Here is a 56,335-nt window from a genome sequence, read left to right on the forward strand (position 1 = left end):
CCCGAGGTCGATCTGGGACAGCGCCTCGGCCGCCGCGTCGTCGACGCGGCGCGGCAGGTCCACCACCACGACCCCGCCGCGCCGTCGGGCCGCGGCCAGCACCGCCCGCATCGCGGACGCCGGGATGACGACCGAATCGCCGCGGTCCCAGCTGAGCACCCGCAGCGCGTGCAGCTCGGGCAGCGATTCCTCGAGGGCGCTTCCGGCGACCCGCCCCCGCGACTCGGCGAAGGCGGGCCATCTGAGCCCCTGCGCGCCCTCGCCACCGAGCAGCACATCGAGCCCGCCGCCCAGCGGATCGGCGTCGATCAGCATGGTGCGCCGCCCGGAGCGGGCCGCGGTGACCGCCAGGGCGCAGGCGAGGGTGGAGGCACCCGCGCCGCCGCGGCCGCCGATGACCCCGACGGTCAGTGCCTGTCGGCCCACGCCTTCGGCGACATCGGCGATCCGGTCCACCAGCCAGGTCTCGGCATCGGGCAGGAACGCCACATTGTCCGCGCCGAGCGCCACCGCCCGCCGCCAGATGCCGTGGTCGTCCAGATCGCGCCCAATGAGCAGCACCCCTTGTCTGCGGGCTCGGCCGGTCAGCCGGGCGGCGGAGTCGTCGCCGACCAGAATCAGCGGTGCGGCCTCCCAGCTGCCCCGGCGGGTGAGCGCGCCATGCGCCACTTCCGGTTCCGCTCCGGCCGCCGCGCACAGCCGCAGCAGATCATCGAGAAGCGCCTCGTCCTCGGTGACGATGAGCGGTCTGCTTCGCTGTCCTTCGGTCGCCGAAGGGCGTTCCGGTGTGATGGATGCAGTCACGATCCCTCCCATATCCGTTACGCGCTCTCACTCCCGCGAACAGCGAGTGCGAGCATCGCGGAGAATCACCGTCCTGCGATCCAGAAAATCTTGGGGATCTTGGTCCAAAACCGTGGACAACTCATCAGTTGTGAATATCCCAGTCACCTAAACCGGTGACTTCCGGAGAGCAGCCTAGCGATTACGTACGGTTACCGCTCAAGCTGTGGAGAGGCGGGGCCACACTGGCCCGAGGGAGGGGAGCAAGATCTCATGAGAACGCCGAAAATGCGTCCGGACATGCGACGACCCCCGCCGGGGGGGAGAGCGGGGGTCGTCCCCACGGCCGACTCGGGGGGGGAGGAGTCGGGCCGGGTTAGCACGGTCGCGAACGATCCGTGACTTCCATGGTGTACCCGAGAGCCTTCTCAGGCAAACCCACGCGCCTGAGCTTACGCCGAATGGTGGGCCCTATGCTCGGCGTCGTGGAAAACCACTCCTTGCCTCGGACAGCTGCCTTCTTTGACCTGGACAAGACGGTCATTGCGAAGTCAAGCACTCTCACCTTCAGCAAGTCCTTCTACCGGGGTGGGCTGATCAACCGCCGGGCCGCACTGCGTACTGCCTATGCACAGTTTGTCTTCCTCGCCGGCCGCGCCGATCACGAGCAGATGGAGCGGATGCGCAAGTACCTCTCCGCGCTCTGCCGAGGATGGAATGTCCAGCAGGTCAAGGAGATCGTCGCGGAGACCCTGCACGACCTCATCGACCCCATCATCTACGACGAGGCCGCCTCGCTCATCGAGGAACATCACACCGCCGGCCGCGATGTGGTGATCGTCAGCACCTCCGGCGCGGAGGTGGTCGAGCCGATCGGCGAGCTTCTGGGCGCGGACCGTGTGGTGGCCACCCGCATGGTGGTCGAGGATGGAGTGTTCACCGGAGAGGTGGAGTACTACGCCTATGGCCCGACCAAGGCGGAGGCGATCGCCGAGTTGGCGGAGTCGGAGGGCTACGACTTGTCGCGCTGTTACGCCTACAGCGATTCGGTGACCGATCTCCCGATGCTGGAGGCGGTCGGCCACCCCCATACGGTCAACCCGGACCGGGCGCTGCGGCGCGAGGCGGCGGCGCGCGGCTGGCCGGTGCTCTCGTTCAACCGCCCGGTGCGGTTGAAGCAGCGCAGACCCTCACTCTCCATGCCGCCGCGCCCGGTTCTCGCCGTCGCGGCGGCCGTCGGCGCGGCCGCCGCGACCGCCGGACTGCTGTGGTACACCAATCGGCGCCGCGCCCTTTATGTTCGCATTTAGGGGTAACAGCAAAGATCTGCGGCGAGGGGTTCCGATTGGCCTCTCGCAGGAGTACAAAGGAATCGACGGCCCGCGAGACCAGGGGTATCCGGGAGGAAACCCCCAGACGCCAAGGCCCCACGGACCGAGCACAGATGCTGAGCACCCACGCGACGTCGACCCGTCGATTACGGGCCAGCCGCACCAGGTGACGGGCAGAAGTTCCCGACCTGATGGGCGAATGAGATTGCACGCATGGTAACCCGGTAGCTGTGCCAGCGGCGGTGCCCACGTGGTACCGCCGCAACTCTTGTCCGGGGCCCGTCCGCCTCGTCCGACGTCAGGCCGCACCCGTCCGCGTCAGCCCGCGCCCCCCCAACGCCTGACCGCACCCATCCGCGTCAGGCCGCCCCGCGCTGTAGCGCCTCGCAGACTGCTGTGGACTCCCGCACCCCGAGCTCAACCGCCCGTCCGCAGTGCGCGATCCACACCGCCATCCCCTCCGGCGTCCCGGACGCATAGCCCTCCAGCGCCGCCATGTACGGCGCGGCGCCCAGCTCCGCGTATCCCACCTCGGCCGGGCAGATGGACTTCGGGTCGAGACCGCTGCCGACCAACACGATCCGTTCGGCCGCCCGCGCCACCAGACCGTTGCGGGAGACAAAGGGCCGCAGGGCGAGCAGTTCGCCATGCACCACCGCCGCCGTCACCAGCGCCGGAGCCTCACTCCCCGCGAGCAGCAGCCGGGCCAGCCCATCGAGCCGTCCCGCGACCTCGTCCGCGTCCGGCAGCGGCAGATCGGACCCGATCAGCGGCTCGTCCACCGGCTCACCCGACTGCCGTGGGCGGCCGATCCCCTCGTCGCCCTCGACCCCGCCCGCCGCGACCAGATGCAGCCGGGCCAGCACCCGCAGCGGCGACTGACGCCAGATGCTCAGCAGCTGCCCCGCCTCGGCGGTCAGCCGCAGCGCCGCCCCCACCGTGCGCGGCTCGCCCTCGGCCCCGAAGTCGGTGCGCCGACGCACCTCTTCCAGCGCCCAGTCCGCACCGGCCAGCGCGGCGGAGCCGCGCGCTCCGCGCAACGCCGCCTCGGAGGTGACCTCATTGCTGCGGCGGCGCATCACCCGGTGCCCATAGACCCGGTCCACGGCGGTCCGTACGGCGTTCACGGACTCGGTCACGCCGGGCAGCGCGGCCAGGGTGGCGAGCGGATCAGCTGACGTACTCATGAGTACGACACTACGCACCTCGCGCCGGGCGCCCCTCGTTGGAGTGGTGTTCTTCACGTAAATCCCTCATGGTCCGGGATCACTCACCTACGCTAGGTGAACATGAAGATCGCTTTCGTAGGCAAGGGTGGAAGCGGCAAGACCACGCTGTCGTCGCTGTTCATCCGCCATCTCGCCGCCACCCACGCCCCCGTCGTCGCCGTCGACGCCGATATCAATCAGCACCTGGGCGTGGCGCTCGGACTCGACGAGGCGGAGGCCGCCGCACTGCCCGCGATGGGCGCCCATCTCCCGCTGATCAAGGACTACTTGCGCGGTACGAACCCCCGGATCGCCTCCGCCGAGACCATGATCAAGACCACCCCGCCTGGTGAAGGCTCGCGGCTGCTGCGGATCGGCGAGGACAACCCCGTCTACCAGGCCTGCGCCCGCACCCTGCCGCTCGACAACGGGTCGGTGCGGCTGATGGCGACCGGCCCCTTCACCGAATCCGACCTCGGTGTCGCCTGCTACCACTCCAAGGTCGGCGCGATCGAGCTCTGCCTGAACCATCTGGTCGACGGGCGCGGCGAGTTCATCGTTGTCGACATGACGGCGGGCAGCGACTCCTTCGCCTCCGGCCTCTTCACCCGCTTCGACATGACGTTCCTGGTGGCCGAGCCCACGCGTAAGGGTGTCTCCGTCTACCGCCAGTACAAGGAGTACGCCCGCGACTTCGATGTGGCGCTCAGGGTGGTCGGCAACAAGGTGCAGGGCCCGGACGACCTGGACTTCCTCCGGGCGGAGGTGGGCGATGACCTGCTGGTCGCGTTCGGCCACTCCGACTGGGTCCGAGCGGTGGAGAAGGGCCGTGCACCCCGGTTCGAGGAGCTGGAGGAGACGAACCGCGAGGCACTGCGGACACTGCAAGGCGCGGTCGACGCCTCGTACGAGCGGCGCGACTGGCAGCGGTACACCCGGCAGATGGTGCACTTCCATCTGAAGAACGCGCAGAGCTGGGGTAACGCGAAGACGGGTGCCGACCTTGCCGCCCAGGTCGACCCCGCCTTCGGGCTGCGGGAGTTCGCGCCGGAGGAGAGCTCGGCGGCTACTCCCGCTCCCGCTTAGCCGTCCGCGTGTGGTGCCCGGACGTCCGCTCATGAGCCGTTTCGCGTTCGGACGTCCGCCCCGGCTCGACCGCCAGATAGCCCTTCCAGCCACCCGGTGGCCGCATCCCGACATCCAGCACCCGCAGCCTCTCCAGGACACGGGGGTTCTGCGCGTCCAGCCAGTCGGCCAGCTGCTTGAATGAGACGCAGCGGACCTCCTTGCGCGGGCAGACCTTCTTGATGACGTCCTCCACGGCGCGCATATACGTTCCGCCGTTCCAGGACTCGAAGTGATTGCCGATGAACAGCGGCGCCCGGTTGCCTTCGTACGCCCGGTCGAAGGCGGCGAGCATGCCGTCGCGCATCGGACGGCCCCAGGTGGAGCGCTTGGGCCGCTTGCCCTTCTTCTTGCGCGGCTTGTTGGCGAGGAAGTTGTAGTCCATGGAGAGCGTCTCGAACGCGCGGCCCGGTACCGGGATCCGCGGCAGCGGGAAGTCCCAGATGCCGTGGATCTTGCGGGGCCAGATCTGAAGCCCGCCGGGTGAGCTCGCGTCATAGCGCCAGCCCAGCTTCGCGGCCGCCCGGATCAGGTTCTTCTGCCCCTGGAGACAGGGGGCGCGACCGCCGACGAGCTCCTTGTCGTAGTCGAAGGGAAGCGACTTCTCGTGTTCCAGACCCGCGTTGGTCTTCCAGTTCTTGACGAATGACTCGGCCTGCTGGATCTCGCTGGTCCACTGGCGCGCCGACCAGGTGCCGACTCCGCGGCGGCGTCCGCAGAAATGGCCGTTGAAGTGGGTACCGATCTCATTGCCGTCCAGCCAGGCACCGCGGAGCTGCTCCACCGTGGCCTTGATGCCCTCGACGTCGTTGAAGCCGATCGACGAGGCGCCGCGCCGATGCTCGGGCGGATCGTAGAGGTACCGCCTCTCCGCGGGCAGCAGGTACACCCCGCTGAGGAAGTACGTCATCGTCGCGCCGTACTTCTTGCCGATCGCGCGGAAGTGGGAGAACAGCTTCTGCTTGTCCTGTCCGGCACCGTCCCAGGAGAAGACGACGAACTGCGGTGGTTTCTCGCCGGGTTCGAGCGGCTCGGCCCTCGGCTGATGGGGCTGGGGGCCGGTGTCGGAGGTCGATCCGTCGCCGATGAGGCGGACCGCCTTCGGGGCCTTGTCCGGATGGATCGGCGCCCCCGGACCCTTCTGGGGGCTGTCCCGATCGTGGCGCGAGCCCGCGGTGCCGACCGGTCCATGGGTGCGGGCGGAGTCTTCCGAGCAGCCGACCGGCGCGGAGAGCGCCACCGCCGCGGCCAGCAGTGCAGTGACGTTTCTCCTGGCCCTTCCGCCTCCTCTGGCCCCCATACCGCCACCTCGTTCCTCGTGTCGCGCTCTGCCGGGAGATCTCGCTGGATGGGAGCAAACCTCGCATGGATGGAGAAAAAGACAGAGGATGACAAGGCGTCTTAAATGACTATTCACCCCATAGAGGGAATAGCAGCCCACTCTCCCCCAAAAGACTTCCCAGCGACTTTACTCGGCATTACGATTCATTTACCAACGCTTGGAAGTCAGCACCGCAGTACGCCGTGACCCACGGCCGCGCGCCCATCCGCGACCGAAGCCCCGGAGGAGACGGGAATGTTGAAGCTCTTGGACCGGATTCACCGGGTCTCCCGCCTCAGACACGGAGATCTTTCCGCCTCGACCGACCTCTTCCGATTCACCGTTCCTCTCTCACTGGGTATCGCCTCCGTCTCGCTGGGCATCGCGTCGGCCTGCGGTGCCTCGCTCCGGACCGGACTCCTGGCCGCCGCCGCGGCCCTCGTGATCACCCTCCTCACGGCGCTCCCCCGACGCTCGGGCCCCCGGCTGCCCTCAGGCTCCCGGCCACCCTCAGGCCCCCGGCGGCCTTCGAGCTCCGGGCGGGCGACGGGCCCCAGGCGGTCAGCAGGCCCCAGGCGGTCAGCGGGCTCCGCGCGGTCAGCGGGCTCCGCGCGGGCGACGGCCGATGGACGGGCCGCGCGGCGGGTCGCGGAGGCGGACGGCACCCGGGCCTGCCAGCCGTGGACGCCTTGGCGCGATCACCACTGCACCCGTCCGGCCCCGGCGGCCCCAGGCGTCGGAGCGGGCGTCGCCGCCGGCGGGGACGCGGGCGGTCAGCTGCTCGGCGGGGTGAGCGCGTTCCAGCGCCATACGGCACCGCTGGTCCGCGACGAGCTGGCCCGGCTGGCGCGGGAGGGACAGCGCCCCAGCCAGCTGTTCCTCACCTGCGCCGACTCCCGGCTGGTGACCAGCATGATCACCTCCAGCGGCCCCGGAGATCTGTTCACCGTGCGCAATGTCGGCAATCTGGTGCCACCACCGGGCGCCGATGACTCATGCGACTCGGTGGGCGCGGCGATCGAGTACGCGGTGGAGGTGCTGAAGATCAGCAGCATCACGGTGTGCGGCCATTCCGGATGCGGTGCGATGCAGGCGCTGCTCGGCCCATCGGCGCCGGTCCGCACACCGCACCAGCCCGGGGCGTCCACCGGCGGCACCGAGATATACGCCGGGCCTGGGGCGCCCCCCGGCAGACCCGGGGCATCCTCCGACTGGCCTGGGGCGCCCTCCGACAGGCCCGAGGCATTCGCCGACAGGCCCGGGGGATCCCCCACCGGGGACCGGACGCCGCTGGAGCGCTGGCTGCGCCACGGTAGACCGGCGCTGGCACGGATGGAGCGGATCGGCCGGCTGGGGCGCGGCGAGGTCGCCCTGTCGAGCCGGGCGGTCGCCGATGATGTGGAGCGGCTGGCACTGGTCAATGTGAGACAGCAGCTCGACCATCTGATGGAGCACGCCTGTGTGGCACGGCGGGTGGCGGAGGGCGGGCTGGCGGTACACGGCATGTACTTCCAGGTGGCGGAGGCCCAGGCGTATGTCCTGGACTCGGGTACGGGGAGGTTTCTGCCCGTTAGCCCGGACCATGGCGCGCCGGACCATGGCGACCCGGACCATGGCGACCCGGGCCATGGCGCGCCGGGCCATGGCGCGCCGATACCCGTCTGCCACGCCACCACGGCGCACCCCACCCGGCTCGGAAGCGATCGTTCCGGCGTGGCGGAGCGGGTCGGCGACCCCGTCCGGGGCGCCCTGGAGCCGGGGCGGTGACGTACACGACTAAAGGTCTAAACCAATTTTCAGCGACAGCCCTTGTCAGGGTGTGCCGTTGGCTGATGAGCTATGGCCTGGGACACAACGGACACCCTGGGAATGGGAGATGTCGTGAGTAACGAGAGCCTGGCCAACCTTCTTCGGGAGGAGCGTCGCTTCGCGCCGCCCGCCGAGCTGACCGCGAACGCCAATGTCACGGCCGAGGCGTATGAGCGGGCAAAGGTGGACCGCCTGGGCTTCTGGGCCGAGCAGGCCCGTCGGCTGTCCTGGGCGACCGCGCCGACCGAGACACTCGACTGGTCGAACCCGCCCTTCGCGAAGTGGTTCGCCGACGGCAAGCTCAATGTGGCGTACAACTGCGTCGACCGGCATGTCGAGAACGGTCTGGGCGACCGGGTGGCGCTCCACTTCGAGGGCGAGCCCGGCGACACCCGCTCCCTCACCTACGCCGAGCTACAGCGAGAGGTCTCCCAAGCGGCCCACGCGCTGACCGAGCTGGGTGTCCGGTCGGGCGACCGGGTCGCCATCTACATGCCGATGATCCCGGAGACCGTGGTCGCGATGCTGGCCTGCGCCCGCATCGGCGCCCCGCATTCGGTGGTCTTCGGCGGCTTCTCGGCCGACGCTCTCGCCACCCGTATCCAGGACGCCGACGCCCGGGTCATCATCACCGCCGACGGCGGCTACCGCCGTGGCAAGCCGTCCGCGCTCAAGCCCGCCGTCGACGAGGCGCTCACCCGGCCCGGCACCGAGAACGTGCGCAGTGTGCTGGTCGTCCGCCGCACCGGCCAGGAGGTGGACTGGAGCGAGGGCCGCGACGTCTGGTGGCACGAGATCGTGGAGCGCCAGCCGGAGCAGCACACCCCCGAGGCGTTCGACGCCGAGCACCCGCTGTTCATCCTCTACACCTCGGGCACGACCGGTAAGCCGAAGGGCATCCTGCACACCTCCGGCGGCTTCCTCACCCAGGTCTCCTACACCCACCACGCCGTCTTCGACCTCAAGCCGGAGACCGATGTCTTCTGGTGCACGGCGGACGTCGGCTGGGTCACCGGCCACTCGTACATCGTCTACGGCCCGCTCTCCAACGGCGCCACCGAGGTGCTCTACGAGGGCACCCCGGACACCCCCCACCAGGGCCGCTGGTGGGAGGTCGTCCAGAAGTACGGGGTCACCATCCTGTACACCGCCCCGACCGCGATCCGCGCCTGCATGAAGTGGGGCGACGACATCCCGGCCAAGTTCGACCTCTCCTCGCTGCGGATCCTCGGCTCCGTCGGCGAGCCCATCAACCCCGAGGCATGGGTCTGGTACCGCAAGCACATCGGCGCGGACACCACTCCCGTCGTCGACACCTGGTGGCAGACCGAGACCGGCGGCATCATGATCAGCCCGCTGCCGGGAGTCACCGCCACCAAGCCGGGTTCGGCCCAGGTCCCGCTGCCGGGCATCGCCGCCACCGTCGTGGACGACGAGGCCAATGAGGTGCCGAACGGCCACGGCGGCTATCTGGTGCTCACCGAGCCGTGGCCGTCCATGCTCCGCACCATCTGGGGCGACGACCAGCGCTACCTGGACACCTACTGGTCCCGCTTCGACAAGCGCTACTTCGCGGGCGACGGTGCCAAGAAGGACGACGACGGCGACATCTGGCTGCTCGGCCGGGTCGACGATGTGATGCTGGTCTCCGGCCACAACATCTCCACGACCGAGGTCGAGTCGGCCCTCGTCTCGCACCCCAAGGTCGCCGAGGCGGCGGTCGTCGGTGCCACCGACCCGCAGACCACCCAGGCCATCTGCGCGTTCGTCATCCTGCGCGGCACCGCGGCCGAGGACGAGGGCCTGGTCGAGGAGTTGCGGGCGCATGTGGCCAAGCAGCTCGGCCCGATCGCCAAGCCCAAGCGGATCCTGCCGGTGGCCGAGCTGCCCAAGACCCGCTCCGGCAAGATCATGCGGCGTCTGCTGCGTGATGTCGCCGAGAACCGGGCCCTGGGCGATGTCACCACGCTCACCGACTCCTCCGTCATGGAGCTGATCCAGAGCAAGCTGCCCTCCGCCCCCAGCGAGGACTGATCCCAGCCCCTGCGCCGAACAGACGAGGGGCGTTCCCGCCTGGCGGGGGCGCCCCTTCGCTGTGGCTGCCGCAGGTGAACCGTCAGGGGCGGCCGCCGCGCGCGGCCGTCGCAGGTGGCTGCCACGCAAAAATTGCGACAAGATGATGGACAGGAGCGCCGGGAAGTCTGGTCGGCATACGCCATACGTGTATCCGCACCTCGACCACCCAGGAGGCCCGCCCGTGGCCGCGCCCACCAGCCGCAAGTTTCTCGGACGCCTGTCGCTGCCCGAGCGGACGTTCGTCATCGACGCGCTGCGCACCGAGACCGTCGGCGGTGTGATCCTCCTGGTGGCCGCCATCGTGGCGCTGATCCTCGCCAACACCCCCCTCAGCGGCGTCTACGGCGACATCAGGGACTTCTCCTTCGGCCCCCAGGCGCTGCATCTGCGTCTCTCGGTCGCCTCCTGGGCCACCGACGGCCTGCTGACGATCTTCTTCTTCGTCGCCGGTATCGAGCTCAAGCGCGAGCTGGTCGCGGGCGAGCTGCGCGACCCCAAGGCCGCCGCGCTGCCCGTGATCGCCGCCGTCTGCGGCATGGTCCTGCCCGCGCTCGTCTACGTCATCGTCAGCGCGAGCGGCGGCGGCAGCCTCAAGGGCTGGGCCGTGCCGACCGCCACCGATATCGCCTTCGCGCTCGCCATCCTCGCCGTGATCGGCACCGCGCTGCCCGCCGCGCTGCGCGCCTTCCTGCTCACTCTCGCGGTCGTCGACGACCTCGGCGCGATCGTCATCATCGCGATCTTCTTCACCCAGCACATCAACTTCGTCGCCCTGATCCTGTCGGTCGCCGCACTCGCCCTCTTCTGGCTGCTGCACCGCAAGGGCGTCCGGACGGCCTGGATATACGTCCCGCTCGCCGTGGTGATCTGGGCGCTGATGCACGCCAGCGGTGTGCACGCCACCATCGCCGGCGTCGCGATGGGCCTGATGCTGCGCTGCACCGTACGGGAGGGTGAGGAGCGCTCCCCCGCCGAGCGCGTCGAGCACCGGGTGCGCCCGGTGTCGGCGGGGGTGGCGGTGCCGCTGTTCGCGCTGTTCGCGGCCGGGGTGCCGCTCTCCGGCGGGGCCGTGGCGGATGTCTTCACCCGCCCGGAGACACTCGGCGTCGTCCTCGGTCTCGTCGTGGGCAAGGCCGTCGGCGTCTTCGGCGGCTCCTGGTGCGCCGCCCGCTTCACCAGGGCCGAGCTGAACGAAGACCTGGCCTGGGCCGATGTCTTCGCCGTGGCCACCCTCGCCGGAATCGGCTTCACCGTCTCCCTCCTCATCGACGAACTCGCCTTCCCCGGCGACCCCACGCTCGCCGAGGAGGTCAAGGCGGCGGTCCTCATCGGCTCGCTGGCCGCCGCCCTGTTCGCCGGGGTCCTCCTCAAACTGCGCAACGCCAAGTACCAGCGGCTGTGTCAGGAGGAGGAGCGGGACGAGGACATGGACGGCATCCCGGATATCTATGAGCTCGACAGCCCCGCGTACCACCTGCGGATGGCCGCCATTCACGAGGCGAAGGCCGCCGAGCACCGGCGGCTTGCCGAAGTGGCTGCCGCGAACGACTCCGGCGACGATGGTCCGGCATGATCTGAGAGGCTTGACACCCGCAGAAATACGCAGAAGACGTAGCAAGCACCACGACGTACCGAGCACTGACGGACCTACCAAGCGCTGACGACGTACCAAGCACGAACGACGCAGCACGAGCACAAGACGCACAAGACACGAGCGGTAAGACGCACAAGAGCAGAGGGAGATGGCGATGAGCGCAGCCGACGACGGCGGCAACCGCAGCCTCGGCCAGCTGGTGGCGACGGCGACCACCGAGCTGTCGGCGCTGGTGCACGACGAGATCGCGCTGGCCAAGGCCGAGCTCCGGGTGGGGGCCAAGAAGGCCGCGGTCGGCAGCGGCGCGGGGATGGCGGCCGGGGTGCTGCTGCTGTTCTCGCTGCCGGTGCTGAGTTTCGCCCTCGCCTACGGCATGCGCTCGTGGACCGGCCTCGGCCTCGCCTGGTGCTTCCTGATCGTGGGCGGTATCTACTGGCTGTTCGCCGGGATCCTGGGTCTGCTGGCGCTGCTGAAGTTCAAGAAGGTCAAGGCGCCGAAGCGGTCGATTTCCTCGTCCAAGGAGACGGCCGCCGTACTGGGGAGCGTCAAGCCGCATCCGCGTGCCGCGAGCAATGGCGGACGCCCGGCGCGGGATGTGACACGCTCGTCGGCATGACCGTCCCTGATACCTCCGCGTCGGTCGTACGGCTCGACGGCCCCTGGACCCACCGGGATGTCGCGGCCAACGGCGCGCGCTTCCACATCGCCGAGCTGGGTGACGGCCCGCTGGTACTGCTGTTGCACGGCTTTCCGCAGTTCTGGTGGACCTGGCGGCACCAGCTGCCCGCGCTCGCCGACGCCGGCTACCGCGCGGTCGCGATGGATCTGCGCGGAGTGGGCGGCAGCGACCGTACGCCGCGGGGCTACGACCCGGCCAACCTCGCCCTCGACATCACCGGTGTGATCCGCTCGCTGGGCGAGCCGGACGCCGCGCTCGTAGGCCATGACCTGGGCGGATACCTGGCGTGGACGGCCGCCGTGATGCGGCCGAAGCTGGTGCGGCGGCTCGCGGTGGCCTCGATGCCGCATCCCCGCCGCTGGCGCTCGGCGATGGTCGCGGACGTCAAGCAGAGCGCGGCCAGCTCCCATATCTGGGGTTTCCAGCGGCCCTGGCTGCCCGAGCGCCAGTTGGTCGCGGACGACGCCGCGGCCGTGGGGCGGCTGCTCCGGGACTGGTCCGGACCGCGGCTGCCCGAGGACGACGCGGTGGAGGTCTACCGGCGGGCGATGTGCATCCCCTCGACCGCGCACTGCTCGATCGAGCCGTACCGCTGGATGGTGCGGTCGCTGGCTCGGCCGGACGGTTTCCAGTTCAACCGGCGGATGAAGCGGCCGGTGCGGGTGCCGACCCTGCATCTGCACGGATCACTCGACCCGGTGATGCGCACCCGCAGCGCGGCGGGCTCCGGTGAGTATGTCGAGGCCCCCTACCGCTGGCGGCTCTTCGACGGGCTCGGCCACTTCCCGCACGAGGAGGACCCCCAGGCCTTCACCACCGAGCTGATCAACTGGCTGAAGGACCCCGAACCCGACCGCTGAGCGTCATCGGACGTACGCATTCCGACCACGTTCCCACGCGCGGGCGAACATCTGTTTTTCGAACAGCCAATTGCCTGGAGCATAGGCCAATTGCCGCAGCCAGCGGCGATTACGGACCTTGGGTCAGGGGCACACACCGAGGTATGGGCTGGACGCACGACTACCGTGACGCACCAAACAGCCGCGGCCCCGAGGCCGCCGCTACTGCCAATGCCGCGCTGGGTGTTTCCGAGCGGGGCGGCTCCGGGCCTACCCAAGGCCATGACCCGAACATCGGGATTCCCCGCATCATCCGCCGCCGGGCCCGGTGGGTCTCGGCGCGACTGCGCCATCCACGCGGCCGCTAGCAGTAGCGGCCGCTAGCAGCATCCCGAGCGCGCCCGGGGCCACAGCGACAACGGAAACTAGAGGGCACACCCCTGGCTGTCCACCGGCTGGTCGGCCGTGCGCCCCTTCTGGATGTCCTCGCTCACCTCGTCCGCCGTCAGCGCGTATCCGGTGTTGGCGTCATCGAGGGACTTGGCGAACACCACGCCGTACACCCGCCCCTGCGGGGTGAGCAGCGGACCGCCGGAGTTGCCCTGCCGCACCGTCGCGTACAGCGAGTACACATCGCGGTGCACGGTGGAGCGGCGGTAGATGTCGGGGCCATTGGCCTCGATACGGCCGCGGACGCGGGCCGCGCGCACATCGAAGGCGCCGTTCTCCGGGAAGCCGGCGACGATCGCGCCATCACCGGTGCGCGCGTCGTCCTGCGCGAACTGCAACGCCGGGGCCTGCAACGAGGGCACATCGAGGACCGCGATATCGCGCTTCCAGTCGTAGAGCACGACCTTGGCGTCGTAGAGCCGACCCTCGCCGCCTATCTGCACGGTCGGGTCGCTGACGCCGCCGACGACATGGGCGTTGGTCATGACCCGGTTCGGGGCGAAGACGAAGCCGCTGCCCTCGAGGACCTTGCCACAGCTGGGGGCGGTGCCGACGACCTTGACGATGCTCTCCTGCGCCCGCGTGGCCACCGGCGACTGGGCGAGCGCGGGGTCGGGCTGCGGCACGGTGGTGATCGGCTCATTGGCGAAGGGCGAGAAGACCTGCGGGAAGCCGTTCTGCGCGAGCACCGAGGAGAAGTCGGTGAACCAGGTGTTCGCCTCGTCCGGAACGACGCGGGACACCCCGAGCAGCACCTTGGAGTCGCGGACCTCCCGGCCCAGGGTGGGGAGCGAGGTCTGCGCCACCAGGGAGCCGATCAGCCAGGCCACCAGCAGCATCGCCAGGACGTTCACCAGCGCGCCGCCGGTCGCGTCCAGGGCGCGCGCCGGTGACCAGGTGATGTACCGCCGCAGCTTGTTCCCCAGGTGGGTGGTGGCCGCCTGGCCGACCGAGGCGCACACGATCACCAGGACGATCGCCACCACGGCACCGACGGTGCCGGGGGATGTCTTGTCGTCGGTGGTGCCGTCCCATATGAGCGGCAGCAGGTAGATCGCGATCAGCCCACCTCCGATGAACCCCGTCACCGACAGCACGCCGACGACGAACCCCTGGCGGTAGCCGACGATCGCGAACCACACGGCGGCGAGCAGCAGCAGGATGTCCAGCACATTCACCGGAACACCGTCTCACGCGCGCCAGTCGAGTGGGACGCGCTTGGCTCGGTCCCACGGTCGCTCCCATCCCGCGTAATGCAGGATGCGATCGATCACTCCGGCGGTGAAACCCCAGACCAGAGCGGATCCCACCAGGAAGGCGGGCCCCCGGTGGCCGCTGGGGTGGACGGTGGTGGCCCGGTTCTCCGGGTCCGTGAGATCCGCCACGGGAACCGTGAAGACCCGGGCCGTCTCGGCCGGGTCCACCGGCCCGACCGGGGTGGGCCGGCGCCACCAGCCCAGCACCGGGGTGACGACGAAGCCGCTCACCGGGATGTAGAGCCGCGGCAGGACCGCGAAGACCTGGACCCCCGAGGGGTCGAGCCCGGTCTCCTCCTCGGCCTCGCGCAGCGCCGCGCGCAGCGGACCTTCCTCCTCCGGATCGCCGTCCTCCGGGTCGAGGGCACCGCCGGGGAAGGAGGGCTGGCCGGCGTGCGAGCGCAGCGAGCCGGAGCGCTCCATGAGCAGCAGCTCCGGGCCGCCGGGGCCCTCACCGAAGAGCACCAGCACGGCGGAGGGGCGGCCTCCGCCCTGCTCGGGCGGCAGAAACCGGCTCAGCTGGCGTGGCTCGATCGTCTCGGCCAGCCGGGCAACCGGGAGCAGCCACTCCGGCAGCCCCTGGACGCTGACCTCCACATCCCCGTAGGTACTCGTCACTCGGCGGCCCCCAGGGGGGCGGCGGGACGGCCGGGGTAGTCGGACGGCGGGCGCAGGCGCTGGCCGGGCTGGCCGCCCATCTCGTACTTCAGCAGCTTCTTCGCCTTGTCCGGGTCGGTCTCGCCCTCCCCGTACGCCGGGCAGAGCGGGGCGATCGGGCAGGCGCCGCACGCGGGCTTGCGGGCGTGGCAGACGCGGCGGCCGTGGAAGATGATGCGGTGCGAGAGCATCGTCCACTCGCTCTTGGGGAAGAGCGCGGCGATCTCGGCCTCGACCTTCTCGGGGTCCTCCTGGGCGGTCCACTTCCAGCGCCGCACCAGCCGCCCGAAGTGGGTGTCCACGGTCAGGCCCGGCACTCCGAAGGCATTGCCGAGCACCACATTGGCCGTCTTACGGCCGACACCGGGCAGGGTGACCAGGTCCTCGAGCCGGCCCGGGACCTCGCCGCCGAACCGGTCGCGGAGGGCGGCGGAGAGGCCGAGCAGCGATTTGGCCTTGGCGCGGAAGAAGCCGGTGGGCCTGATCAGCTGCTCCAGGGCCTCCGGGTCGGCAGCGGCCATGTCCTCGGGCGTCGGATACGCGGCGAAGAGCGCGGGGGTGGTCTGGTTGACCCGCAGATCGGTGGTCTGGGCCGACAGGACCGTGGCCACCAGCAGCTGGAACGAGTTCTCGAAGTCCAGCTCGGGATGGGCGTACGGATACACCTCGGCGAGCTCGCGGTTGATGCGCCGGGCGCGGCGGACGAGGGCGAGCCGGGACTCGGGGCGGGCGCCCTTCGAGCCCTTGACCGATTTATGCGGTTTCGAGGCTTCTGTCGAGTCGGCGGACCCTTGTTCGCCCACAGCGGAATTACGAGGTGCGGTCACCCGTCCGGCCCCCTTGCCCTGTGCTCTCACCGGCGTATTGGACACCCGGCCAGCCTAAGCCCACCCACTGACATCCGGCCCGGCCGCCGTGAAGAGGCCCCCAATCGGACCCCTGCCGCACAGCTCGGCAGGCCAGTGCGTCAAACTTGTGATTGATCGCACTGTTTTACCGTCCGGCATCATGGGGACGTCGGTCCCCTGTGCATGTCGACAAGGAGAGACTCGTGGACGACGTTCTGCGGCGCGCCCCGCTCTTCGCGGCGCTCGATGACGAGCAGGCCGCTGAGCTGCGCGCCTCCATGGGAGAGGTCACCCTCGCGCGGGGTGACGCGCTCTTCCACGAAGGGGACCCCGGCGACCGCCTGTACGTGGTCACCGAGGGCAAGGTGAAGCTCCACCGCACCTCTCCCGACGGCCGCGAGAACATGCTGGCCGTGCTCGGCCCCGGCGAGCTGATCGGCGAGCTGTCGCTCTTCGACCCGGGCCCGCGCACCGCCACCGCCACCGCGCTCACCGAAGTCAAGCTGCTCGGCCTCGGCCACGGCGATCTCCAGCCGTGGCTGAACGCCCGGCCCGAGGTCGCCTCCGCGCTGCTGCGCGCGGTCGCCCGGCGCCTGCGCAAGACCAACGACCAGATGTCCGACCTGGTCTTCTCCGACGTCCCCGGCCGGGTCGCCAGGGCCCTGCTGGACCTGTCGCGCCGCTTCGGCGTGCAGTCGGAGGAAGGCATCCACGTCGTCCACGACCTGACCCAGGAGGAACTGGCTCAGCTGGTCGGCGCCTCCCGCGAGACCGTCAACAAGGCGCTCGCCGACTTCGCGGGCCGCGGCTGGCTGCGGCTGGAGGCGCGCGCGGTGATCCTGCTGGACGTCGAGCGGCTGGCCAAGCGCTCCCGCTGACGCCGGACGGAACGCGAAGCACGATCGTAAGGGGCCCGCCGGAATCCGGCGGGCCCCTTACGGCGCTCATGAACGGCCGGACCCAGGCGCTCGGCCCGTGGTCGGTCTTCGGTCTCGCGCGGTCAGATCAGCCCGTGCTCGCGCAGATAGTCCAGCTGGGCCCGGACCGACAGCTCCGCCGCCGGCCACAGGGACCGGTCCACGTCCGCGTACACATGCGCCACGACCTCCGAGGGCGTCCGGTAGCCGTCCTCGACCGCCGTCTCCACCTGCGCGAGCCGGTTGGCGCGATGCGCGAGGTAGTACTCCACGGCGCCCTGGGCGTCGTTCAGCACCGGCCCATGGCCCGGCAGGACGGTGTCCACCCCGTCGTCCACCGTCAGCGAGCGCAGCCGCCGCAGCGAGTCCAGGTAGTCGCCGAGCCGCCCGTCCGGATGCGCGACGACGGTCGTGCCGCGCCCGAGCACCGTGTCACCCGTAAGGACCGCGCCATCGGCCGGAAGGTGGAAGGACAGCGAGTCGGCGGTGTGGCCGGGCGTGGGCACCACCCGCAGCTCCAGACCGCCGGTGGTTATGACGCCCCCCAGCTCCAGCCCCTCGTCCCCCAGCCGCAGCGCCGGATCCAGCGCCCTTACGGACGTCCGTGTCAGCTCCGCGAAGCGCGCCGCGCCCTCCGCGTGGTCGGGGTGGCCATGGGTGAGCAGCGTCAGCGCGACCCGCCTGCCCGCCCGCTCGGCGGTCGCGATGACCTCCTTGAGGTGGGCGTCGTCCAGCGGGCCGGGATCGATGACGACGGCGAGGTCGGAGTCGGGCTCGGCGACGATCCAGGTGTTGGTGCCGTCCAGGGTCATGGGCGAGGCGTTCGGCGCCAGGACGCAGACGGCCCGGTCGGTGGCCGGGCCGCCGATGGTGCCCCCGCGCGGCTGGCCGGGCAGAGCGGATGCGTACGTCATGCGGAGGGTCCCCCCGTGGCTCCCGGGATGTGCTTCGTGAACTCATCATGGCCCGGCCAGCTCAGCACCAGCTCCCCGTTCTCCACCCGGGCCCGGGCCAGGACCGGCGTCAGGTCCCGGTCCGTCGCGGCGGCCAGCGCGTCGGCGACCGAGCCGTAGTCCGCGAGCTGGCGCAGCGTCGCGATCGTGGGCGGCATCATCAGCAGCTCGCCCCGGTCGTAGCCGTCGGCCGCGTCACCCGGACGGATCCAGACGGTCCGGTCCGCCTCCGTGGAGGCGTTACGGGTGCGCTGCCCCCGCGGCAGCGCAGCCACGAAGAACCAGGTGTCGTAGCGGCGCGGTTCGAACTCCGGGGTGATCCAGCGCGCCCAGCAGCTCAGCAGGTCCGAGCGGAGTACGAGCCCCCGGCGGTCCAGGAACTCCGCGAAGGACAGATCCCGGGCGACCAGCGCCGCGCGGTCCGCCTCCCAGTCGTCGCCGGTCGTGTCCGCGACCACGGTGTGCGGCGTCGGGCCCGCGAGCAGCACCCCCGCCTCCTCGAAGGTCTCGCGGACCGCCGCGCACACGATGGCCTGCGCCTGCGTCCCCTCGCTCGGGTCCAGGCCCAGCCGCCGCGCCCACTGCGCCCGCGAGGGACCGGCCCAGGTGACCATCCGCTCGTCGCGCGGGTCCACGGCCCCGCCCGGATAGGCGTACGCGCCTCCGGCGAAGGCCATGGAGGCGCGTCTGCGCAGCATGTAGACGGCGGGACCGGCGGCGGCCTCTCCCGCCGCGTCCCGCAGGCCCTCTGGGGGCGTTTCAGAGCCCTCCGCGGACTCTGCTGCGGGCTCCGGAGCCCCCTCGGACTCCCGCGCCGTGCCGGGCCGCTCCGCCGCGTCGGGCTCGTCGGGTGTGTGCTGCCCGTCCCCGTCCCGTGCGTCCTGCGCGTCCTGTGGTGCGTCCTGCCCGGCCGTTCCGTCCGGTCCGTCCCGCAGCAGCAGGACGGTGGCGGCCCGGCGCGGTGCCACCGGTGTGAGCTCACCGGCCGACAGGAGCCGGATCCGCTCTGGCCACTCGGGTGGGTACCACTGGCCATTCGTAGTGGACATGGCCGGATGCTATGCGCTTACGGGCTGATGTTCGAGTGGCCCCCGCGGCGCCACGCCGGGGCCGGCCCGAGCACCGAACGTCACACCGGTCCGCGCGCCGATCGCCGCACCGGCCGAGCACCGACCGTCGCACCGGTCCACGCACCGGCTGTCACAACCGGTCCGTGCCCGCGTCCACGTACGCCTGCGCGTGCGCGTGCGCCCACCGGCTCGCCGTCCGAACCGCTCGCCGGCCCGCGACCCGGCCCTAGTCCGCGACCTCGACCTGGATCTCGACCTCGACCGGCGCGTCCAGGGGCAGCACCGCCACGCCCACCGCGCTGCGCGCGTGAACGCCCGCGTCGCCCAGGGCCTCGCCCAGCAGCTCGCTCGCGCCGTTGACGACGCCCGGCTGGCCGGTGAAGTCCGGCGCGGAGGCGACGAAGCCGACGACCTTCACGACCCGCACGATCTGGTCCAGGTCGCCGACGACCGACTTCACGGCGGCCAGCGCGTTCAGCGCACAGACGCGCGCCAGGTCCTTGGCCTCCTCGGGGGTGACCTCGGCGCCGACCTTGCCGGTCACGCCCAGCTTCCCCTCGACCAGCGGCAGCTGGCCCGAGGTGTAGACGTACGGGCCGGTGCGGAGCGCGGGCACATAGGAGGCCAGGGGTGCCGCGACCGCGGGCAGCGTCAGGCCGAGCCCGGCGAGCCTGCCCTCGACCGTGCCGCCCGCCATCAGCCCTTCTCCCGCTTCAGATAGGCCACCAACTGCTCCGGGTTCGGGCCGGGGACCACCTGGACCAGCTCCCAGCCGTCCTCGCCCCAGGTGTCCAGAATCTGCTTCGTGGCGTGCACGAGCAGCGGTACGGTCGCGTATTCCCACTTGGTCATGGGGCCGACTGTAATGCCTCTCCGCCGGGCCCTGGTGCGTAGGGCGAGGGGGGACTGGTTAGGCTCCCCACTGTGAGCAGGCTCCATGTCATCAGTGGCAAGGGCGGAACCGGCAAGACCACGGTCGCCGCCGCACTCGCGCTGGCCCTCGCGGCCGATGGCAGGCAAACCCTGCTGGTGGAGGTCGAGGGCCGCCAGGGCATCGCGCAGCTCTTCGAGACGGAGCCGCTGCCCTACGAGGAGCGGAAGATCGCCACCGCACCGGGCGGCGGTGAGGTGCACGCTCTGGCGATCGATCCGGAGTTCGCACTTCTGGACTACCTCCATATGTTCTACAAGCTGGGCTCGGCCGGACGTGCCCTCAAGAAGCTCGGCGCGATCGACTTCGCGACCACCATCGCCCCGGGGCTGCGGGACGTCCTGCTGACCGGCAAGGCGTGCGAGGCGGTGCGCCGCAAGGGCAAGGACGGCCGCTTCGTCTACGACTCCGTGGTCATGGACGCGCCGCCCACCGGCCGCATCACCCGCTTCCTGAACGTCAACCACGAGGTGGCCGGGCTGGCCAGGACCGGCCCGATACACAATCAGGCCCAGGCCGTGATGCGCGTCCTGAAGTCCCCCCAGACCGCGGTCCACATGGTGACCCTGTTGGAGGAGATGCCGGTCCAGGAGACCGCGGACGGCATCGCCGAGCTGCGCGCCGACGGCCTTCCGACGGGCGGGGTCATCATCAACATGGTCCGCCCCGCGATCCTCGACCACGAGGCCGTCGAGGTGGCCGCCAACGGGCAGCGCGCGGCCGTCGCCAAGGCGCTCTCCCAGGCGGGCCTGGGCGGTGCGCGCCGCGGCGGCATGGCCGAGCGGCTGGTCGACCCGCTGCTGGAGCAGGCGCGCGAGCACGCCGAGCGGGTGGCGCTGGAGCGGGCGCAGCGCACCGAGCTGACCGGCCTGGGTCTGCCGCTGCACGAGTTGGAGCTGCTCACGGACGGCATCGACCTGGCCGGGCTGTACCGGCTCGCGGCGGATCTGCGCAAGCAGTGGCCGGCGTGAGCGGCGCCCGCCGTAAGGGCGCCACGGACACCACGGACAACGAGTCGTACGCAGGAGGCGACATGAGCATGGACGTGGCACCCCGGCTGGACATCGACGTCCTGCTGGACGATCCGCAGACCCGCATCGTGGTGTGCTGCGGCTCCGGTGGCGTCGGTAAGACCACCACCGCCGCCGCCCTGGGTGTACGGGCCGCCGAGCGCGGCCGTAAGGCCGTCGTCCTCACCATCGACCCGGCCCGCCGGCTCGCGCAGTCCATGGGCATCGACGCGCTGGACAACATCCCGCGCCGGGTGGAGGGCGTCGGCGGCGGGAACGGCGGCGAACTGCACGCCATGATGCTCGACATGAAGCGGACGTTCGACGAGTTCGTGGAGGCGCACGCCGACCCCGAGCGCGCCCGTGCGATCCTCGCGAACCCCTTCTACCAGTCGCTCTCGGCCGGTTTCGCGGGCACGCAGGAGTACATGGCCATGGAGAAACTCGGCCAGCTCCGGGCCCGCGACGAATGGGATCTGATCATCGTCGACACCCCGCCCAGCCGGTCGGCGCTGGACTTCCTGGACGCGCCGAAACGTCTCGGCTCCTTCCTGGACGGGAAGTTCATCAAGGTCCTGATGGCCCCGGCCAAGGTGGGCGGCAAGGCCGGGATGAAGTTCCTGAACGTGGGCGTCTCGATGATGACGGGCACGGTCAGCAAGGTGCTCGGCGGGCAGCTGATGCGCGACGTTCAGACGTTTGCTGCCGCGATGGACACCATGTTCGGCGGATTCCGTACTCGCGCGGAGGCCACCTACCGGCTCCTACAGGCTCCGGGTACGGCCTTCCTCGTGGTGGCCGCGCCCGAGCGGGACGCCCTGCGGGAGGCCGCGTACTTCGTGGAACGGCTGGCCGCGGACCAGATGCCGCTGGCCGGGCTGGTGCTGAACCGGGTCCACGGCAGCGGTGCCGAACAGCTGTCGGCGGAACGTGCGTTGGCCGCCGCGGAGATCCTGACCTTGGCCGACGATCCCGTGGATCCGGACGATGCGCTCGCGAACGCCGCGGAGGGAAGCGATCCGGCCAAGAACGGCGCCGGGGCAGAAAATCTTGCCAACGGCGGATTTGTCGATCCCCCCTCAGGGAATGCTCAAGCGCGGAACCCCTCGGCAGCGGACCCCGACGTCTCCCCCACGTCGGCGGACCCGTCGGCGGAGCGGCTCGCCGCGGGCCTGCTTCGGCTGCACGCGGAGCGTATGCAGGTGCTCGGACGCGAGCAGCGCACACACGACCGCTTCACGGCCCTCCACCCCGAGGTTCCGGTGGCCCAAGTGGCCGCACTCCCTGGCGACGTACACGACTTGGCAGGGCTGCGGGCGATCGGCGAACGCCTCGCGGTCCCGCCGGAGCGGACCAGTCGCGTGGCGGGCTGAGTCGGTGCCCGCCGGGCGACCGGCCGCCCGCGCATGGATGGAGACGCACGACACACGACAGACAGCACGCATAGCGAACAGCGGCAGCGGTGATGGACCGCGTGGCGCGCGGACGCCACAGCTGGGCCTCGATCCTCGGGCTTCGGCGCCCCAGGCCCTGGCGCCACAGAGTCAGGTCCCGGCGCCCAGGCTCCGGCGGACACGGCTGCCCGGCTGGCGGCGGCCTGCGGCACGCGCGCACTGGCAGACCCACGCCCACACGCGCGGGCAGGCAGGAAGACAGGCAGGCCAAAGTCACCGTCGGCCGAGGGCGTCACCGGTGGCCGAAGGCGGCACCAGTGGCCTAGGCGGCGGACCAACCCCCGGTCCGCAGCGATCTGTTGGCCAAGTCACACCAGGCCATGCCACAGATAGCCATGCCACAGATAGCCCAGGCTATGCCCCAGGTAGCCATGTCACCCGAGGCCGCGTCACACCCGCGCCCACAGTCCCATGGCCGCCCACAGTCCCACGACCGCCCACAACCCCACGGCCGACCGCGGCCCTGGCCGCGGTCGTGCTCGGAGGCGTGCGCGTACCCGTACCCGCCCCTGACGAGGCGCGCCCGTACTCGCACCCCCACTCGTGCCGAGACGAGAGGTGGGTGAGGTGGTGGCGAACTATCCGACCGCGGCGAAGCGCTCGTAGTCCTCGTCGTCGAAGGGCAGAATCCCCGCGCTGCGCTCGTACTCGATGCGCGCGGTCTCCAGGAGCCTGCGCCAGGAGGTCACCGTCGGCCGGCGGCGCAGCAGTGCTCGCCGCTCGCGCTCGGTCATCCCTCCCCACACACCGAACTCCACGCGGTTGTCCAAGGCATCCGCAAGGCACTCGGTGCGCACCGGGCATCCGGTGCAGACCGCTTTGGCCCTGTTCTGTGCCGCGCCCTGGACGAACAGTTCATCTGGATCAGTAGTGCGGCAGGCGGCCTGCGCACTCCAGTCGGTTACCCAGCCCATGCTGGCGCCGTCCTCTCCCGAATCGGAGCTCCCCCACGGCGACAAACGGCATATTCACCGTCGCCAGTTGAGGACGTTACGGAAGCGAGACACAGCGCAACACCCCCTGCGGGCCCAATCTTGGATGGTCCGAACGGACTATGGGTACGCGGCAGATCACCCAACGGAGTGAGCTGACGACATTTGCGATTACTAGTGCAAATACGGGCAGTTCACGCGCCGAACAGCGGGCAGCTCAGGACAGGGGCCGCAATCCGGGCAGGTCTCATCGCTCACTTGAGTGAGGGTGGAGGTGTGGCTCAGCCACTCAGCTGTGACTGGCGTGAAACAGCTTATGCGAACACCCGGTCCCCTGTCCGGCGATTCGAGACGTAGGCTGCGTCCTATGGGAAACACGCGCTCGAGCGGAGGGCTGTCCGCCGCTCAACAGGCCGCCAAGTTCCTCGGCGTCAGCGCGCTGGCCGGTGCCGTGATGGCCGGCCTCGCGCTTCCCGCCGTCGGGGCGCTCGGCCTCGCGGCCAAGGGAACGGTCGAGGAGTTCGACGGAATTCCGGCCAATCTCAAGACACCGCCGCTCAGCCAGCGGACCACGATCCTGGACGCCAAGGGCGGGGAGATCGCGAAGGTCTACTCCCGCGACCGGACGATCGTGAAGCTGAATGACATCTCCCCGTACATGCGGCAGGCGATCGTCGCGATCGAGGACGCCCGCTTCTACGAGCACGGGGCGGTCGACCTCAAGGGCGTGCTGCGCGCGGTCAACAGCAACGCGCAGGACGGCGGGGTCTCCCAGGGCGCCTCCACCCTGACCCAGCAGTATGTGAAGAACGTGTTCGTCGAGGAGGCGGGCGACGACAAGGAGAAGGTCGCCCAGGCCACCCGGCAGTCCATAGGCCGCAAGATCAAGGAACTGAAGTACGCGATCAAGGTCGAGAAGGAACTGGGCAAGAAGCGGATCCTCGAGAACTACCTGAACATCACCTTCTTCGGACAGCAGGCGTACGGCATCGAGGCGGCGTCCCAGCGCTACTTCAGCAAGTCCGCCAAGGATCTGAAGCTGGAGCAGGCGGCGCTGCTGGCCGGTCTCGTCCAGTCGCCCAGCCGCTACGACCCGATCAACGCCCCGAAATCGGCCAAGGCGCGCCGCGACACCGTTCTGCGGCGCATGGCCGAGGTGAAGGACATCACTCCGGCACAGGCCGCCGCCGCCCAGAAGAAGCCGCTCGGCCTCAAGGTCAGCATGCCCAGGAGCGGCTGCATCACGGCCGTCAAGGGCGCCGGGTTCTTCTGTGACTACGTCCGCGAGACCCTGCTCAACGACCCGACCTTCGGCAAGACCGCGGAGGCGCGCGCCAAGCGCTGGACCCAGGGCGGTCTGACGATCCGCACGACGCTCGACCCGCAGGCCCAGGAGTCGGTCCAGACGTCGATCAAGAAGCATGTCTACCAGTCCGACCCGGTGGCCACCGCGGTGACACTGGTCGAGCCGGGCACCGGCAAGGTGCTGGGGATGGGCCAGTCCAGGCCGTACGGCTTCGGCGAGAACGAGACCCAGATCAACCTGTCCGCGGACAAGTCCATGGGCGGCTCGAACTACGGCTTCCAGGTCGGCTCCACGTTCAAGCCGATCACCGCGGCGGCCGCCATCGAGCAGGGCAAGAAGCCGTATCAGCGCTACTCCTCGCCGTACAAGATGAAGTATCCGAGCCCGGTCACCACCTGCAAGGGCACCTGGAGCAACGACGAGGGCGCGACGGTCGAGAACGAGAACGAGAAGGAGGTCGGCCCGTACGGGATGAAGGAGGCGACCGCCAAGTCGGTCAACACCTACTTCGTCCAGCTGATCAGCGACATCGGGGTCTGCCCAGTGACGCAGATGGCCGACAAGATGGGGGCGAAGCGCGCCGACGGCCAGGAGCACAACCAGGTGCCCTCGCTCACCCTGGGCTCCGAGGGCTTCTCGCCGCTGACGATGGCCAACGCCTACGCGACCTTCGCCAACCGCGGTGTCTACTGCTCCCCGGTCTTCATCGAGTCGATCACCGGCCCCGGCGGCAAGAAGCTGAAGGTCCCGCAGTCGAAGTGCTCGCGCGCGATGTCGGAGAAGACCGCGGACACCATCAACACGCTGCTGCGCGGAGTGGTCGAGGACGGCACCGGCAAGCAGGCCGGGCTCCAGAGCCGCCCGAGCGCCGGCAAGACGGGTACGACGGACGAGCGCAGGGCCGCGTGGTTCGTCGGCTACACCCCGAACATGGCCGGTGCGGTGTGGGTCGGCGGCCCGGGCGCCAAGGGCGTCAAGATGGAGAACATCACCATCGGCGGCGTCCCCCACGACAAGGTCTACGGCGCTGACACCCCCGGCCCGATCTGGAAGGACGCGATGAGCGGCGCGCTCGACGGCAAGCCGGCGCCGAACTTCGTGAACGTCCAGATCAAGGACCCGAACCAGCGCAAGCCCCACGACGGCAAGAAGCCGGGCGACCGCAAGCCGGGCCGCGACAGGGGCAACGACAACGGCGACAGCGGTGGCCAGGACAACCCGTGGCCGGACATCTCCCTGCCGCCGGACTTGATCGGCGGCGGCAATGGGAATGGCGGGAAAGGCAACGGGAACGGTGGCTGGAACTTCCCGCGGTAGCCGTGGCTCGTGATCGAGCGCTGAAGGGGCCGGACAGAGATGTCCGGCCCCTCTCTTATGTGTGCACACTCCTATGTGTGCACACTCCTATGTGTGCACCCAATGGCGGAGCACGCGGTATACACGTCGCACACAACCCATAACGCAGTGCGACAAGGCGCCCTTCGCCGGGGGACTACCCGCCCGCGAGCTGCCGCTTCACCGCCGCGGCGACCCGGCCGCCCTCCGCCCGCCCGGCGATCTTCGGGTTCACGATCTTCATCACGGCGCCCATGGCCCGCGGCCCCTCCGCGCCACCCGCCGCGGCCTCCCGCACGGCCTCGGCCACCAGGGCGTCCAGCTCGTCGTCCGTAAGGGGCTTCGGCAGATACTCGGCGAGCACCTCGCCCTCCGCCTTCTCCCGCTCGGCCTGCGCGGCGCGTCCACCCTTCTCGAACGCCTCGGCGGCCTCACGGCGCTTCTTGGCCTCCCGCGCGACGATCTTCTCCACCTCGGCGTCGGACAGCTCACGTGCGCTCTCGCCCGCGACCTCTTCCTTGGTGATCGCGGTGATGGTGAGCCGGAGAGTCGAGGAGCGCAGCTCGTCGCGCGCCTTGATCGCCGCGGTGAGATCGTCCTGGAGCCTGGACTTGAGCTTGGTGGTCATGGCGTCGAGTGTGCCAGCACTGGCCGGGAATCACCCGAAGATTTCTCCCCCGGTGGCGTTCTGCGACCATGGACGGCATGCGCGCGCGATACGGAGTACCCCTGGGAATCACGGCGGTCGGCGCGGCCGGCCTCGCCTACGCCGCCTGCTTCGAAGTCCGGTCCTTCAGGCTCCGGCGGATCACCGTTCCGGTGCTCCCACGAGGGATGCGCCCCCTGCGCGTCCTGCAAGTCTCCGACATCCACATGGTGAGCGGCCAGCGCAAGAAGCAGCGCTGGCTCCAGTCCCTGGCCGGCCTGCGCCCCGACTTCGTGGTGAACACCGGGGACAACCTCTCGGACCCGGAGGGCGTGCCGGAGGTCCTGGACGCGCTGGGCCCGCTGATGGAGTTTCCCGGTGCGTATGTCTTCGGCTCGAACGACTACTACGGCCCCAAGCCGCGCAACCCGGCCCGCTATCTGCTGGAGAAGGCCAGCGGAAAGCACGGCCTGAACGGCAACCCCCCGGTCGTCGGCGCCATCCACAACCCGTGGACCGAGCTCCGCGACGCCTTCGACACGGCCGGCTGGGTCGGGCTGTCCAACACCCGCGGCCGACTGAAGCTGGACGACATCGAGATCGCCCTCACCGGCCTCGACGACCCCCACATCAAGCGCGACCGCTACGCCGAGGTGGCCGGCGGCCCCGAGTCGGGCGCCGACCTGTCCCTGGCCGTGGTCCACGCCCCGTATCTGCGCGTCCTCGACGCCTTCGCCGCGGACCGCTACCCCCTGATCCTCGCGGGCCACACCCACGGCGGCCAGCTGTGCATCCCCTTCTACGGCGCCCTGGTCACCAACTGCGACCTCGACGCCCGCCGGGTCAAGGGCCTCTCCCAGCACCAGGCCGGCGGCCACACCTCCTACCTCCACGTCTCCGCGGGCTGCGGCACCAACCGCTACACCCCGGTCCGCTTCGCCTGCCCCCCGGAAGCCACCCTGCTCACCCTCACCCCCCAGGCCCCCTGACCCCACCCCACTCATCGGGACCGCCCCGACCTGCGTGACCTCGAAAACCGGATTTCGTCTCTGGCCACAGGTCCGCTAAAGTAGAGCTCGTTGCTTCGGGGTGTAGCGCAGCTTGGCAGCGCGCTTCGTTCGGGACGAAGAGGTCGTGGGTTCAAATCCCGCCACCCCGACTGAAGGAACACAGGTCAGGGGCCTGATCCGCGAAAGCGGGTCGGGTCCCTGACTCGTTTCCGGGTAGTGGAGTGGCAACCGCGGCTGTTGGGCATGAGGCGCCGGATTCGTCGAGCACGCCTTGAGACCGGCTGAGGGCTCGGGTGATGTTGGCGACGATCGTGGTCACGAGGAGCGAGCCAGCCGCTGATGATCAGCGCGCAGCTCAGCCGCTGATACCAACCGTGCGGAGAGGGCGGAAGCCGTAGCCAACGGTGATGTCCTGGGCCCAGCTCCACGCTCGGGCGTACGCGGGGAGAGCCGTGCGGTGGGTCGGTGCTTGGCGAGTTGCACGAGCCGCGCGGCTGCGTCGTCGCCGACGCGCTGATAGGCGGCGGTCAACTGCTGGTACGCATCCCTGCGTACAGATCGGGTTCGGCGTCGAAGTAACAGTGGGTCAGATGCACAGCGCAGGTGATGTCCCCATGCCGTAGGTCCAGTTGTCCGGAGATCCGTGCTCCCCGGACGGCGGCCTTCGCCATCTCCCCCGCGGTGGTGGGGTGGCTGAGCGGAAGAGCGCGCAGCACCTCGCCGCGCGCCGTTCGCGTCGGCCCCCAATCCACCCCCCGCCGGGGCCAGTCGCACCGGGCGGGCGGGCGCCTATTCGGTCGCGTCGGTCCAGCCCTGGCGGCGGAGGACGGCTGGGATGTCGGGGGCCTGGTAGTGGGGGCCCTTGAGGACCTTGCCGTCGGCGCGGAGGGTGGGGCGGCCGTCGGGGCCGAGTTTGGTCATATTGGCCCGGTGGATCTCGGCGATCACCTCGTCGAGGTCGATGCCGTGGACCAGGGCGGTGCCGTAGGCGACGTAGACCACGTCGGCGAGTTCGTGGGCGAGGTGGTCGAGGGTGCTGTGGGCGCTCGCCTCGGCCACTTCGGCGCACTCCTCGGCCAGGAGGTCCTGACGGTGGGCGGCGAGTTCCGGTGAGACCTCGGTGGGGGTCTTACGGGCGTCGAGGCCGAAGGCCAGGTGGAATTCGCGGACGAGGTCGGCGGGAGAGGGGCGCATTCGTCCGATCGTACGTGGGGGGATGGGTGGCTGGGTGCGGATGAGGGGGAGCGGGATGCGCCGCCCTGCCCGGTGCGGCGTATGGGGCCGGTGTGCTCGGCGCGCGGATCCTTGGGTGGGTGCCTAGGGTGAGCGGTATCAGGCCCTCGACATCCGCCTCCGGGGTGGTGCACCCATGAGTCTCAGCATCCGCAATCAGCTCCCCGCCACCGTCGTGTCCGTGACGCCTGGCGAGGCCATGGCCACGGTCCAGGGGCGGCTGTCCGGGGGGCAGATGGTGACGGCAGCCGTGACCATGAGCGCCGTGACGGAGCTCGGTATCGGGGAGGGCTCCGAGGTGACGGCGCTGGCCAAGGCCACCGAGGTGGCGCTGGCCACCGGGGAGGTCTCGGGGCTGAGCATCCGCAATCGCTTCCCGGGCACCGTCAGCCGCCTCACCCTCGGGGCCGCCATGGTCACCGTCGTCGTCGACATCGGCTCCGGCCAGGAGCTCACGGCCGCCATCACCCAGGACTCGGCGGCGGAGCTGGGGCTCGCCGAGGGCAGCCGCGTGACCGCTCTGATCAAGTCGACCGAGGTGTCGCTCGCCACCGCGTAGGGCCATGGGTGGTGGGGGTGGCGGGGCGGTGGTGCGGCAAGTCGGTGGGGGTGGTGCGGTCGGGCGGTGGGCCAGATGGGTCGCCGACTTCGCCCCGATCTCGCCAACCCGCCATCCCCTGCTCCGTCAACTTCTACAGTGCTGTAGATTTTAACTCCGGTCCACCGAGCACGAGGAGGAGATTGTGGGAGTTTCCCTGTCCAAAGGCGGCAATGTCTCGCTGAGCAAGGAGGCGCCGGGCCTGAGCGCCGTTCTCGTCGGCCTGGGCTGGGACGTGCGGACGACCACGGGCGCCGACTACGACCTCGACGCGAGCGCGCTGCTGTGCGACGAGGCCGGTAAGGTCGCGTCCGACCGGCACTTCGTCTTCTACAACAACCTCACCAGCCCCGACGGCTCCGTGGAGCACACGGGCGACAATCTCACCGGTGAGGGCGAGGGCGACGACGAGGCCATCAAGGTCAATCTGACCGCCGTGCCCGCCGAGATCGCCAGGATCGTCTTCCCGGTCTCCATCCACGACGCGGAGAGCCGCAGCCAGAACTTCGGCCAGATCCGGAACGCCTTCATCCGGGTGGTCAACCAGGCCGACAACGTCGAACTCGCCCGCTACGACCTGAGCGAGGACGCCGCGACCGAGACGGCGATGGTCTTCGGCGAGCTCTACCGCAACGGCGCGGAGTGGAAGTTCCGCGCGGTCGGCCAGGGTTACGCCTCGGGGCTCGCGGGCATCGCCTCCGACTTCGGCGTCAATCTCTGAAATCCCTGACTGACGCCCTCCTGCGGCCGCCGGGCCCGGCCTTTCCCCCGAGGCAGGCCCGGCGGCCGGTTCATTCCCACTCATCGAGCTCATCGAGGAAGCGCCGTCATGACCGCCCCACCCGGCTTACAGGCCGAGGACAGACCCGACTTCGAGCGAGCGCTGGACCAGGCGCTGCGTACGGCGGAGATCCGTGAGGCCCTGCGGCGCAACGGGACCACCAGGGACGCGGCCACCGGAGACGCGCCCACCAGGGACGCGGCCACCGGAGACGCGGGCATCCAACGGCTGCGCGTCCAGGCGCTCGTGGCGAGCGAGCTGATCGCGACGGCCGCCGCACCCGAATACGCCGCGTACCTCCGGCAACGCGCCGCCGCGACGGCGACCGCGTCAAGCGTGCCAACCGCGTCCACCGCGTCCACCGCGTCCACCGCGTCCAGCGCATCTGCCCTATCCGGCTCACCCACCCCCTCGGCAGGCGTCCGTGGACTGCTGCCGGTGCTCGCCGTCCTCACACCGGCTCTGGCCGGGGCCTCGACCGCGGCCTTTCTGCTACTCGGCGGGTTGCTGGGGCTCCTCGACTCCCAACGCGAGCTGGCCGAGGCGCTGTTGACCGCCGGGCTGACCAGCGCGACGATCGCGGCGTTCACTCTGGTGGTGGGGGTGGCCTGCCTGCTCGTCACCGCCGTACGCCACCGAATCTCGGCCCCCGACCAGCGCCCGCGTCCGCGTCCTCATGGGCACCTACGTCCGCACCGGCATCCACCCACGCACCCGCCCCACCTCAGGCGCCGGGATGACGCGGCCGTGGCCACGGCGCGCGACGCCTGGCTGAGGGCCCTTCTTCACCGCGGCATCCTGCCGTTCCTGCGCGACCGGCTGGAGAGGTCGCACAGCCCGTCCCGGACGAGTCAGAAGAGCGAGAGAGGAACCACATGACGGTAAACCTGGCCAAAGGCCAGCGGATCAGCCTGAACAAGTCCGACGGGGGTGAGCTCACCGCGGTGCGCATGGGCCTGGGCTGGCAGGCCGCGCCGCGGAAGGGGTTCCTCGCCCGGCTGACCGCCAAGGAGATCGACCTGGACGCCTCGGCCGTGCTCTTCGCCGGGCGGGAAGCCGTGGACGTCGTGTTCTTCCAGCATCTGACGAGCGACGACGGATCCGTGCGGCACACCGGCGACAACCTCATCGGCGGCGCCGGCCAAGGCGGTGACGACGAATCGATCCTGATCGATCTACAGCGTGTTCCGGTCCATGTCGATCAGATCCTGTTCACGGTGAACTCCTTCTCCGGACAGACCTTCGCCGAGGTGCAGAACGCGTTCTGCCGTCTGGTCGACGAGACCAACGGCCAGGAGCTGGCCCGCTACACCCTGAGCGGCGGCGGCCCGTACACGGCTCAGATCATGGCCAAGGTCCACCGCGGGGACGGGGGCGGAGCGGGCGGGGCGTGGCAGATGTCGGCGATCGGCGCGCCCGCCACCGGGCGGACGTTCCAGGATCTGCTGCCGGTCCTCGCCTCCCACCTCTGACCTCCCGTTCCCATACGGCCTGTGGCGCGTTTCGCACCGCCCGAGGGAGAATCTGAGAATGACCGAGCGAAAGCCACCGGGCATCAGTTTCGAAACGTGGGCCGACCGGCAGATCCGCGAGGCGGAGGAACGCGGCGCGTTCGCCAACCTCCAGGGAAAGGGAAAGCCTCTCCCCAATCTCGACAGGCCCTACGACGATCTGTGGTGGGTCAAGGAGAAGATGGCCCGCGAGAATCTGTCGTTTCTGCCGCCGACACTCGTACTGCGAAAAGAGGCGGAAGACGCGCTCGCCGCCGTGGAGAACGCGCCGTCGGAGCGGATGGTGCGGGAGATCCTCTCGGAGGTCAATGACAAGATCCGGGAGGCGATCCGGCGGCCCCCGCCCGGCCCGCCGCTCAATCTCGCGCCGTTCGACATCGACGAGGCCGTACGGACGTGGCGGGAGCGCCGGGACCGCGAGCGGGCGGAGGAAGACTGAGCGGGTGGGCCGAGGCGTACGGCGCCCCGGCCCACCCTTGGTCCGGAGCTTCAGTGCCTCCGGAGCGAGCCTCAGGGCCTCCAGGGCTCAGTGCCTCCGGAGCCTCAGGGCCTCCGCGGACCGCTCGGATACGTGGACCACTCGGACTACCCGTCGTTGCCGTACGGGCGAGTGATGATCTCCATGCCATGACCGGCCGGGTCCATGAAGTACAGCCCGCGCCCGCCGTGATGGTGGTTGATCTCGCCCGGCTGCTTCAGATGGGGATCGGCGTAGTACGTGACCCCCTGCTCCCGGATCCGCCCGAAGGCCGCGTCGAACTCCTCGTCCGAGATGAGGAACGCGTAATGCTGCATGACGATCGACTCGCCGGGAATGGTGGCGAAGTCCAGGGTCACACCATTACTGGTCTCCACCGGGACGAACGGGCCCCATTCCTCTCCCACCTCAAGGCCGAGGATATTCGCCAGGAATTCCGCGGATTCGTGGTTGTCCAGAGAATGGACGATCGTGTGATTCAACTCGACAGACACTGTGGAATGCCTCCGTAAGGCAATCTCACGGGCACCTCCATGCCTCACCCAGCCGGTGACCGACACGCGATGCCGTACTTCCGATCGTAGGCGCCGACGCCTACGGCCGTCGAGGGCCCCAGCCCTCTCCCCCGTGGCAGCCACCACCATCGGGATCCCCGTCCGCGGGCCCTTTCCGCACGGCCGCCACGCTGAAGATCCCGCCCTCCGGGTCGCGCAGCGCCGCGATGCGCCCATAGGGGGTGTCGGCCGGCAGCGAGATGACGCCGCCGCCGAGCTCCGCGGCGCGTTCGGCGACCTCGTCGACGTCCTTCACGCAGAAGTAGACCCGCCAGCGGGGCCGGACGTTCGGGTCAGGGGCGGCCTCGAGGGCGCCGCCGCGCAGCCCCGCGACGGCCTTACCGTCGATATGGAGGACCACCCGGTCGTGTTCGAAGCGGACGTCGCAGCGCTCCCGCCCCTGGGCGTCCCAGCCGAAGACCTGACCGTAGAAGAGCGCCGCCTCGAAGGCGTCACGGGTGCGCAGCTCCAGCCATACGGGCGCGCCCGGTCTGCGCTCGCCCCACCAGGCGGAGGTCAGATCGCCCTCCCAGATGCCGAAGTTGGCCCCGTCCGGGTCGGCCGCCCAGGCCACCCGGCCGCTGCCGAACTCCAGCGGCCCGACCGCGACCGTGCCGCCGCGCTCCTGGACGCGCGAGGCCACCTCGTCCGCGCTGTCCGCCGCGAAGTACGTGGTCCAGGTGACCGGCAGGCTCACCCCCGCCGACGGCGACGAGGCGCCGATGCCGACGGTCGGTACGCCGCCCTCGGTGTACGCGATGGTGTAACGGCCGTGACCCTGCCGGGTGGGGCGGAAGCCCCAGCCGAAGAGCTCTCCGTAGAAGTGGTGCGCGCGGTCCAGATCCGCTGCCATCAGACTCACCCAGCAGGGCGCGCCCTGGACAGCACGGAACCTCTCCCGCAAGGCCGCTCACCTCACTCATATCCCCGGGGGCGCCATAGACGTCCCGCAGGCAGCCGTCATCGATCGGGCTTCACGCCCGATATCTACACCTTCCTCCGATTTCGCGGCCAGCGCCACCTTGGTGCGCACCGGCGCGTTGATGCCCACCCGTGCGCCCTCCGGGGCGCCCACCCGTGTACCTACCGGCGCGCCCGCCCATGTACCCATCGGCATGCCCAACCGTGTACCCATCGACGCGCCCCCGAGTGCCCGCGCGAGGAGGGGGCGCACACGCTGTTGTGGCGCATCACACCGGGGCGCGTCCGGCATCGGGGCACGGCCACCCGGGCGCGGCAGGGCAGTATTGCGCCATGTCGAATCTCCGCTCAAACATCGTCGCCTGGCTGGGCCGCAAGTACTTTACGAGAATTCAGAAGAACGGCTTCGACTTGTCCAAGATGTCGTTCCTCCCGGACGCCACACTGGCACCGCTGAGGCGCGACGGCCTCGACCCCATTCCCGATCTGTCCCGAACCAGGGCAAAGGAACCCATTAGCAAGATATGGCTGCCTTTCGGCATCAATGCCTGGCTTGTCACCGGATATGACGAGACCAAGGCGGTGCTCGGAAAGGCGAAGGGGTTCAGCTCCGATTTCACCAACCTCGCGGAACGGAACATCGGCGTGGCCCCGCAGCAGAATCCCGGAGGTCTCGGTTTCAGCGATCCACCGACGCATACGAGACTGCGACGCCTGCTGACGCCCGAATTCACCATGCGGCGGCTCAGCAGGCTCACCCCGCGCATCCACTCCATCGTGGAGGAGCGCCTCGACGAGATGGCCGCGGCCGAGGGCCCGGTGGATCTCGTGCAGTCGTTCGCGCTGCCCATCCCCGCGCTGGTCATCTGCGAACTCCTCGGTGTGCCGTACGAGGACCGCGATGACTTCCAGCGCCACAGCACGGCGCGGTTCGACCTCTTCGACGGGGCGAACGCCTCCCTCGGCGCGATGTCGGACTCCCTCTCCTATCTGCACGGGATCGTGCGGAAGCAGCGTGAGACGCCCGGCGACGGGCTGCTCGGCATGCTGGTGAAGGAGCACGGCGACGAGCTCGACGACCATGAGCTGGCCGGGCTCGCCGACGGGGTGCTGACCGGCGGCCTGGAGACGACCGCGAGCATGCTGGCGCTCGGCACGCTGGTGCTGCTCCAGGCCCCCGAGCAGTTCGCCGCGATACGTGACCAGGACGAGGTCGTGGACCCGTTCGTGGAGGAGCTGCTGCGCTATCTCACCGTGGTGCAGGTGGCGTTCCCGCGGTTCGCCCGCGAGGACATGGAGATCGCGGGCACCCGGATATCCGCCGGTGATCTGGTGCTGTGCTCACTGAGCGGGGCCAACCGGGACGAGAAGCTGGGCCCGGACATGGAGCGGGTCGATCCGCATCGGCAGGCCTCCTCTCATCTGGCCTTCGGGTACGGCATCCACCGCTGCATCGGCGCCGAGCTGGCCAAGATGGAACTCCGGGCCGCCTACCCCGCGCTCATACGGCGGTTCCCGGCGATGCGGCTCGCGGTACCGGCGGAGAAGCTCTCGTTCCGGAAGCTCTCCATCGTCTACGGCGTGGAGGAGCTGCCGGTGCTGCTGAAGTAGCCGAGCCCGGGGAGGGGACGGGGCGAACGGGAGGGACAGGGGACCGGAGGGACAGGGGACCGGAGGGGTGGGAGGCCGGAGGGGCGGGAGGGTATCGGTATCGGGCGTCCGGTATCGGATATCGGTATCCGGCGTCGGACATCGGGAGGGTATTCAGGTATTCAGAAGCGCTCGACCAAGTGCTCGCGCCCACGCGGGGGCTCGTACGACGTCGGCCAGAAGTCGGTGATGGTCTGGATCCGGCCGTCCGCCGAGGCGGTGAAGAAGCTGATCGCCTGCGTCTCCTCCTCGTCCACGCTGAAACTCACCCAGGAGACCGCCTGATCGCCGTCGGTGACGACGCGCTCGACCTCCAGGCTCCACTCGCCCACGTGCTCCGCGTTGAAGCGGACCACCCCGTCCCGGCCCAGCACCCGCTCGCGGGTCTGCGGCAGCTCGTAGCGGACGTCGTCGGCGAGGGTGGCGCCGAATGCCCGCCAGTCCCTGGCCTGGGCCGTTGCCCAGTACGTCTCAACCGTCGCGCCTATGTCGGCCATCAGCTCCCCCTCGGTGTGCGGCCTCGCGTCCATCCCGCCGGGAACGTTATCCACAGGCGTGGGACGACGCCAGCGCGCATGTCGGGGTGCGGCGCAGAATGGTGGGCATGACTGAGAGCACGGAGTCCATGCCGGACTGGGAAAAGCGCTTCCGGGCGCCGCGAGTGGGGCTGCCCGACTGGGCGGAGGACGCCCCGGACCACTCGCTGTTCGTCTCGAACGCCACGGGTACGTACGAGCTGTACGCATGGGACCGGGCCACCGGTGCCCAGCGGCAGGTCACGGACCGGCCGAACGGGACGACCGACGGGGTGCTGTCGCCGGACGGCCGGTGGATCTGGTGGTTCTCGGACACCGACGGCGATGAGTTCGGGGTGTGGCTGCGCCAGCCGTTCAGCGGCGGCGGGCGCGACGAGGGCGACGAGCGCCCGGCCGACGAGCCCGCCACCCCGGGTCTGGAGCCCTCCTACCCCGCGGGTCTCGCGCTGGGCCGCGACGGCACGGCGGTCGTCGGGCGGTCCACCGACGAGGACGGCTCGACCATCCATGTGGTGCGGCCGGGCGGCGAGTCCGAGGAGATCTACCGGCACCGCGAGTCCGCCGGAGTGGGCGATCTCTCATATGACGGGACGCTGATCGCGATCGAGCACACCGAGCACGGCGACGCGATGCACTCGGCGATCCGGGTCCTGCGGCCGGACGGGACGGCCGTCGCGGAGCTGGACGACACCAAGGGCGGCACGGAGGAGCTGGGCCTGTCCGTGATGGGCTTCGCGCCCGTGGAGGGCGACACCCGGCTGCTGGTCGGGCATCAGCGGCGCGGCCGGTGGGAGCCCATGGTGTGGGATCCGACGACCGGTGTGGAGACCGCGCTGGGGATCGACCTCCCCGGTGACGTCGGGGCGGACTGGTTCCCGGACGGATCGGCGCTGCTGGTCGAGCACAGCCATCAGGCCCGCAGCGAGCTGTGGCGGTACGACCTCGCCTGCGGCGAGCTGACCCGCCTGGAGACCCCGGCGGGCACGATCTCGGGCGCCACGGCGCGGCCGGACGGCACGGTGGAGTTCCTGTGGTCGTCGGCCGAGAAGCCGCCCCAGGTGCGGTCGACGAGCGGGCGCACGGTGCTGGACCCGCCCGGTTTCACCGCCCCGGAGTCGGTGCCGGTCACCGACGTCTGGGTGGACGGCCCCGGTGGGCGGGTGCACGCGCTGGTGCAGAAGCCCTCGGGCGAGGGTCCCTTCCCCACGGTTTTCGACATCCACGGCGGGCCGACCTGGCACGACAGCGACGCCTTCGCGGCGGGCCCCGCGGCCTGGGTGGACCACGGCTTCGCCGTCGTGCGGGTCAACTACCGCGGCTCCACCGGCTATGGGCGGGCGTGGACGGACGCGCTCAAGCACCGGGTCGGGCTGATCGAGCTGGAGGACATCGCCGCCGTGCGGGAGTGGGCGGTGGACTCCGGGCTCGCCGACCCCGAGCGGCTGGTGCTGGCCGGCGGCTCCTGGGGCGGCTATCTCACGCTGCTGGGGCTCGGGACCCAGCCGGCTTCCTGGGCGCTGGGGCTGGCCGCGGTCCCGGTCGCGGACTATGTGACGGCCTACCACGACGAGATGGAGGCCCTGAAGGCGATGGACCGCACCCTGCTGGGCGGCACGCCGGAGGAGGTGCCGGAGCGGTTCGAGGCGTCGTCCCCGCTGACCTATGTGGAGGAGGTGCGGGCGCCGGTCTACATCTCGGCGGGGGTGAACGACCCGCGCTGCCCCATACGGCAGATCGACAACTATGTGGAGCGGCTCGAGCGGCGCGGCACCCCGCATGAGGTCTACCGCTATGACGCGGGGCACGGCTCGCTGGTCGTCGAGGAGCGGATCAAGCAGTTGCGCTTGGAGATCGAGTTCGCTCGGCGTCATCTGGGGTCGGGTCCGCACCCGGCGCCGTCGCGGCCGTCGGAGCCGTCGGCTCGGGTGGCGTGATGCCGAGGGCCAGATCGCGGGCCGTCTCGGCCTCGCGGCGGAACAGCCGGAACCACATGAAGACCACGAAGCCCGCGAAGACGAACCACTCACCGGTGTAGCCCAGGTTCTGGAACGCCTTGATGTCGAGCCCGGTGCCCTCCGCCGCCGTGGGGGGCACCGGCTTCAGGACCCCGGGCGCCTCGGCGGAGGTGACCCAGGCGTCGTACACCTGGTACGGCACCAGGTTGACCAGGGAGGCGGCGCTGATCATGCCCAGCTGACCGCGAGGGAGGCCGCCGCTCGCGCTGACCCCGTCGCCGCCCTGGTGCTCGGACGCCTGTAGCGCACCGGTGACGGTCACCTCGCCGGAGGGGGGTGCGGGCACCTTGGCGGTGACCGCCGGATCGTCGGCGTCGCCGGGGAGCCAGCCGCGGACGACGGGCAGCGCCTTGGCGCCGTCCTCGGCCGCGTCCCCGCCCTCGCCTCTGGCGCCGTCCTTGCCCCCGTCCTTGCCCTCATCCACGCGCAGCAGAGTCAGCACATAGAAACCGTCGCGGCCGTCCAGCCGCCGGTCGGGCACGAGGAGTTGATGTGCGGTGTCATATCGGCCGGTGGCGGTGGCCCGCTCCCCGGAGGTCTTCGCGGTGACCGGCAGCAGATCGCCCAGCGGCCGGGCCGCGGCCTTCCGCTCGGCGGACGCCTCGTCCTGCTGCTGGTTGTGCGTGTTGACACGCGTCTCGAAGCGGCTGAGCTGCCAGCTGCCCATGAAGAGGCAGACCGGGATCGCCAACAGGGTGAACACGTTGATCACCCACCAGCGTGGGGTCAGCAGAAACCGATACACACCCCCACGGTACGGGCTTCGCGTCCCGGACCCGGCGGCGGGGCCGCCCCACACAGCCCCGTGCCGCGGCCCCAGGACGCCCACAGGGCACGCCCGGACCGCCGGCGCCCGGACCGCCGCCGCTGGGCCTCCCGGGCTCGAGGCTCCGGGAGGCCGCTCCTCGGCTCCGGAGAGACGTCGGCGGGCTTCGGAGGGAGGGCAGTGGGCTCTAGGACGCCAGCAGACCCGTGCGGTAGATCGTTCCGGCGCAGGCGCCGCCGATCGTCACGCTCGCGGCGGCCGGGTCGCCCGCCTCCGGTGTGTGGCTGACCAGGACGCTCGCATCCTGCGGCTCACCGCCACCACCGCCCGGGGTGCCGCCCGGATCGCCCGTGGTGGGGTCGTCCTGCGGTCCGTCCTGGGCCGAGTCCGTGGACGGGTCGGGGGTCGGGGTGCCGGTGGTGGAGCAGCCGCTGGTGCCGCCGCCCGACGCCGGGATCCAGGCGAACTTCACCTCGTACGCCTGGCCGGGCTTGAGGATGAGCGTGCCCGGCTGGGTGGAGGGGTCGGGCAGCCCCGCCGCCGCGTCCCCCGCCGTATGGTCCACGACCAGGATCCGCGAGGCGTCCGCGCCTCCCTGGGCGCTCGCGCCCACCGAGCCGCTGCCCTCGACCGTGCAGGCCCGGTCCGAGACGTTCACGACGCGGAACGAGCCGTAGACCCGCCCCTCGGCGTCGGCCGCTCCGACCGATCCGGCGCCACCGCTGGTGAGCTGGGCGCGGCCACAGGTGGGGGAGGTGGCGTTCAGCGTGTTGGTGGGGTCGGGCGCCGTACCGCCGGAGCCGCCCTCCTCGCCCTTCGGCGGCTTGTCCCTCCCCTTGTCCTTGCCCTTGTCGCCCTTGTGCTCCTCGACCGTGTCGGAGGGCCCGTCGGCGTCCTTGCCGCCGCTGCCCTCGCCGTGCCGACCGCCGCTGGTCTCAGGGGTGCGGTGGCTGCTGGCGGCGTTGGCCGGGCGGTCGTTCGAGCCGTCGCTGGTGGTCGCGACGTGCACCAGCGCCGGTACGGCCGCGCAGCCGAGCACCAGCGCCGCGGCGGCCCCGACCAGGGCCTGGCGCCGCCGCGCGCGGCGGGCGGGCACGGCGCGCCGCAGATGGTCGAGGGACTCGGGGGACGGCTCGAGCTCGTCGACGGCGCGGTGCAGCAGCCGCCGCAGCGCCTCCTCGTCCTCACCGCCGGGCTCGTCGTCGTCCAGCTGAATACGGAGGGGCGTCACCCGCCCCGGCCCGGCCCCGGCGGACTCCCTGCCCTCCGTGGCCTCGGCGGACCCGGTGCGCTCCTCGACCGGCCCGGTGCACTTCTCGACCGGCCCGGTGCGCTCCTCGGCGCCCGCGGACGGGCGCTCCTCAGTGCCCACGGACTCCGCTGGCTCACGGGTCTCCGTGGACCCGGCCGACTCACGGACCTCGGCGGATTCCGCGGACCCAGTCGCCTCTACCGGCTCCCTGGGCTCCTCCGGCTCCCTGGGCTCCGCCGGCTCTCTGGATTCCGGCTCGTGGCCGTGCCGCCGGCCGGAATCCCCCGGGTCCGGCGTAGATGTGTTGTGGTTCATGCCGGAGCCTCCATGGCGACGCGGAGCGCCGCGATGCCGCGCGAGCCGTACGCCTTGACCGAGCCGAGCGAAATACCCAGCGTCTCGGCCACCTGGGCCTCGGTCATATCGGCGAAGTAGCGCAGCACGAGGACCTCGCGCTGACGGCGCTGAAGTCCCCTCATCGCCTTGATCAGTTGATCGCGTTCTAGCTGTTCGTACGCCCCCTCCTCGGCACTGGCCATATCGGGCATCGGCTTGGAGAGCAGCTTCAGCCCGAGGATGCGCCGGCGCAGCGCGGAGCGGGAGAGATTGACGACCGTCTGCCGCAGATAGGCGAGGGTCTTCTCGGGGTCCCGGACTCTCTTGCGCGCCGAGTGCACACGGATGAACGCTTCCTGCACGACGTCCTCACAGGAGGCGGTGTCGTCGAGTAGGAGCGCGGCGAGACCGAGCAGCGACCGGTAATGGGCGCGATAGGTCTCGGTGAGGTGATCGACTGTGGTGCCCGCTGCCATCGCGTCGTCAGTGTCCTCGCGCCCTGTTGTGATGTGCGCGGGGCGGGCCGTCGGCCAGGGCGCGATCACCGGCATGCCACCTGGGGCACGCGGGGGGCGTACTGCCGCGCCGCCATGCCCTGGAACCGTTGCGATGCCGAATACCTCTGCCACGCCTGTTGGACACGCCGCCCCCTGTCAGGGTTGTACGCGTGAGGCACCGCTTTTGACGATGCGTTGAATGCCCCCATGCGCACCAACTCTTCCCCAATGCCCCAGTTACCCCAGCACCCACTGCGGGGTGGCTGGAAAGACGCTCCCCGCCCACTGCCGGTTGCAGCGGGCGGGGAGCGAATACGTCGATCACATCAACGACCCAGCTCAGCTGGTCCAGGCCAGTGACACGCACACAGGATATTCACAATCTGCCGGACGACGCACTGGTGAAACGTCACTTTAAGACGATCGCTCACGTTACGGCGCCCCGGCCCCCTCTTACGACGGCCCGCCCCCTCTTAACCCAGTGATGGGTTACCCAGTGGCGGGTCCTGGGTCACCGCGCGGCGGTCCTGCCCGCCAGCTCGGCCGCGACGACCTCCGCGATCTGCGCGGTGTTCAGCGCCGCGCCCTTGCGCAGGTTGTCACCGCAGACGAACAGTTCCAGCGCCTTCGGATCGTCCAGCGACCGCCGCACCCGGCCGACCCAGGTGGGGTCGGTGCCCACGGCGTCGGCAGGCGTGGGGAACTCGCCCTCCGCCGGGTTGTCGCACAGCACCACCCCGGGGGCGCCCGCCAGGGTCTCGTGCGCCGCCTCGACCGTCACCTCGTTCTCGAACCGCGCGTGCACGGCCAGCGAATGCGTGGTGATCACGGGCACCCGTACACAGGTCGCGGTGACCCTCAGCTCCGGCAGCCCAAGGATCTTGCGGGACTCGTTCCGCACCTTGAGCTCCTCGGAGGACCAGCCGTCCTCCTTGAGCGAACCGGCGAACGGCACCACATTGAGCGCCATCGGCGCCGGGAACGGCCCGGTGTCGCCCACCGCCCGCCGTACGTCGCCCGGGTGGGTGCCCAGCTCCGTACCGGCGACCAGCGCGAGCTGCTCGCGCAGGGCGTCGATGCCTTCCTTGCCCGCGCCGGAGACCGCCTGGTACGAGGAGACGATCAGCTCGCTCAGCCCGAACTCGGCGTGCAGCGCGCCCATCGCGACGATCATCGACAGGGTGGTGCAGTTGGGGTTGGCGATGATCCCGCGCGGGCGGACCCGGGCCGCGTGCGCGTTCACCTCCGGCACCACCAGGGGGACATCGGGGTCCATCCGGAAGGCGCCGGAGTTGTCGACGGCCACCGCGCCCTTGCTCGCCGCGATGGGCGCCCACTGCGCCGAGACCTCGTCGGGGACGTCGAACATCGCGACGTCGACGCCCTCGAACGCCTCCTCGCTCAGCGCGACGACCTCGACCTGCTCACCCCGGACGGTCAGCTTGCGACCGGCCGAGCGGGGCGAGGCGATCAGCCGGATCTCGCCCCAGATGTCGGCGCGCTCGGAGAGGATCGAGAGCATGACGGTGCCGACCGCGCCGGTGGCCCCGACGACCGCGAGGGTGGGCTTGTCGCCACCGCCGGCACCGCCATGGCCGGTCATCGTCCGGTCCCTCCGTAGACCACCGCTTCGTCGGTGTCACTGTCCAGGCCGAAGGCGCTGTGCACGGCCACGACCGCGTCCTTCACATCGTCGGCGCGGGTGACGACCGAGATGCGGATCTCGGAGGTCGAGATCAGCTCGATGTTGACCCCGGCGTTCGACAGCGCCTCGAAGAAGGTCGCGGTGACCCCCGGGTTGGTACGCATACCGGCACCGATCAGGGAGATCTTGGCGATCTGGTCGTCGTAGCGCAGCGAGTCGAAGCCGATCAGCGACTTCGCCTTGGTCAGCGCCTCCATCGCCCGGTGGCCGTCCGTCTTCGGCAGCGTGAAGGAGATGTCGGTCAGTCCGGTCGACGCGGCGGAGACGTTCTGCACCACCATGTCGATGTTGATCTCGGCGTCGGAGATGGTGCGGAAGATGGCCGCGGCCTCACCCGGCTTGTCCGGCACCCCGACGACCGTGACCTTGGCCTCGGACGTGTCGTGCGCGACTCCGGAGATGATCGCCTGCTCCATGCCTTCTTCTCCTTCTCCCGCTTCCTGCCGGTTGCGCACCCAGGTGCCCTGGTGACCGGAGAAAGACGACCGTACGTGAATGGGGATGGTGTACCGGCGCGCGTACTCCACACAGCGCAGGTGCAGCACCTTGGAGCCGCTCGCGGCGAGCTCCAGCATGTCCTCGTACGGAATCTCGTTGATCTTGCGAGCCTTCTTCACCACGCGCGGATCGGCGGTGAACACGCCGTCCACGTCGGTGTAGATCTCGCACACCTCGGCGTCCAGGGCCGCGGCCAGCGCGACCGCGGTGGTGTCGGAACCGCCCCGGCCGAGGGTGGTGATGTCCTTGCTCTCCTGGGACACGCCCTGGAAGCCCGCGACGATCGCGACCGCGCCGAGCTCGAGCGCGTCACGGATGCGGCCCGGTGTGACGTCGATGATCCGTGCTTTGTTGTGAACCGCGTCGGTGATGACTCCCGCCTGGCTGCCGGTGAACGACAGCGCCTCGTGACCGAGGTTTTTGATCGCCATCGCCAGCAAGGCCATGGAGATCCGCTCTCCCGCGGTCAGCAGCATGTCGAACTCGCGCCCAGTAGGAATCGGGGATACCTGCTCGGCGAGATCGATCAGCTCGTCCGTCGTGTCGCCCATCGCGGAGACCACGACGACCACCTGGTGGCCGTTCTTCTTGGCTTCCACGATTCGCTTGGCGACCCGCTTGATGCCTTCGGCATCGGCAACGGAGGAGCCTCCGTACTTCTGCACGACAAGGCCCACGTGCGCTCCTCGCAGCTCTCAATAATGCGGTCGGCTCAGTCTAACGAGCGGCCGGAATACGCCCTCCCAATATCACATAGCGAGACGAATGCCTCGCAAAGTGATCAGGGAGGACGAGGGGCATCACGCGGCGCAACGTCCACGCACACGCGAGATTCCCGCATCCCTCCCACCCGCTCAGCGACGAACCCTGCCCGCTCACCGCGGAAGCACACGGGAACGTAACCCAGCTCACAGGATCCGGCGGCCTGGCGGGCCGTCCGACGGGCCGCGTCGCGGGGTGGGCTTGGCGGGCGGCCGTCCGGCGGCCGCGTCGCGGGGCGTCTCGGGGCCCGCCCAGGGCCGTCTCAAGCGCTCCTCAGCGCGGTCCCGAGCGCTCCTCAGCGCGGTCCCGAGCGCAGCCCGAGCGGTCCCGCGATCTCCGCCGCCATGACCCGGCCGGCCTCCTCCGCGAGCTCCTCGTCACCGCCCGCGTTGCTGTCCGTGTCCAGACCGTTCAGCTCGTCCAGCGGGCTGTCCAGCCGTACGTGCGCGACCAGCGACTGCAACGCGCGCAGGGCCGCCGAGGCGGTCGTCCCCCAGTTGGAGAGGTACGAGAACTGCCACCACCACAGCGCCTCGCTGATCCGGCCCTCGCGGTAGTGCGCCATCCCGTGCCGCAGATCGGTGATGATCCCGGCCAGGTCGTCGGAGATCCGACAGGCCACGGGCTGGCTGCGCGGCACGTACGGGTCGAAGACCTCCGAGTAGATGTCCACCGGCTCCAGCAGCTGGGCGAAGCGCTCACGCAGCTCGTCGACGTCCGGCTCCGGGCCGGCGTCCGGTTCGTACCGCTCGTCCGGGACGAAGTCCTCGTGCGCGCCGAGCCGGCCGCCCGCGAGAAGCAGCTGCGACAGCTCGAGCAGCAGGAACGGCACAGCGCTGTCCGGCTCGTCCCCCTTGGCGACTTCGGTGACCGCGACGATGAAGCTCTCGATCTGGTCGGAGATCTGGACCGCGAAGTCGTCCGGGTCCGGATGGGCGTCGTGCAGCGTTGCGTCAGACATCGAGAAGTCTTCTCCCTTCGAAGGCACGACCCAGCGTGACCTCGTCGGCGTACTCCAGGTCTCCACCGACAGGGAGGCCGCTGGCCAGGCGGGTGACCTTCAAACCCATGGGCTTGATCATGCGCGCGAGGTACGTGGCGGTGGCTTCGCCCTCCAGATTCGGATCGGTGGCCAGGATGAGCTCGGTGACCGTACCGTCCGCGAGCCGCGCCAGCAGCTCCCTGATCCGCAGATCGTCCGGGCCCACGCCCTCGATGGGGCTGATCGCCCCGCCGAGCACGTGATAACGGCCCCGGAACTCACGCGTCCGCTCGATCGCGACAACGTCCTTCGGCTCCTCGACCACGCAGATGATCGCGGGGTCACGACGGGGGTCCTGACAGACGCGGCACTGCTCGGCCTCGGCGACGTTCCCGCAGACCGCGCAGAACCGCACCTTCTCCTTGACCTGCGTCAGCGCTTGCGCGAGACGCCGGACATCGGTGGGCTCGGCCTGAAGGATGTGGAAGGCGATCCGCTGCGCGCTCTTGGGACCGACGCCGGGCAGCCTGCCCAACTCGTCGATGAGGTCCTGGACCACGCCCTCGTACACGCCTTCATCCAATCTCGCGCCGACACGCGGTGGCCGTACTTCACATGAATATTCGGTTGCGCCGTGCCCTCACGGCCAGGGGGCGTCACGCTCTCGCGGCCGGGCCACCGCGATTCCTACGCGGCCGCCGCGACTCCTGCGCGGCCGCCGCGCCCCCTACGGTCGGGCCCGGGTAGCCCGCGAACCCGGGGACCCGAGACCCGGGGGACCCGAGACCCTGGGGACCCCAAAGAGTCGGGAGAACCCGAAGGTCAGAACGGGAGTCCGGGCATGCCGCCCAGCCCCTGGGCGAGCGGACCGAGCTTCTGCTGCTGGAGCTCCTGCGCGGCGTGGTTGGCGTCACGGACGGCCGCGACGACCAGATCCGCGAGGGTCTCCGTGTCCTCAGGATCCACGGCCTTGGGATCGATGACCAGGCCCTGCAACTCACCGGAACCGGTCACGGTCGCCTTCACCAGGCCACCGCCCGAGGAACCCTCGACGTGAGTGCGGGCCAGCTCCTCCTGGGCCGCGGCGAGGTCCTGCTGCATCTTCTGAGCCTGCTGCAACAACTGCTGCATATTCGGCTGGCCACCACCGGGGATCACGGCTTCGCTCCTGGCGCTCGACAGTCGTTCTCTTCGATAGCCCGAGCCTACGTGCTCCCAGAGCGCCTTGCTCTACGCCGTACGGAGGAGACGCGGCCACCTGATACACGGGGGCGGGGCCCGCGCCTCCTACTCGTTGACGATCTCCTCGATCACCGTGGCACCCAGCTCGCGGACGATCAGGTCGTGCCCGCTCAGCGCGGTGTCGTCCAGATCCGGGTCGTCCTCGGCCGGCATGTCGTCCTCGATCGAGACCCGCGGCGGCTCGGGCTCCCGGTACGCCGCCTCGGGGGGCGGGCCCGCGTCCGCGGAGCCGGACGGTGCGGAGGTCGCGGAGGACGCGGAGGGTGCGGCCGGGGGCGGGGAGGCGGGAGCGGGCCGGGGCGCGGACTGGCGGGGCGGGGCGGACTGACCACCACCGCCGAAGCCACCGCCGACGGCACCCCCGCCACCGGCGCCGGCACCGGAACCGGCACCGCCTCCGCCGTAACTGCTGCCTCCGCCGTAGCCGCCGGGACCGCCCTGGCCACCGGAACCACCAGGACCACCAGCACCACCGAAGCCGCCCGGACCGCCCGGACCGCCTGAGCCACCTGGGCCGCCGCCCTGCTGTCCGGCGCCGCCCGAGGGGTCGACGATCGCCTCGATCCGCCACTGCACCCCTATGGCGTCCTGGAGGGCCTGCCGCAGGACGTCCTCGCTGCCGCCGCCCACAAAGCTGTCGCGCGCGCCCGCGTTGGAGAAGCCGAGCTGGAGGGTGGTGCCGTCGAAGCCGGACACCGTCGCGTTCTGGCTCAGCAGGATCCAGGTGAAGCGGCGGCGGTTCTTGACCGCCTCCAGGATGTCCGGCCACATCTGCCGCACCTGGACGGCACCCTGCGCCATGCCCGGCGCGCCCGGCGCGGGTGCGGAGGGCGCGGGTGCACCGGGCGCGCGGCCCGCGGCGGGGGCAGAGGGTGCGGTCGGGGCGCTCGGGGTGGTCGGCGCGGAGGGGCCGCCACCCTGCCCCGGCGCGGTGGCCGTGGGCCAGCCGCCGGGCTGTCGGGCGGGCGCGCCGGCGCCCTGTCCACCGCCACCCCCAGGGGCACCGCCCGAACCGCCCGCACCGGACGCGCTGCCACCGCCACCGGCACCGGCACCGGCACCGGACGGTCCGCCCGCGCCGGAAGCCCCGGAGCCGGGCGCGGAGGCGGCAGGCCAGGCTCCGGGCCGCGATCCACCGCCCTCGGCGGCCGGGGCCTGGGCACCCGACGGCCACGCTCCGGGCCGCTGCCCGCCACCGTCCTCCGGGGGCGCGGCCGCGGCCGGTGCACCGCCCTGCTGTCCACTGTCTACGGCGCCGCCCGGACCGCCGCCCGCAGCGGGCCGCGCCCCGGCGGGCCACCCACCGGGCGCCTCGCCACTCCCCGCACTCTCCGGTGCCTGCCCCTGACCGGGCCCGCCCCCGGCCATAGCCGCACGCGCGGCGGCCGGACCGGACGGCCCACCGGCGGGGGGACCGACGGGAGCGTGAGCATCGGGCCCAGGTACGTACCCCATGGCAGGCCCGGACCCCCCAACACCACCACCGCCGACACCGCCACCGACACCACCGGCACCGGCTCCCCCGCCCAGGCCGCCCGCGAGGGCCCCCCGCTCCAGCCGCTCCAGCCGCGACTGGACGGACCGCTCATCGTCGAAGGCGGCGGGCAGCAGCACCCGGGCGCAGATCAGCTCCAGCTGGAGCCGCGGCGAGGTGGCGCCGCGCATCTCCGTAAGACCCTCATTGACGAGGTCCGCCGCGCGGCTCAGCTCGGCACCGCCGAAGACCGACGCCTGCGCCTGCATCCGCTCCACCACATCGGCCGGGGCGTCGATGAGCCCCTTCTCCGCCGCGTCCGGCACGGCGGCGAGGATCACCAGATCGCGCAGCCGCTCCAGCAGATCGGCGACGAAGCGCCGGGGGTCGTTGCCCCCCTCGATCACACGGTTGACGACCTCGAACGCCGCCGCCCCGTCGCTCGCCGCGAAGGCGTCCACGATCGAGTCCAGCAGCGAGCCGTCCGTATAACCGAGCAGCGAGGTCGCCATGGCGTACGTCACGCCGTCGTCGGCCGCGCCCGCGAGCAGCTGGTCCATCACCGACATCGAATCCCGCACGGACCCGGCCCCGGCCCGCACCACCAGCGGCAGCACCCCGTCCTCGACCGGAATCGCCTCGCGCCCGCAGACCTCTCCCAGATAGTCACGGAGCGTCCCGGGCGGCACGAGCCGGAAGGGATAGTGGTGCGTACGCGACCGGATCGTGCCGATGACCTTCTCCGGCTCGGTGGTCGCGAAGATGAACTTGAGGTGCTCCGGGGGCTCCTCGACCACCTTCAGCAGGGCGTTGAACCCCGCCGAGGTGACCATATGGGCCTCATCGATGATGTAGATCTTGTAGCGACTGGACGCGGGCCCGAAGAACGCCTTCTCCCTCAGCTCACGGGCGTCGTCCACACCACCGTGCGACGCGGCGTCGATCTCGATCACATCGATCGACCCCGGCCCGTTCCGCGCGAGGTCCTGGCACGACTGGCACTCGCCGCACGGCGCCGGGGTGGGACCCTTCTCACAGTTCAGACAGCGGGCCAGGATGCGCGCACTGGTCGTCTTGCCGCACCCGCGGGGACCGCTGAAGAGATACGCGTGATTGACCCGGTTGTTGCGCAGCGCCTGCTGCAACGGGCCGGTGACATGCTCCTGCCCGATGACCTCCGCGAAGGTCTCGGGGCGGTAGCGGCGGTACAGCGCGAGGGACGACACGCTTACGACGATATCGGGGACCACGGACAACGGGCCCACACCCGTATCCCCACACCCCCCGCAGCCCCCACAGACGCAAGGGGCCCCTCACGCACCCGCCAGAGCCCACTTACCCTTGCTGCCTTCCGGCCCTGGGGGAGTTCGGTGAGATAGCGCCACGTGAGGGGCTGCGCCCCACCTTAGCGGATGGCCCGGGGTGCGAACGACTCCGCGGGGGCCCCTTCCGGTCGTGGACCGTTTTTGGCCAGGATTCGGCCAGGATTTGGCCAGGGCTCGGCCAGGGTTCGGCCGACAGCCAGTGGGCGAGTGGGGCACCCCCGGCAGACGTCATCCGGCGGCTTCCCGCGTCATCCGGCGGCTTCCCGCTCGCGATGGGTGGCGAGGTACGTCCCTGCGCTGATCACAGGGATCACGGCCAGTACCCACCAGACCCGGTGGTAGTCCCCCAGGATCGTCACGCTTGTCGGCGTCCCCAGGACGGCGACGAACAGGCTGACGCCGAGCAGAGCGCCCAGCTGCCGGAAGCTGTTGTTGATGGCGGTGCCGACACCGAAGCGCTCCGGTGGCAGCGCCTTCGCCGCGGCGCTGTTGAGAGTGGAGAGGGCCAGGCCTACCCCGATGCCATTGAGCACGAGGGTGGGCAGCCAGTGCGCGGCCCAGTGCGGCGAGGGGCCGGTGCGCAGGGCGAGAGCGGCGGCACCCGCGGCGTAGAAGAGGGCACCGATGACGAAGACCGGGCGGTAGCCGAATCGTTCGGCCAGCCGGCCGGCCAGCGGGGCCACGAGCGCGGTGACGAGCGCGCTGGGGCTGACGGCCAGTGCGGACTTCAGCACGGAGTAGTGCCAGACGTTCTGCAAGAACAGCAGGCTGGAGAGCAGAACGGCGAAGAAGGCCACGGAGAAGACCAGTGTGGCGACGTTGGACGCCTGGAAGTTGCGAATCCGGAACAGGCTCAGGTCGAGTGCCGGCCGCGCGGCGTACCGGGACCGGCGGATCAGCACCGGGATCAGGACGACACCGGCCACCGCAGTCGCCAGGACACGCGGGTCGTCCCAGCCCAGGTGCGGACCGTAGATGACGGCGAAGCTGAGCAAGGCGGGCGCGGCGGCGCTCATGGCGACGCCGAGAGGGTCGGGGAAGCCGCCGTTCCGGGAGCCGCGGGTCTCGGTCAGCAGGCGGGCACCCCAGGCCGCGGTGAGCAGGCAGACGGGGACGTTGAGCAGGAAGACCCAGCGCCAGGTGGTGTATTCGATCAGGAGCGCGCCCAGGGTCGGGCCGATCGCGGTGGCGACGGCCGCCATGGCACCCCAGGTGCTGATCGCCGTGGCCCGGCGCTCCAGGGGAAAGGCCGGCAGGAGAAGCGCCAATGAGGCCGGGACGATGATGGCACCGAAGACACCTTGGGCCGCCCGTGCGGCGATGAGGACGCCGAGCCCAGGGGCGAGACCGCACAGGGCACTGCTGACCGCGAAGCCCATGAGACCGATCTGGAACAGGCGCTTGCGGCCGTAGGCGTCGGCCAGTTGCCCGGCCGGGATCAGGAACGCGGCGAAGACCAGGGTGTAGGCGTTGAGGACCCACACCAGTCGGGTGATTCCGGCGTCGAAGCTGGTGCTGATCGTGTCGAAGGCGACATTCACGATTGTGGTGTCGAGGAAGACGATGAACACGCCGAGGCTGGTCAGCGCCAGGATGCGGCGGGCATCTCCGTCCGGTACCGGCGGGGCGGAGGCGACCGGGGGCGTCGCTTGCGGGGTGGAGGGGATGGGCGGGATGGACATCGGCGCGCGGCTCCTCATACGGCTGTCGGGGTCGTCCTCACACGGCTGTCGGGTCCGGCGGCCCGCGCACGCCGCGTCGGCAGGGCGTACGGCAGGGGGCACGGTGACCGTCCGACGGGGGTACGGGTCACCGCCACGAGCTGATGACCAGCGCGAACAACGCGATGAAGGCCACCCCCACGAAGATCAGGTACTGCGGGAAGAAGCGCCGCCAGCGCTGGGTGAGCACGCCGATCAGCGTGAGCACGAGGCCGACGCCGACGATGCGCTGTCCCCGGGCCGCCGTGGAGCGCAGCACCCACTCGCCCGCGGGGACCCCGGCTCGCCCCGCCTCGGCCGCGTACACCTTGTAGGGGATACCGCTGGCGGGCTGGTGCCGTACCGCGCGGGCACCCTCCAACCGGATCTCCTTCTGCGCCGTGGTGTGCATGCGGGTGGTGGTCAGCGGCTGCGGCAGGTCGACGGAAGTCCCGGAGTACAGGGCGAGTGCGACCAGACCTCCGGCGACGCTGGCCACGGCGGCGCTCACGGTCAGCCGCAGCCCCGCCCTGGGGGCGGCGACGCACAGGACGGCGAGCGCGAGCTCCGGCAGCAGCGGCCAGCTCAGCGCCTCGGTGAAGGACCAGGCGGCGACCAGCCCCAGGCCCTTCCAGGACACCGCCAGCCGGGCGATCCGACGCCGGACCCGGCTGTCACGGGGCCGGATCTCGGCCAGGAGTTCGAGGACCGCCGTGCGGGCGGTGTCGGCGTCGGGGCTCGTCAGCGGCCGCCCGATCCGCACCCGCACGGCGTGCGGACGCAACCGGCCGCGCTTGGGCAGCAGTTCCGCGGTGCCGGACAGGGCAACGGGCACCACCGGCACACCGTTGGAGACGGCCAGGTCGACCGCGCCCCGGCGGAACGTGCCCACGCGGCCCGCTCCTCGGGTGCCTTCGGGAAAGACGACGACCGCGTGTCCGGCGCGCAGCATGGGACCGGCGATGGCCTGGAGGTCGGAGTAACCGCCACCGTGGCGGCGTACGGGAAAGGCGGCGGCCAGGACCGAACACACCAGGCGGCGCACCCGGTTCCGGAACCAGTAGTCGGCGGCTGCCGCCACCCGGGGAGCACGGGCGACGCCGAGCGCGGCGAGGAGCACCGCCGTGTCCGCGTGCGAGGAGTGGTTGGCCACCACCACACAACCGCCCTTCGGCAGCTTGCCCTTGACCGTGAGACCACCGGTGAGGAGGAGGACGGTCCGCCAGAGCCGCCGACGCAGCCACGCCGTCACCAGAAGTCGGAACGCGGGTCGGGCTCGCCGTCCGGGGGCCTCCGCTTCGCCGCCGACGAGCCGCCCTGGCCGCGTATCTGCCTCGGACCGCGTATCGCCCTTGGACCGCACATCGCCCCCAAGTGGCGCATCGCCCTCCGGCCCCGCATCGCCCTCCGTATCGCTTCGCGCCATGAATGACGACCTGGTCGCCGCGTCCTTCGTCATGGCATGGCTCCCAACAGGAGAAGGGTCACGAGAAGTGAGTCGATGCGATCCAGGAGCCCCCCGAAGCCGGGCAGCCAACGGCCCGCGTCCTTGACCCCGGCACCTCGTTTGATCATGGATTCGAGCAGGTCACCCAGTGCGCAACCGCACAGCACGGCAAGCCAGCGCAACGGGGTCCAGGCGTCCATGGCCCACAGCGCCAGACCGGACAAGGCGGCGGAGCCCACGACTCCGCCCCACGTCTTGGCCGGTGAGAGCGCGGACAGCGGACGGCTCAGGGGCCCGGAGCGGCCCAGTGCCCGCCCGCCGCACCAGCCGCCCACGTCCGCGAAGGCCACGCTGACGCAGATCGCGATGGCGAGGTCGCCCAGGGACACCAGTCCGGTGAGGGCAACGGGCAGCCAGATGAGGCCGAAGGTGGTCCTGGCCACGCGGTCGGCGCCATGGGCCCCGTCCTGGTCCAACAGAGGCGGCAGCGCGGCGGCGCAGAGCAGGACGCCGGCCGTGGGCAGCGTGAGCGCCCCGGGTCGCAGCCAGGCGATGAGGGGCAGGAGTACCCCGGCACCCAGCAGTACGGCGCCGTCAGCACGGCGCAGGCCCACCAGGCGCACATACTCGACGGAGCCCACCACCGCGAGCCCGGCCGCGAACAGGGCGGCTCCGGGTGCGCCGAAGCCCAGCGTCCCGCAGACGACCAGTCCGGTGACGCACCAGGTCCGCCAGCGGCGGCGCAGTTCGACGTTGCGGACGAAGAGAAGGACGAGGCCGCTCACCGTGAGCGTCCCGGCGAGGAGCGGCACGGCCCGCGCCATCTCCGGCGGAAGCGGCCCCGCGAAGGGGGTCACAGCCGACCACTCAGAGGATCGTGGTCACGATCCTCACCGACACGGCCGCTCTCGCGGACATGACCACCTTCGCCGTCACGGCGGTCGCAGAGGGCCACGACCTGAAACAGCCGCACACCGGCGGTCACTACGGAACCGACCACCATCACCACCGCGGCGGGCGCATACCACCCGGACGCCGCGGCGACCGCGATAACGAGGCAGCGCTCGGTCTTCCCCATCGGACCGCCGTTGATTCTCCGCACTCCGGCCGCGGCCCCGGCGATGGAGATCCATGACGGCGCCGAACTGGCCAGCAGCGCACCGAGTACGAGCGAAGGCGATGCATGCGGCAGAAATCCCAGAATCACCAGGAGATCCGCCGCGCGATCACCAATTTCATTCAGCAGCGAACCCAGGCGGGTCTGTTTCCCGGTTTCCCTGGCAATGGAACCGTCGAGATTCGCGCAGGCCAACCGAGCCGTCAGAAATACCACCACGGGAACTACGGCCCAGGGAGCGGGCAGCACAGCAAAAGATGCCCCGGCAGCGCCTGCACAGAGTATTCCCGCAATGGTGACCGCATTCGGAGAGACGCCGCTCCGGATCAACCATCGCCGGAGCAGGGTTAATCGGCGGGCGAACCACGGCTTGAGCGCGTACAGCCCATTCATGGCGAGACAGTAACAAGCAGGTGAACAAAAGGACAGCACCGGCCCCCGAAGCTAGTAAATGCACCAGAGGCGCGTCTTACGGCACTAGTGAATACACCAGAGCCCACGCTTTAGAGACCTCCTGAATACCGGCTTCTGCATCGGTTTTCCCGACCCACACCGACCCGTTTCTCCGACATATCCCGAATAGGCGGCGGAGCCGGTTCGGTCCGAGGACCCGCGCTTTCCCCCGAAAACGCCCGCGACGAACCATCCGCCCGCCGCCGAGCCCACATCCGTCGACGACCACCGGCCGTAAGCCCGAAGCCACTCCCACCGGCCATCGACCATCAGCCATCGACCACGGCACTCCGTCCGGTTTATCTCGATTCCGCCGGACATTGACCTCCCCCGGCCAATAAAGTGGCGTGCCCCACAGAGCACCCGGTACGCACCGCCGACGGTGTCAGCGCACCCCTCCAAGTGGGGTAGAGTGTTCCGCGGAGGATTCGCCTAGAGGCCTAGGGCGCACGCTTGGAAAGCGTGTTGGGGGCAACCCCTCACGAGTTCGAATCTCGTATCCTCCGCAGCCGCCCACGAGGGCAACCGAAGGGCCCGGACCGATCACGATCCGGGCCCTTCGTGATCCTGTGCTGCGGCACGGCACAGGCCTGGTGCTCCGTTTCCGCGATCACCGCGCCATGGGGCTCAGCAGCTCCAGCGCTTGCTCCCACCGGAACGTGTCGCGACCGCCACCCGCCTTCGGCTGGTGCGGCTCGTAGTCGGCGATCAGCACGCCCATGCGTTGAAAGTCGCCGGAGCAACGGCGATGGCGTCCGGCGGTGGAAGGGGGCGCGGGCACGCCGTTCGGGGGCCGGGATCGGCCGACGCATCAGCGGCCGTGCCGCCCCTATCGAGCGCAGAGCTTCAGCTGGATGCCTGGTGGGGCTGCCGCTTCTCGCCGTTCAACGCGTTGCTGATCTCCAGAAGGCGACCCCCGGACAGAGCGAAGGCATTGCGGGGGTTTCGGTGGGAATGCCTGCCATCATTGATCCAGATGCCGTCTTCCTGCCTCCAGTGCGCGGGCTCCCACTGGCCCTGATTCTCTAGGAGCATCCTCGCCACTTCGGCGGGCCGTTCGATCAAGGTGAGAGCGGCAAGAGCGGCTGTCAGGGCAAGCAGGTTCGCGGCACCGTCGAACGCAGCTACCGGGTACGCCAGGACAAAGCCGTCGTGGACGCCGACGCCCGTACCGCCATGACCAAGGACGATCACCGCCAGGCCTTCACCGTGTTCACCGGAGCCCTGATGGCCGACTTCGACCGCTATCTCTCCCGCGACGACGCCGATCCCGCCCGCGAAGGTGTCGTCTACCGGCAGGGCGCGGTATGGCTGACCGACGAGGAATTCGCCGAACTCGTCGAAGAGATCGAAGCCGCCGTGGCCCGCCGCACCCACACCACTCCGGGTGACGGCCGCACCCGCCACATCATCAGCTTCGTGCTCGTACCCGACGATCCCGCCGGGACCGACGACGATGCCGGGGCCGGGGCCTGAGCGACCGCCTGAGCGACCCGGGAGCGCGCTTGCGGAAGACCGCGTGAGGGGTGAGGTAGGTGCCGGTGCACCCGCTCAGACGGTACGGCGGTCGCGGGTCAGGTAGAGGGCCGTGGCGGCGGCGATGGCGGTGAGGCCGGTGACGCTGCTGACCAGGATCTGCGCGATGCCGTCGAAGGCGAAGCTGGTGGCGACGTTGACCATGGCGGCGAGGGCCAGGACCAGCCAGAGCAGGGACTTCATGAGGGGTTCCTCTCGGAGGGGCCCTTGGCGGGCCGGTGGGTCGGGGTTTGTTTCCTTGGACCGGGGGTTCGTTTGCTGAGGTCTACGATTCCGGGTTCGCCTCGCCCGCTCGATGGGCCACTCCCCCGGATCCGGGGTGTAGCGGGCTACACCCCCACCGATTCACCTACCGGCCGGCGCACTCCGCTCCCGCGGGCCCAGCCCGTCGCTTAGCCTGACGACCATGCGGGAGACGGTGCGGCGGGCGGGGTGGGCCTCGGTCGAGTTGCTGCGAGCGGCCGGGCTGGCCCTGGCCTCGTACTTGTCCATCGGGGTGGTGATCTTCGCCGCCGTGGCGATGGCCACCGTCGTGGGGGCCGGGGTGCTGCCCGAGTCGGTGCTGTTGCTGCGCAGGACGGCCGGGTACAAGCGGCGGCTGGTGGGCGCCTGGACCGGCGAGCCGGTTCCCGAGGCGTACCGGCCGCTGACCGGGGAGGCGTTCGCGCGGGCGCGGGCGGCGGTCGGGGATCCGGCCACCTACCGCGATCTGCGCTGGATGGTGGCCCACGCGGGTTACGGCTGGCTGCTGGCCTGCGGTGCGATACCGGTGTGGGTGATCGGGCTGCTCGTGGACGGAGTGTGGTGCGGGCTGCTGAAGCAACGGGCCGTGGTGCTGCCGCTGATCGAGCGGCTCGTCGACCTCGACGCGGCGTGGTCGCGGGCGCTGCTGCTGCCGTCGCCGGAGGCACTGCGCAGCGCCCGGCTCGCCGAGCGGGTGGAGGAGCTGTCCGAGACCCGGGCGGGCGCCGTCGCCGCGCACGGGGCGGAACTGCGGCGCATCGAGCGGGACCTGCACGACGGTGCGCAGGCGCGCCTGGTGGCGCTCTCGATGCGGGTGGGGCTGGCCCGGCGCGCGTACGAGAAGGACCCCGACGCGGCGCACAAGCTGCTGGCGGACGCGCAGGACCAGGCGGAGGAGGCCCTTACCGAGCTGCGCCATGTCGTGCGCGGCATCCATCCGCCGATCCTCACCGACCGCGGACTCGTGGGCGCCGTACGGGCGCTCGCGGCGGGCAGCGGGCTCGAGGTGTCCGTACGGGACGACGGGGTGGCGGACGGGCCCCGCGCCCCGGCGGCGGTCGAGGCCGCCGCGTACTTCGTGATCGCCGAGGCGCTGACCAACGCGGCCAAGCACAGCGGGGCGCGGCAGGCGTCGGTCGGCCTCGTCCGGATGCCCGATAGGTTGAGGGTCGCGGTACGGGAC

The 56,335-nt window shown here is 70.6% G+C and carries 50 protein-coding genes, 2 tRNA genes, 1 other RNA gene and 4 pseudogenes (2 of these 57 only partly in view); 24 read left to right on the forward strand and 33 right to left on the reverse strand.

Going from position 1 to position 56,335, the window contains the following annotated elements:
* Positions 1-804 carry the 5' portion of a septum site-determining protein Ssd gene (ssd, locus tag ACJX2R_RS25355; RefSeq protein ID WP_413102003.1) on the reverse strand. The gene continues 306 nt to the left of window position 1, outside the view, so the window shows 804 of its 1,110 coding nt (coding positions 1-804); its start codon is at positions 802-804; its stop codon lies off the left edge, out of view.
* A gap of 452 nt (positions 805-1,256) precedes the next feature.
* Between ssd and ACJX2R_RS25360 the strand changes: the two genes are divergently transcribed.
* Positions 1,257-2,093, forward strand: coding sequence for an HAD family hydrolase (locus tag ACJX2R_RS25360; protein ID WP_413102004.1), 837 nt, complete (start codon positions 1,257-1,259; stop codon positions 2,091-2,093).
* Positions 2,094-2,473: 380 nt separating this feature from the next.
* On the opposite strand, the gene ACJX2R_RS25365 is transcribed toward ACJX2R_RS25360, so the two are convergent.
* The gene (locus ACJX2R_RS25365; protein ID WP_413102005.1) at positions 2,474-3,301 is read right to left on the reverse strand and encodes an oxidoreductase; all 828 of its coding nucleotides are present in this window, start codon (positions 3,299-3,301) and stop codon (positions 2,474-2,476) included.
* Between the two features lie 102 nt (positions 3,302-3,403).
* Between ACJX2R_RS25365 and ACJX2R_RS25370 the strand changes: the two genes are divergently transcribed.
* Positions 3,404-4,408 (forward strand): ATP-binding protein, encoded by a 1,005-nt coding sequence (locus ACJX2R_RS25370; protein WP_413102006.1) that lies wholly within the window; start codon positions 3,404-3,406, stop codon positions 4,406-4,408.
* On the opposite strand, the gene ACJX2R_RS25375 is transcribed toward ACJX2R_RS25370, so the two are convergent.
* Entirely contained in the window at positions 4,389-5,747 is a 1,359-nt protein-coding gene (locus tag ACJX2R_RS25375) for a hypothetical protein (protein WP_413102007.1), read from the reverse strand. The two genes, ACJX2R_RS25370 and ACJX2R_RS25375, sit on opposite strands and share 20 nt — an antisense overlap.
* A gap of 612 nt (positions 5,748-6,359) precedes the next feature.
* Here ACJX2R_RS25375 and ACJX2R_RS25380 point away from each other — a divergent pair.
* The 6 genes and pseudogenes from ACJX2R_RS25380 to ACJX2R_RS25405 all read left to right on the forward strand — a co-directional run.
* A pseudogene (locus tag ACJX2R_RS25380) lies at positions 6,360-7,310 on the forward strand (carbonic anhydrase); the annotation flags it as partial.
* Positions 7,311-7,649: 339 nt separating this feature from the next.
* On the forward strand, positions 7,650-9,611 hold the full coding sequence (acs, locus tag ACJX2R_RS25385; RefSeq protein WP_413102008.1) for an acetate--CoA ligase: 1,962 nt from the start codon (positions 7,650-7,652) through the stop codon (positions 9,609-9,611).
* Positions 9,612-9,834: 223 nt separating this feature from the next.
* Entirely contained in the window at positions 9,835-11,226 is a 1,392-nt protein-coding gene (gene nhaA / locus ACJX2R_RS25390; RefSeq protein ID WP_413102009.1) for a Na+/H+ antiporter NhaA, read from the forward strand.
* 175 nt (positions 11,227-11,401) lie between these two features.
* Entirely contained in the window at positions 11,402-11,863 is a 462-nt protein-coding gene (locus tag ACJX2R_RS25395) for a phage holin family protein (protein WP_413102010.1), read from the forward strand.
* Positions 11,860-12,786, forward strand: coding sequence for an alpha/beta fold hydrolase (locus tag ACJX2R_RS25400; protein ID WP_413102011.1), 927 nt, complete (start codon positions 11,860-11,862; stop codon positions 12,784-12,786). Before ACJX2R_RS25395 ends, ACJX2R_RS25400 begins: the two co-directional genes overlap by 4 nt.
* A 143-nt stretch (positions 12,787-12,929) precedes the next feature.
* Complete coding sequence (locus ACJX2R_RS25405) at positions 12,930-13,133, forward strand: hypothetical protein (protein ID WP_413102012.1); 204 nt, start codon at positions 12,930-12,932, stop codon at positions 13,131-13,133.
* A gap of 57 nt (positions 13,134-13,190) precedes the next feature.
* Here the strand turns inward: ACJX2R_RS25405 and ACJX2R_RS25410 are convergent, their stop codons facing one another.
* The 3 genes from ACJX2R_RS25410 to nth are packed head-to-tail and all read right to left on the reverse strand — an operon-like array spanning position 13,191 to position 15,931.
* Positions 13,191-14,393 carry a MarP family serine protease gene (locus tag ACJX2R_RS25410; protein WP_413102013.1) on the reverse strand — a complete coding sequence of 401 codons (1,203 nt, stop codon included), beginning with the start codon at positions 14,391-14,393 and terminating at the stop codon, positions 13,191-13,193.
* Between the two features lie 12 nt (positions 14,394-14,405).
* On the reverse strand, positions 14,406-15,089 hold the full coding sequence (locus ACJX2R_RS25415; RefSeq protein ID WP_413102014.1) for an NUDIX hydrolase: 684 nt from the start codon (positions 15,087-15,089) through the stop codon (positions 14,406-14,408).
* Positions 15,086-15,931 (reverse strand): endonuclease III, encoded by an 846-nt coding sequence (gene nth / locus ACJX2R_RS25420; protein ID WP_413102015.1) that lies wholly within the window; start codon positions 15,929-15,931, stop codon positions 15,086-15,088. The genes ACJX2R_RS25415 and nth overlap by 4 nt, the downstream gene beginning before the upstream one ends.
* A gap of 248 nt (positions 15,932-16,179) precedes the next feature.
* On the opposite strand from nth, the gene ACJX2R_RS25425 reads away from it, so the two are divergent.
* Positions 16,180-16,854 carry a Crp/Fnr family transcriptional regulator gene (locus tag ACJX2R_RS25425; protein WP_014061749.1) on the forward strand — a complete coding sequence of 225 codons (675 nt, stop codon included), beginning with the start codon at positions 16,180-16,182 and terminating at the stop codon, positions 16,852-16,854.
* Between the two features lie 122 nt (positions 16,855-16,976).
* Here the strand turns inward: ACJX2R_RS25425 and ACJX2R_RS25430 are convergent, their stop codons facing one another.
* The 4 genes from ACJX2R_RS25430 to ACJX2R_RS25445 all read right to left on the reverse strand — a co-directional run bounded on the left by ACJX2R_RS25430 (position 16,977) and on the right by ACJX2R_RS25445 (position 19,768).
* Positions 16,977-17,807 (reverse strand): MBL fold metallo-hydrolase, encoded by an 831-nt coding sequence (locus ACJX2R_RS25430; protein WP_413102016.1) that lies wholly within the window; start codon positions 17,805-17,807, stop codon positions 16,977-16,979.
* Positions 17,804-18,895 (reverse strand): NUDIX hydrolase, encoded by a 1,092-nt coding sequence (locus tag ACJX2R_RS25435; RefSeq protein WP_413102017.1) that lies wholly within the window; start codon positions 18,893-18,895, stop codon positions 17,804-17,806. Before ACJX2R_RS25435 ends, ACJX2R_RS25430 begins: the two co-directional genes overlap by 4 nt.
* A gap of 247 nt (positions 18,896-19,142) precedes the next feature.
* A complete protein-coding gene (locus tag ACJX2R_RS25440; protein ID WP_413102018.1) occupies positions 19,143-19,613 on the reverse strand; it encodes a RidA family protein in 471 nt (156 codons plus the stop codon).
* On the reverse strand, positions 19,613-19,768 hold the full coding sequence (locus ACJX2R_RS25445) for a DUF4177 domain-containing protein (protein ID WP_020870215.1): 156 nt from the start codon (positions 19,766-19,768) through the stop codon (positions 19,613-19,615). Before ACJX2R_RS25445 ends, ACJX2R_RS25440 begins: the two co-directional genes overlap by 1 nt.
* A 72-nt stretch (positions 19,769-19,840) precedes the next feature.
* On the opposite strand from ACJX2R_RS25445, the gene ACJX2R_RS25450 reads away from it, so the two are divergent.
* Positions 19,841-20,818, forward strand: a complete 978-nt coding sequence (locus ACJX2R_RS25450; protein WP_413102019.1) for an ArsA-related P-loop ATPase — start codon at positions 19,841-19,843, stop codon at positions 20,816-20,818.
* Positions 20,819-20,880: 62 nt separating this feature from the next.
* Positions 20,881-22,230 (forward strand): ArsA family ATPase, encoded by a 1,350-nt coding sequence (locus tag ACJX2R_RS25455; RefSeq protein WP_413105949.1) that lies wholly within the window; start codon positions 20,881-20,883, stop codon positions 22,228-22,230.
* Between the two features lie 659 nt (positions 22,231-22,889).
* On the opposite strand, the gene ACJX2R_RS25460 is transcribed toward ACJX2R_RS25455, so the two are convergent.
* Complete coding sequence (locus ACJX2R_RS25460; RefSeq protein WP_020870211.1) at positions 22,890-23,225, reverse strand: WhiB family transcriptional regulator; 336 nt, start codon at positions 23,223-23,225, stop codon at positions 22,890-22,892.
* Positions 23,226-23,610: 385 nt separating this feature from the next.
* Between ACJX2R_RS25460 and ACJX2R_RS25465 the strand changes: the two genes are divergently transcribed.
* Positions 23,611-25,866 (forward strand): transglycosylase domain-containing protein, encoded by a 2,256-nt coding sequence (locus ACJX2R_RS25465; protein WP_413102020.1) that lies wholly within the window; start codon positions 23,611-23,613, stop codon positions 25,864-25,866.
* A gap of 175 nt (positions 25,867-26,041) precedes the next feature.
* On the opposite strand, the gene ACJX2R_RS25470 is transcribed toward ACJX2R_RS25465, so the two are convergent.
* A complete protein-coding gene (locus ACJX2R_RS25470) occupies positions 26,042-26,512 on the reverse strand; it encodes a GatB/YqeY domain-containing protein (RefSeq protein WP_262702164.1) in 471 nt (156 codons plus the stop codon).
* Between the two features lie 77 nt (positions 26,513-26,589).
* Here ACJX2R_RS25470 and ACJX2R_RS25475 point away from each other — a divergent pair, with 77 nt between their 5' ends.
* Entirely contained in the window at positions 26,590-27,519 is a 930-nt protein-coding gene (locus tag ACJX2R_RS25475; RefSeq protein WP_413102021.1) for a metallophosphoesterase, read from the forward strand.
* 96 nt (positions 27,520-27,615) lie between these two features.
* Positions 27,616-27,689, forward strand: a tRNA-Pro gene (locus tag ACJX2R_RS25480).
* A gap of 227 nt (positions 27,690-27,916) precedes the next feature.
* On the opposite strand, the pseudogene ACJX2R_RS25485 reads toward ACJX2R_RS25480, so the two are convergent.
* Positions 27,917-28,083, reverse strand: a pseudogene (locus tag ACJX2R_RS25485) (membrane-associated oxidoreductase); the annotation flags it as partial.
* A gap of 246 nt (positions 28,084-28,329) precedes the next feature.
* Positions 28,330-28,734, reverse strand: a complete 405-nt coding sequence (locus ACJX2R_RS25490; RefSeq protein WP_413102022.1) for a MazG nucleotide pyrophosphohydrolase domain-containing protein — start codon at positions 28,732-28,734, stop codon at positions 28,330-28,332.
* A 175-nt stretch (positions 28,735-28,909) separates the two neighbouring features.
* On the opposite strand from ACJX2R_RS25490, the gene ACJX2R_RS25495 reads away from it, so the two are divergent.
* The 5 genes from ACJX2R_RS25495 (at position 28,910) to ACJX2R_RS25515 (ending at position 32,102) form a co-directional block, all read left to right on the forward strand.
* On the forward strand, positions 28,910-29,332 hold the full coding sequence (locus tag ACJX2R_RS25495) for a TOBE domain-containing protein (RefSeq protein ID WP_413102023.1): 423 nt from the start codon (positions 28,910-28,912) through the stop codon (positions 29,330-29,332).
* Between the two features lie 184 nt (positions 29,333-29,516).
* A complete protein-coding gene (locus tag ACJX2R_RS25500; RefSeq protein ID WP_413102024.1) occupies positions 29,517-30,092 on the forward strand; it encodes a TerD family protein in 576 nt (191 codons plus the stop codon).
* A 108-nt stretch (positions 30,093-30,200) separates the two neighbouring features.
* The gene (locus tag ACJX2R_RS25505) at positions 30,201-31,031 is read left to right on the forward strand and encodes a hypothetical protein (RefSeq protein ID WP_413102025.1); all 831 of its coding nucleotides are present in this window, start codon (positions 30,201-30,203) and stop codon (positions 31,029-31,031) included.
* Positions 31,028-31,624 (forward strand): TerD family protein, encoded by a 597-nt coding sequence (locus ACJX2R_RS25510; RefSeq protein WP_413102026.1) that lies wholly within the window; start codon positions 31,028-31,030, stop codon positions 31,622-31,624. The genes ACJX2R_RS25505 and ACJX2R_RS25510 overlap by 4 nt, the downstream gene beginning before the upstream one ends.
* A gap of 58 nt (positions 31,625-31,682) precedes the next feature.
* The gene (locus ACJX2R_RS25515; protein WP_413102027.1) at positions 31,683-32,102 is read left to right on the forward strand and encodes a DUF1992 domain-containing protein; all 420 of its coding nucleotides are present in this window, start codon (positions 31,683-31,685) and stop codon (positions 32,100-32,102) included.
* 146 nt (positions 32,103-32,248) lie between these two features.
* Here ACJX2R_RS25515 and ACJX2R_RS25520 read toward each other — a convergent pair whose 3' ends face one another.
* Complete coding sequence (locus tag ACJX2R_RS25520) at positions 32,249-32,635, reverse strand: VOC family protein (RefSeq protein ID WP_413102028.1); 387 nt, start codon at positions 32,633-32,635, stop codon at positions 32,249-32,251.
* Between the two features lie 100 nt (positions 32,636-32,735).
* The gene (locus tag ACJX2R_RS25525) at positions 32,736-33,548 is read right to left on the reverse strand and encodes a VOC family protein (protein ID WP_413102029.1); all 813 of its coding nucleotides are present in this window, start codon (positions 33,546-33,548) and stop codon (positions 32,736-32,738) included.
* Positions 33,549-33,949: 401 nt separating this feature from the next.
* Between ACJX2R_RS25525 and ACJX2R_RS25530 the strand changes: the two genes are divergently transcribed.
* On the forward strand, positions 33,950-35,227 hold the full coding sequence (locus tag ACJX2R_RS25530) for a cytochrome P450 (protein WP_262702174.1): 1,278 nt from the start codon (positions 33,950-33,952) through the stop codon (positions 35,225-35,227).
* A gap of 161 nt (positions 35,228-35,388) precedes the next feature.
* Here the strand turns inward: ACJX2R_RS25530 and ACJX2R_RS25535 are convergent, their stop codons facing one another.
* On the reverse strand, positions 35,389-35,763 hold the full coding sequence (locus ACJX2R_RS25535) for a nuclear transport factor 2 family protein (protein ID WP_413105950.1): 375 nt from the start codon (positions 35,761-35,763) through the stop codon (positions 35,389-35,391).
* Positions 35,764-35,861: 98 nt separating this feature from the next.
* On the opposite strand from ACJX2R_RS25535, the gene ACJX2R_RS25540 reads away from it, so the two are divergent.
* Positions 35,862-37,736, forward strand: a complete 1,875-nt coding sequence (locus ACJX2R_RS25540) for a prolyl oligopeptidase family serine peptidase (protein WP_413102030.1) — start codon at positions 35,862-35,864, stop codon at positions 37,734-37,736.
* On the opposite strand, the gene ACJX2R_RS25545 is transcribed toward ACJX2R_RS25540, so the two are convergent.
* From ACJX2R_RS25545 to ACJX2R_RS25610, 14 genes are all read right to left on the reverse strand, one after another.
* A complete protein-coding gene (locus tag ACJX2R_RS25545; protein WP_413102031.1) occupies positions 37,633-38,562 on the reverse strand; it encodes an SURF1 family protein in 930 nt (309 codons plus the stop codon). The genes ACJX2R_RS25540 and ACJX2R_RS25545 overlap by 104 nt on opposite strands.
* A gap of 208 nt (positions 38,563-38,770) precedes the next feature.
* A complete protein-coding gene (locus ACJX2R_RS25550) occupies positions 38,771-39,955 on the reverse strand; it encodes a hypothetical protein (protein ID WP_413102032.1) in 1,185 nt (394 codons plus the stop codon).
* 191 nt (positions 39,956-40,146) lie between these two features.
* Positions 40,147-40,722: a SigE family RNA polymerase sigma factor gene (locus tag ACJX2R_RS25555; RefSeq protein WP_030829843.1), complete on the reverse strand. Its 576-nt coding sequence runs from the start codon at positions 40,720-40,722 to the stop codon at positions 40,147-40,149.
* 457 nt (positions 40,723-41,179) lie between these two features.
* On the reverse strand, positions 41,180-42,271 hold the full coding sequence (locus tag ACJX2R_RS25560; protein ID WP_413102033.1) for an aspartate-semialdehyde dehydrogenase: 1,092 nt from the start codon (positions 42,269-42,271) through the stop codon (positions 41,180-41,182).
* Positions 42,268-43,548, reverse strand: a complete 1,281-nt coding sequence (locus ACJX2R_RS25565) for an aspartate kinase (RefSeq protein WP_262702179.1) — start codon at positions 43,546-43,548, stop codon at positions 42,268-42,270. The genes ACJX2R_RS25560 and ACJX2R_RS25565 overlap by 4 nt, the downstream gene beginning before the upstream one ends.
* 380 nt (positions 43,549-43,928) lie before the next feature.
* The gene (locus ACJX2R_RS25570; RefSeq protein WP_413102034.1) at positions 43,929-44,594 is read right to left on the reverse strand and encodes a DUF5063 domain-containing protein; all 666 of its coding nucleotides are present in this window, start codon (positions 44,592-44,594) and stop codon (positions 43,929-43,931) included.
* Positions 44,587-45,186, reverse strand: a complete 600-nt coding sequence (gene recR / locus ACJX2R_RS25575; RefSeq protein ID WP_020870189.1) for a recombination mediator RecR — start codon at positions 45,184-45,186, stop codon at positions 44,587-44,589. Before recR ends, ACJX2R_RS25570 begins: the two co-directional genes overlap by 8 nt.
* 251 nt (positions 45,187-45,437) lie before the next feature.
* Positions 45,438-45,773 (reverse strand): YbaB/EbfC family nucleoid-associated protein, encoded by a 336-nt coding sequence (locus ACJX2R_RS25580; protein ID WP_020870188.1) that lies wholly within the window; start codon positions 45,771-45,773, stop codon positions 45,438-45,440.
* Between the two features lie 129 nt (positions 45,774-45,902).
* Positions 45,903-48,557: a DNA polymerase III subunit gamma and tau gene (locus ACJX2R_RS25585; RefSeq protein WP_413102035.1), complete on the reverse strand. Its 2,655-nt coding sequence runs from the start codon at positions 48,555-48,557 to the stop codon at positions 45,903-45,905.
* 75 nt (positions 48,558-48,632) lie between these two features.
* An RNA gene (ffs, locus tag ACJX2R_RS25590) (signal recognition particle sRNA small type) lies at positions 48,633-48,729 on the reverse strand.
* Positions 48,730-48,904: 175 nt separating this feature from the next.
* Positions 48,905-50,338 (reverse strand): MFS transporter, encoded by a 1,434-nt coding sequence (locus tag ACJX2R_RS25595; RefSeq protein WP_413102036.1) that lies wholly within the window; start codon positions 50,336-50,338, stop codon positions 48,905-48,907.
* Positions 50,339-50,465: 127 nt separating this feature from the next.
* Positions 50,466-51,608, reverse strand: coding sequence for a 1-acyl-sn-glycerol-3-phosphate acyltransferase (locus ACJX2R_RS25600; protein ID WP_413102037.1), 1,143 nt, complete (start codon positions 51,606-51,608; stop codon positions 50,466-50,468).
* A gap of 203 nt (positions 51,609-51,811) precedes the next feature.
* Entirely contained in the window at positions 51,812-52,660 is an 849-nt protein-coding gene (locus tag ACJX2R_RS25605) for a phosphatidate cytidylyltransferase (protein WP_413102038.1), read from the reverse strand.
* On the reverse strand, positions 52,657-53,313 hold the full coding sequence (locus tag ACJX2R_RS25610) for a CDP-alcohol phosphatidyltransferase family protein (RefSeq protein ID WP_413102039.1): 657 nt from the start codon (positions 53,311-53,313) through the stop codon (positions 52,657-52,659). The genes ACJX2R_RS25605 and ACJX2R_RS25610 overlap by 4 nt, the downstream gene beginning before the upstream one ends.
* A 481-nt stretch (positions 53,314-53,794) precedes the next feature.
* Between ACJX2R_RS25610 and ACJX2R_RS25615 the strand changes: the two genes are divergently transcribed.
* Positions 53,795-53,879, forward strand: a tRNA-Ser gene (locus tag ACJX2R_RS25615).
* Between the two features lie 104 nt (positions 53,880-53,983).
* On the opposite strand, the pseudogene ACJX2R_RS25620 reads toward ACJX2R_RS25615, so the two are convergent.
* A pseudogene (locus ACJX2R_RS25620) lies at positions 53,984-54,150 on the reverse strand (flavoprotein); the annotation flags it as partial.
* Between the two features lie 312 nt (positions 54,151-54,462).
* Between ACJX2R_RS25620 and ACJX2R_RS25625 the strand changes: the two are divergent.
* Positions 54,463-54,849: pseudogene (locus tag ACJX2R_RS25625) on the forward strand (ArsR family transcriptional regulator); the annotation flags it as partial.
* A 75-nt stretch (positions 54,850-54,924) separates the two neighbouring features.
* On the opposite strand, the gene ACJX2R_RS25630 reads toward ACJX2R_RS25625, so the two are convergent.
* Positions 54,925-55,092 carry a hypothetical protein gene (locus ACJX2R_RS25630; protein WP_413102040.1) on the reverse strand — a complete coding sequence of 56 codons (168 nt, stop codon included), beginning with the start codon at positions 55,090-55,092 and terminating at the stop codon, positions 54,925-54,927.
* Between the two features lie 223 nt (positions 55,093-55,315).
* Between ACJX2R_RS25630 and ACJX2R_RS25635 the strand changes: the two genes are divergently transcribed.
* On the forward strand, positions 55,316-56,335 hold the 5' portion of the coding sequence (locus ACJX2R_RS25635; RefSeq protein ID WP_413102041.1) for a histidine kinase. Its footprint extends 147 nt past the window's final position; 1,020 of the gene's 1,167 nt are visible here — the first part of the coding sequence; it begins with the start codon at positions 55,316-55,318; its stop codon lies off the right edge, out of view.

It is taken from the genome of Streptomyces sp. Inha503 (genome assembly GCF_047215865.1).
Taxonomy (GTDB): Bacteria; Actinomycetota; Actinomycetes; order Streptomycetales; family Streptomycetaceae; genus Streptomyces; species Streptomyces lycopersici.

Bases quoted from the DNA above. Each gene is read 5' to 3' on its own strand.
- ACJX2R_RS25540 (WP_413102030.1), top strand. From the start codon at position 35,862: ATGGTGGGCATGACTGAGAGCACGGAGTCCATGCCGGACTGGGAAAAG.
- ACJX2R_RS25515 (WP_413102027.1), top strand. From the start codon at position 31,683: ATGACCGAGCGAAAGCCACCGGGCATCAGTTTCGAAACGTGGGCCGAC.
- ACJX2R_RS25535 (WP_413105950.1), bottom strand. From the start codon at position 35,763: ATGGCCGACATAGGCGCGACGGTTGAGACGTACTGGGCAACGGCCCAG.
- ACJX2R_RS25495 (WP_413102023.1), top strand. From the start codon at position 28,910: ATGAGTCTCAGCATCCGCAATCAGCTCCCCGCCACCGTCGTGTCCGTG.
- ACJX2R_RS25460 (WP_020870211.1), bottom strand. From the start codon at position 23,225: ATGGGCTGGGTAACCGACTGGAGTGCGCAGGCCGCCTGCCGCACTACT.
- ACJX2R_RS25445 (WP_020870215.1), bottom strand. From the start codon at position 19,768: ATGACCAAGTGGGAATACGCGACCGTACCGCTGCTCGTGCACGCCACG.
- ACJX2R_RS25560 (WP_413102033.1), bottom strand. From the start codon at position 42,271: ATGACCGGCCATGGCGGTGCCGGCGGTGGCGACAAGCCCACCCTCGCG.
- ACJX2R_RS25475 (WP_413102021.1), top strand. From the start codon at position 26,590: ATGCGCGCGCGATACGGAGTACCCCTGGGAATCACGGCGGTCGGCGCG.
- ACJX2R_RS25510 (WP_413102026.1), top strand. From the start codon at position 31,028: ATGACGGTAAACCTGGCCAAAGGCCAGCGGATCAGCCTGAACAAGTCC.
- ACJX2R_RS25435 (WP_413102017.1), bottom strand. From the start codon at position 18,895: ATGTCCACTACGAATGGCCAGTGGTACCCACCCGAGTGGCCAGAGCGG.
- ACJX2R_RS25530 (WP_262702174.1), top strand. From the start codon at position 33,950: ATGTCGAATCTCCGCTCAAACATCGTCGCCTGGCTGGGCCGCAAGTAC.
- ACJX2R_RS25455 (WP_413105949.1), top strand. From the start codon at position 20,881: ATGAGCATGGACGTGGCACCCCGGCTGGACATCGACGTCCTGCTGGAC.
- ACJX2R_RS25360 (WP_413102004.1), top strand. From the start codon at position 1,257: ATGCTCGGCGTCGTGGAAAACCACTCCTTGCCTCGGACAGCTGCCTTC.
- ACJX2R_RS25370 (WP_413102006.1), top strand. From the start codon at position 3,404: ATGAAGATCGCTTTCGTAGGCAAGGGTGGAAGCGGCAAGACCACGCTG.
- ACJX2R_RS25365 (WP_413102005.1), bottom strand. From the start codon at position 3,301: ATGAGTACGTCAGCTGATCCGCTCGCCACCCTGGCCGCGCTGCCCGGC.
- ACJX2R_RS25470 (WP_262702164.1), bottom strand. From the start codon at position 26,512: ATGACCACCAAGCTCAAGTCCAGGCTCCAGGACGATCTCACCGCGGCG.
- ACJX2R_RS25405 (WP_413102012.1), top strand. From the start codon at position 12,930: ATGGGCTGGACGCACGACTACCGTGACGCACCAAACAGCCGCGGCCCC.
- ACJX2R_RS25595 (WP_413102036.1), bottom strand. From the start codon at position 50,338: ATGTCCATCCCGCCCATCCCCTCCACCCCGCAAGCGACGCCCCCGGTC.
- ACJX2R_RS25490 (WP_413102022.1), bottom strand. From the start codon at position 28,734: ATGCGCCCCTCTCCCGCCGACCTCGTCCGCGAATTCCACCTGGCCTTC.
- ACJX2R_RS25440 (WP_413102018.1), bottom strand. From the start codon at position 19,613: ATGGCGGGCGGCACGGTCGAGGGCAGGCTCGCCGGGCTCGGCCTGACG.
- ACJX2R_RS25555 (WP_030829843.1), bottom strand. From the start codon at position 40,722: ATGCCGGTGATCGCGCCCTGGCCGACGGCCCGCCCCGCGCACATCACA.
- ACJX2R_RS25465 (WP_413102020.1), top strand. From the start codon at position 23,611: ATGGGAAACACGCGCTCGAGCGGAGGGCTGTCCGCCGCTCAACAGGCC.
- ACJX2R_RS25610 (WP_413102039.1), bottom strand. From the start codon at position 53,313: ATGAATGGGCTGTACGCGCTCAAGCCGTGGTTCGCCCGCCGATTAACC.
- ACJX2R_RS25630 (WP_413102040.1), bottom strand. From the start codon at position 55,092: ATGAAGTCCCTGCTCTGGCTGGTCCTGGCCCTCGCCGCCATGGTCAAC.
- ACJX2R_RS25395 (WP_413102010.1), top strand. From the start codon at position 11,402: ATGAGCGCAGCCGACGACGGCGGCAACCGCAGCCTCGGCCAGCTGGTG.
- ACJX2R_RS25570 (WP_413102034.1), bottom strand. From the start codon at position 44,594: ATGTCTGACGCAACGCTGCACGACGCCCATCCGGACCCGGACGACTTC.
- ACJX2R_RS25375 (WP_413102007.1), bottom strand. From the start codon at position 5,747: ATGGGGGCCAGAGGAGGCGGAAGGGCCAGGAGAAACGTCACTGCACTG.
- ACJX2R_RS25525 (WP_413102029.1), bottom strand. From the start codon at position 33,548: ATGGCAGCGGATCTGGACCGCGCGCACCACTTCTACGGAGAGCTCTTC.
- ACJX2R_RS25400 (WP_413102011.1), top strand. From the start codon at position 11,860: ATGACCGTCCCTGATACCTCCGCGTCGGTCGTACGGCTCGACGGCCCC.
- ACJX2R_RS25430 (WP_413102016.1), bottom strand. From the start codon at position 17,807: ATGACGTACGCATCCGCTCTGCCCGGCCAGCCGCGCGGGGGCACCATC.
- ACJX2R_RS25505 (WP_413102025.1), top strand. From the start codon at position 30,201: ATGACCGCCCCACCCGGCTTACAGGCCGAGGACAGACCCGACTTCGAG.